Source organism: Streptomyces sp. NPDC102270 (assembly GCF_044766405.1).
In the GTDB taxonomy this organism is placed as follows: domain Bacteria; phylum Actinomycetota; class Actinomycetes; order Streptomycetales; family Streptomycetaceae; genus Streptomyces.
In genome coordinates this window covers 532,504-586,720 of sequence record NZ_JBIWLX010000001.1, presented here as the reverse complement: position 1 = coordinate 586,720, position 54,217 = coordinate 532,504, and the positions used below count along the sequence as shown (strand labels likewise).

Here is a 54,217-nt window from a genome sequence, read left to right as displayed (position 1 = left end):
TCCGACGACGACGGCACCATGAAGTTCCGCGCGGTCTCGCCGCGCACGGCGCAGCAGGGCGGGGGGCCCGGGGCGCAGAGCGGAAGCACACCCGGACCCGCGTACGCCGGCCCCGTCGCACAGGGCGGCCAGGGCGCCGGCGTCCAGCCCTCCACAGCCGGTGTCTCCGCCGCCGCCGAGGCCCCGGGTTTCGGTGCCGGCAAGGCCGCCGCCGAGCGCGCCGCGGCGGCCGGAAGCGCGGGCCCCCAGGGCCCCGCCTCCGCCCCGGCCCCGTCGCCGCAGGGCGTCCCGCAGCAGGGCGGCGGCCCCCAGCAGGCCGTCGGAGGCCAACCCGTCGGAGGCCGACCCGTCGGAGTTCAGCCCGCAGCCACTCCCATGAGCCCCGGCCCCGGTGGCGGTCAGCCCTCCTGGGCCCAGCAGGTGCACCGGCTCGCCGGGCCCGACGAGGAGCAGCCCGTCCCCTGGAAGCCGCCGGTCGAGGACATCTTCCAGGCGGCTGCCCGCCGCCAGGCCTCGGCCAGACCCGCGGGTCTCGGCAAGCGCCTGGCTGCGCGTCTGCTCGACACCCTCGTCGTCGGCGCGGTCACGGCCGTGGCCGCCGTCCCCCTCGGCGCCAAGGCGGCCGACCACATCAACGAGAAGATCGACGCGGCCAAGCTCTCCGGCGAGACCGTGACGGTCTGGCTGCTGGACGGCACCACGTCGGTGTATCTCGGCATCGTGGTCGCCGTGCTCCTCGTCGCCGGGATCCTGTACGAGGCGCTGCCCACCGCCAAGTGGGGGCGCACGCTCGGCAAGAAGCTGTTCGGCCTGGAGGTGCGGGACATCGAGGGCCACGAGCCCCCGTCCTTCTCCGGTGCCCTGCGCCGCTGGTTGGTCTACAGCGTGCCGGGTCTGCTCGGCATCGGTCTCGTGGGCGTCGCCTGGTGCCTGTTCGACCGGCCGTGGCGCCAGTGCTGGCACGACAAGGCGGCGCATACGTTCGTGGCGGGCTGAGCGGGTCCCGCGGACGACGTACGGGATTCGGTACTCCGGACGGCCGCGCGCCGGATGCGGAGTCGGGGGGTTCGCGGTCGACTCGGGCCATGAGCAGTGAACCGCCCCCCGGCTCCGGCCAGCAGCCGCCGGATGACGACCCGCTGAGGAAGCAGCCCCCGCCCGCCGAGGGCTCGGGATCGCCGTACAGCACACCGCCGCCGTACGGCGGAAGTCCCTACGGCGGCGGTGACCCGTACGGCGGTGGCCCCGCCGACCCGTTGGCCGGCATGCCCCCGCTGGCACCCAGCGGCCGGCGCACGCTCGCCCGGATCATCGACATGATCATGGTGGGTATCGTCGTCTGGCTCCTCACCTGGGGCTTCGGAGTGAGCGAGTTCGACGTGAACAGCGACGGCATGCAGTACGGCAAGTCGCTCGCCCAGTCGGCGCTCGCCGCGGTGCTCTACATCGCCTACGACACGATCCTGATCACCCGGTCCGGGCAGACGCTCGGCAAGAAGTGGCTCGGGATGCGGGTGGCGAACCTCGACAACGGCTCCACGCCCACCGTACAGACCACGCTGATCCGCTCGGCGGTGCTGTGGATCCCGTTCGCGTTCTGCTGCGCCTGCGTCTGGACCGCCATCTCCGGCGGCTGGAGCTACTTCGACAAGCCGTACAAGCAGGGCCTGCACGACAAGGCGGCGAAGACGGTGGTGGTCAGCACGGGCTGAACCGGGCGGGCGGCCCGCCCTCCTCCTGAGAGGCATGCGGCACGCTGAGGACGGAGTGTGCGGTCTGTCCTCGCGGGCAGCGTGGTTGGGGGTGCCGGAGCGGTCGGTCGCCGTTGGTGTGTCCGGGCGTGTCCGGGCGGCGTTGCTGCGAGCGCCGAGCCGTGGGCCCTAATTGGCGCGGCCGGGCCGTGCGGCGTGTCCGGGGTGTGCGTGACCGGAGTGCCGAGCCGACGGTCACTGTGGTGAACGTGATCGGTGCCCAGGTCCACCTCGGTGATCCCCGGGGCTGAGTGAACGCGATGTTCAGGCGGCTGTCTTGGACGGTCCTGGCCACGGCCCCGGGCGGTCGACGGGCTTGCTCTCCGCGACGACGCCGGGTTTCGGCCGGTGAACGCGGCTGGTACTCGGGCCGCCCAGACGATCCCGGAGGCAGAGAGGCACCCGGCTCGGCGGGCGGGGTCGGGGCCCTGGCCCGCTCCGACGAACCCGGGAGGGGACGCGTAGCGCCCTGCTGGGTGAACGCAGTGTTCAGGCGGCTGCCTTGGACGGTCCTGGCCACGGCCCCGGGCGGTCGACGGGCTTGCTCTCCGCGACGACGCCGGGTTTCGGTCGGTGAACGCGGCTGGTACTCGGGCCGCCCCGACGAACCCGGGGTCGAGAAGAAGCCCTCGCCCCGACGAACCCGGGAGGCGGCGCGGAACCCCTGCTCGGGGAACGCAGTGTTCAGGCGGCTGTCTTGGAGCTCGTGGCTGCCGCGGGGACCTGTTCCTGCGCCGGGTGTTCGGCGGGCCTGTTCATCGCGACCACGCGGGGCTTCGGCTGGGGCACCGTCATGGCGACCAGCAGGCCGAGGGCGAGCGCCGAGACCGCGACGACCGCGGTCCCCACGGCCGAACTCGTCTGTGACAGCAGCAGCATGGCGAGCGTCGAGAAGATGACGGTGATCGAACCGTAGGCGATCTGTGCGGCAGTCGGACGAGGCATGGCAATCGTGTCCTCGGAATCGGGGGTCCACGGGGTGTGTCGGCCTGGCATTCCGCCGACATCCGGGCGTTCCGCCGATCGACTCTAATCGCCTGTTTGCCCGAGTGGAACGAACAGTAAGCGTGACCTAACCAACAGTGCCGGAGCACAGGGGGCGCACGGAGTCATGACGTCCATCAAGTGGACGGCCGTGCGCGCCTGTCGTGTTGCAGTCGCGTGTCCGCAATACGAACACCGGCTCCCAATAATGCACTTGTCGGGTCCAAGTCAAGATCTGTCTTTTCTCCCCAACCTTTAGTCAAATACGGGTCACTTGCCTGATAGGGGAGAGGTACAAGTGACGGACAGATCCTGGACGTTCAGGACGGCAGCGACAGTCGTGGCGATAGCCGCGGCCTCGGCCACGTTCTCCACGTTCGCCGTGGCGCAGGCCGCGGACAGCTCCGCGAAGACTTCCGCGGCCGACCGGCGGGACCCGCAGCCGGCGAAGGCCAGGGAGCACGACTTCGACGGCCCGCTGACCAAGACCCAGGAGGCGCAGCGGAAGGAGGCGCTCGACCAGGTCATATCCGGTGACGCCGCGGTCAGGAACCGCAACGGCTCCCAGGTGGTCGAGCTCAAGAGCCGCAAGGGCGACAGCAAGTACGTCGAACTCGGCCGGGAGAAGACCGACAAGATCTTCACCATCCTGGTGGAGTTCGGCGACCAGGTCGACCCCCGCTACGGCGGCACGGCCGGCCCGCTGCACAACCGGATAGCCAAGCCGGACCGCAAGCAGAACAACAGCACGGCCTGGCAGGCGGACTACAACCAGGCGCACTTCCAGGACCTGTACTTCGGCACCGGCAAGAAGACCGAGTCGCTGAAGAAGTACTACGAGAAGCAGTCCTCGGGCCGCTACTCGGTCGAGGGCGAAGTGACCGACTGGGTCAAGGTCCCCTACAACGAGGCCCGTTACGGCTCCAACAAGGCGTCCACCGGCGCCTGGTACGCCGTGCAGGACGGCGTCAACGCCTGGGTCGCCCAGCGCGAGGCCGCCGGCGACACCGCCGCCGAGATCGCCGCGGAACTGGCCGAGTTCGACCAGTGGGACCGCTACGACTTCGACGGCGACGGCAACTTCAACGAGCCCGACGGCTACATCGACCACTTCCAGATCGTGCACGCCGGCGAGGACGAGTCCGCGGGCGGCGGCGCCCAGGGCGAGGACGCCATCTGGGCCCACCGCTGGTACGCCTTCGGCACCGACGCCGGCTCCACCGGCCCGGACACCAACAAGCTCGGCGGCACCCAGATCGGCGACACCGGCATCTGGGTCGGCGACTACACCATCCAGCCGGAGAACGGCGGACTCGGCGTCTTCGCCCACGAGTACGGCCACGACCTGGGCCTGCCCGACGAGTACGACACCTCCGGCGCCGGTGAGAACTCCACCGGCTTCTGGACGCTGATGTCCTCCGGCTCCTGGCTCGGCACCGGCAAGGACTCCATCGGCGACCTGCCCGGCGACATGAACGCCTGGGACAAGCTCCAACTGGGCTGGCTCGACTACGACGTGGCCAACGCGGGCAAGCGGTCCAGCCACAAGCTGGGCGTCGCGGAGTACAACACCAAGAACCCGCAGGCGCTCGTGGTCCAGCTGCCCAAGAAGACGGTCAGCACCCCGGTGGTCACCCCGGCACAGGGCACCACCCAGTGGTGGAGCGGCAGCGGCAACGACCTGCGCAACACCCTGAGCCGCCCGCTCGACCTGACCGGCAAGTCCTCGGCGGCGCTGACCCTCGACGGCTGGTGGGACATCGAGCAGGACTACGACTACCTCTACACCGAGGTCTCCACCGACGGCTCCAACTGGACGCCGATCGACGGCACCCTGGCCGACGGCACCGCCATCCCGCGCGACGGCAGCGGCAAGCCGGCCCTCACCGGCTCGGTCGACGCCTACCAGAAGCTGACCTTCCCGCTGAACGCCTACGCGGGCCAGAAGGTCCAGCTGCGCTTCCGCTACCAGACCGACGGCGGGGCCGCCCTGAAGGGCTTCGCGGCCGACGAGATCACGGTGACCGCCGACGGCGCGACCCTGTTCTCCGACAACGCCGAGACGGCGGACGCCGCCTGGACCGCGAACGGCTTCTCGCGCATCGGCGCCTCGATCACGGACGAGTACGCGCAGTACTACCTCGCCGAGAACCGCCAATACGTGTCGTACGACAAGGTGTTGAAGGTCGGCCCGTACAACTACGGCTTCTCGACGACCCGTCCGGACTGGGTGGAGCACTACGCCTACCAGAACGGCCTGTTGATCTGGAAGTGGGACACCTCCCAGGCGGACGACAACACCAGCCAGCACCCGGGTACGGGTCTGATCCTCCCGGTCGACTCCCACCCGACCCCCCTCAAGTGGTCCGACGGCACGCTGATGCGCAACCGCATCCAGGCCTACGACTCCACCTTCAGCTGGTACCCGACGGACTCGGTCACGCTGCACAACGCCGACGTCCCGACGAAGATCAAGTCCAAGCCCGGCGTCCCGGTCTTCGACGACGGCACGTCGAGCTACTACGACCCGTCGAACCCGTTCGCGGGCGTCAACATCACTGACACCGACACCCGGATCAAGATCGTCAAGGAGCCCCTGAACGGCTCGACGATCACGCTCCAGGTCGGACCTTCGGCCAAGAAGAAGTAAAATCGCAGGTCACAAGCGTATCGGCGGCAACCCCTGGCGGGTTGCCGCCGATCGTGTTTAGGTGCGTCCTGTGGCTTCCTTATTGACACCGACGCACACGGGGGTGTGACCCGCATGGCCGCAGGAGGTTTCTGCAAGCTGCCGAACGGCAGGGTGGTGGTGGCGCTGAACCTGCCCCGCCCGCCCGCCGACGGCTACGGCAGTGTGCGGGTACTCGTCCACGCCCACAACCGGGCGCGCGCCCTGACCAGGCTGCGCAACCTGGGACTGCGCGCGGTGTACCTGCGCGGCAACGGCGCGCCCCCGACCCCGGACGAGATCACCGCCGTACTGCACCATCCGGACGGGCTGATATGGCGTACCGCCCCTGACAACGCTGTCGTGGGCGGCCCCGAGCTGGCCCAGGAGCTGTGGCATCCGATCAGGTCACTGCTGAGGAGGCCGACAGCACCGGCCTGAGGCCGTGCCTGTTCCTAGACGACCGGCTTACCGGACAGCTCCACGCCCGCCGCGCGCAGCTCCTCGATCGCCCGCTCGGTCGTCGCCTCGGCGACCCCGGCCGTGAGGTCGAGGAGGACCTGCGTACGGAAGCCCTCCCGGGCCGCGTCCAGCGCGGTGGCCCGTACGCAGTGGTCCGTGGCGATTCCCACCACGTCCACCTCCGAGACCTCGCGCGCCCGCAGCCAGTCGGCCAGCGTCACGCCGTTCTCGTCGGCCCCCTCGAACCCGCTGTACGCCGCCGCGTACGCCCCCTTGTCGAAGACCGCGTCGATCGCCCCGGAGGCGACGGCCGGCGCGAAGTTCGGGTGGAACCCCACCCCCTCGGTCCCGGCGACGCAGTGCGCGGGCCAGGAGTGCACGAAGTCGGGGTTGTCGGCGAAGTGGCCGCCCGGCGCGATGTGGTGGTCGCGGGTGGCCACCACGTGCTGGTAGCCGGAGCCCGCCGCCTGCCCGATCAGCTCGGTGACGGCGGCGGCCACATCGGCCCCGCCGGCCACCGCGAGACTGCCTCCCTCGCAGAAGTCGTTCTGCACGTCGACGACGATCAAGGCGCGGCGCATGGTGGGTGTCCTTCGACTAAGAGTGAACTTACGAGCCTAGAGACTTCGGGGACCGGGCGGGAGGGGGCGTGGGCGGGCGCGTTCGGGACGACACCCGCCGGACAAGGCCTAGCTACCCGTGCGCCCGTGGACATACTCCGTCGGAATGACCGGCTCCCCGCGCGAGAGCTGTGTCGCCGACAGCGGCAGATTGGCCCGGGCGGCGGCATGCCGGTCCCGTACGACGTCCAGCGGCTCGCGGGCCACGACCGCGCCGCCCTTGACCAGCTCCACCAGCAGCTGCCGGTCCGTGAGCCCCGCCGGAACCGGTCCGGTGCCCACCACCTCGGCCTCCGCGAACCCCTCCGCGTCCAGCCGCCGGGCCGCCCACTTGCGCCCGCCGACCGAGGTCTTGCCCCCGGACGACTTCTTTGCGACCGGGATCAGCGGCGCCTTCGGATCGTCGGACTCGGCCCGCGCGACCAGCTTGTAGACCATCGAGGCCGTCGGGTGCCCGGAGCCGGTCACCAGCTGGGTGCCGACGCCGTACGCGTCCACCGGGGCCACCGCCAGCGAGGCGATGGCGTACTCGTCCAGGTCGGAGGTGACGATGATCCGCGTCCGCTTCGCGCCCAGCTCGTCCAGCTGCTGCCGCACCCGGTGGGCGACCAGGAGCAGGTCGCCGGAGTCGATGCGCACGGCCCCCAGCTCGGGCCCGGCGACCTCGACGGCCAGGCGGACGGCCTCCGTCACGTCGTAGGTGTCGACGAGCAGGGTGGTGCCCCGGCCCAGCGACTCCACCTGGGCCCGGAAGGCGTCCCGCTCGTGGTCGTGCAGCAGGGTGAAGGCGTGGGCGGAGGTGCCCACCGTGGGGATGCCGTAGCGGAAACCGGCCGCGAGGTCGGAGGTGGTGGCGAAACCGCCCACGTAGGCGGCGCGGGCGGCGGCCACGGCGGAGAGCTCGTGGGTGCGGCGGGCGCCCATCTCGATCAGCGGCCGGTCACCCGCGGCCGAGGACATCCGGGAGGCGGCCGCGGCTATCGCGGAGTCGTGGTTGAGGATCGACAGGATCACGGTCTCCAGCAGCACGCACTCGGCGAAGGAGCCCTCCACCCGCAGGATCGGCGAGCCCGGGAAGTACACCTCGCCCTCCGGGTAGCCCCAGATGTCGCCGCCGAAGCGGTAGGTGGCGAGCCAGTCGAGGGTCTCCTCGTCGACGATGGAGCGTTCGCGCAGGAAGCCGAGGACATCGGCGTCGAAGCGGAAGTTCTCCACCGCGTCCAGCACCCGGCCGGTGCCCGCGACGACGCCGTAGCGCCGCCCCTCCGGCAGCCGACGGGTGAAGACCTCGAAGACGCTGCGCCGTTCGGCGGTACCCGCCTTCAGCGCGGCCTGCAGCATGGTCAGCTCGTACTGGTCCGTGAAGAGCGCCGTCGAGGGAACGTCCACCGGCAGCCCAAGGTCCGCTGTGTTCATAGCAACGGATGCTACCCCACTTCGCGTCAGTGTGACGATTTGTGGGGTGCGTGGCAGCATGGGCCGTGTGACGTCACCCGCTCCCGTAGAGATCGAACGCACCGAGTCGGCGGAAGAGGTCTTCGCCGTCCCCGAGCCGGACGTCCCCTGGGTCACCATCGTCCACAACGACCCGGTCAACCTCATGAGCTACGTGACCTACGTCTTCCAGACCTACTTCGGCTACTCGAAGGACAAGGCCACCAAACTGATGCTCGACGTCCACCACAAGGGCCGGGCGGTCGTCTCCAGCGGATCCCGCGAGGAGATGGAACGCGATGTGCAGGCCATGCACGGCTACGGTCTGTGGGCCACCCTCCAGCAGGACCGGAAATGACCCGCCCCCGCCCGCAGGACCGGAAGTAGCGACAGACCCTGATGCCCGGAACCTTCGAACCGCTCCCCGGCGGCGGCGCGGCCGTCGCGCTCGACGACGTCGAGATCTCCATCATCCGGTCGCTGGCCGTCCAGCTCCTGGAACTCATCGGCCCGGGACCCGCCGAGGACGCCTCCGACGACCCGCTCGCCGAGCTCTTCGCGGACGGCCCGAGCGAGCCGCCCTCCGACCCGGTGCTCAAGCGGCTCTTCCCGGACGCCTACAGCGATCCGGAGGGCGCTCCCCGGGCCGAGAAGGCCGAGGAGCAGCGGGCGTACTCCTCGGAGTTCCGCCGCTACACCGAGAACGACCTGCGGGCCGGCAAGCGCGACAACGCCCTCGCGGTCGTCCGCTCCCTGGACGCCCTGCGCTCCGGAGGCGACGGCGGGGCGGTCCTCAAGCTGTCGGCCGGTGAGTCCCAGCAGTGGCTCGGCACCCTCAACGACCTGCGCCTCGCGATCGGCTCCCGCCTCGACATCACCGACGAGGAGGACACCGACCTCCTCTACCGGCTCCCGGACGAGGACCCCCGTAAGCCGATGGTGATGGCGTATCTGTGGCTGGGCGGTCTCCAGGAGACCCTCGTGACCACCCTTATGCCATGAGATGTGGCGGTTCTGTGTTCGCTCAGAGGACGCTCAAATCCGGATAACGATCACGTCACCGCGCTGACGGCTTTCGTTCCATCCACAGGTCCTTTGTCCGCTTCTTCCTGTGCTCTGCGCCACACAGCGCCCGGGTGATCAATGCTGCGGCCGTGATAAATCTTCACGACCGCCCGGCGAACACCACCCGTATGTTCGGCCGGGTGCGCCACCGAGCCGGTAACCGCCGGCCAGGCACGACTCCATCAATCCGGGGGGATCGAGAACCGGTCCGAGGCCGACGAGAGGCCCGGTCCGGTATGGAGAAAGGCGCACCACCACATGACCTCCGCTCAGGTCGAAGACAAAGACTCAGGCCCGGAGAAGGCCCCGAACGCGTCCGAAGAGGGGTACGAGCGCGGACTCGGCAGCCGCCAGGTCCAGATGATCGCGATCGGCGGCGCCATCGGCGTCGGCCTCTTCCTCAACGCCGGGGCGAACATCGCCAAGGCCGGTCCGAGCCTCATCCTGATGTACGCCGTCGCCGGCGTGATCATCTTCTTCATCATGCGGGCACTGGGCGAGCTGCTGCTCTACCGCCCGGTCTCCGGCTCGTTCGCGGAGTACTCCCGCGAGTTCCTCGGCCCGTTCTTCGGCTACTTCACCGGCTGGACGTACTGGCTGCTGTGGGTCGTCACCGGCATGGCGGAACTCACCGCCGCCGCGATCTACGTCAACTACTGGTTCCCCGCCGTCCCGCAGTGGACGACGGCCCTGGTCTTCCTGGTCGTCCTGTTCGTGGCGAACCTGATCTCGGTGAAGCTGTTCGGCGAGATCGAGTTCTGGTTCTCGATGATCAAGGTCACCGCCCTGATCGGCATGATCGTGATCGGCCTCGGCGTGCTGACCTTCGGCTTCAGCGCGGCCGGCGACACCGCCGCGGTCTCCAACCTCTGGGCCTTCGACGGCTTCTTCCCCAAGGGCGTCGGCTCGTCCCTGATGACCCTGCAGGGCGTGATGTTCGCCTACCTCGCCGTCGAACTGGTCGGCGTCACCGCCGGTGAGTCCGAGAACCCCGAGAAGACCCTCCCCAAGGCGATCAACACCCTGCCCTGGCGCATCGGCCTCTTCTACGTCGGTGCCCTCACCGTCATCCTGTGCGTGGTCAAGTGGACCGAGTTCGCGGCCGGCGTCAGCCCCTTCGTGAAGGCCTTCGCCGTGATCGGCATCCCCGCGGGCGCCGGCATCGTGAACTTCGTCGTCCTCACCGCGGCCCTGTCCTCCTGCAACTCCGGCATGTACTCCACGGGCCGCATGCTGCGCACCCTGGCCGACAGCGGAGAGGCGCCGCAGGCCTTCAACAAGCTCTCCGTCACCCGCACGCCGGCGCTGGCCATCACGGTCTCCGTGCTCTTCATGGGCATCGGCGTGGTGCTGAACTACGTCGTGCCGGAGAAGGCCTTCGGATACGTCGTCTCGGTCGCGACCGCCGCGGGCATCTGGACCTGGCTGATGATCCTGCTCAGCCATGTGCGCTACCGCCGCGAGGTCGTGGCAGGGCGGCTGCCCGCCTCCTCCTTCCCGGCACCGGGCGGCTCGGTCGGCAGCTGGATCGCCATCGTCTTCCTGCTCTTCGTGACCGGCCTGATCGCGTACGACGCGGACTCGCGGGTGTGTCTGTACGTGATGGCGGGCTGGGCCGCGGCGCTGGGCGTGGGCTGGTTCGTGCTGAAGTCCCGTCACCCGCAGATCGCTGACCGGCGGGAGCCGGAGTTCGAGAAGGTCTCCGGATAGAACGTCCGGCATCTGGGCTGCCCCGTACCACTCCTCGGTACCGGGCAGCCCTTCTGCTTATCCTGACCACCATGCTGACCATCACCCAGGCCCTCGTCGACCAGATCGTCGCGCACGCGCGCAAGGACCACCCCGACGAGGCGTGCGGAGTCGTCGCGGGACCGGCCGGGTCGGACCGCCCCGAGCGCTTCATCCCCATGCTCAACGCCGCGATGTCGCCGACGTTCTACGAGTTCGACTCCGGCGACCTGCTCAAGCTGTACCGCGAGATGGACGACCGCGACGAGGAGCCGGTGGTCATCTACCACTCCCACACCGCGACCGAGGCCTACCCCTCCCGCACGGACATCTCCTACGCCAACGAGCCCGGCGCCCACTACGTCCTCGTCTCCACCGCCGACACCGACGGCCTCGGCGACTTCCAGTTCCGCTCCTACCGGATCCTCGACGGCGAGGTCACCGAGGAGGAGGTCACGGTCGTCGAGGCCTACTGATCTCGCGATCCGGTCGGGAACCATCCAGTATGCGAGATCACACTCCGGGATCCGGACCGGGAATCGATACGATGAGCCCATGGTTCTGAACGACGTGAGCGAGAAGACGCCGGGCATCCTGCTCGTGGCGCGGCTGCACGTCGACCTGTGCAGGCTGAACAGCGCCATCTGTTGACCTTCCCTGCCGCCGTACGGCCGTGAGCCGCGGCGCGCGTTCGCCGTGCGCCCACCGACCAGACCACTTTCCGACAGGAGCCCGCCACCATGGCCATCGAGGTCCGCATCCCGACCATCCTCCGCACCTACACCGACGGCCAGAAGGCGGTGGAGGGCAACGGGAACACCCTCGCCGAGCTCTTCGCCGACCTGGAGACCCGGCACGCGGGCGTCCAGGCGCGCATCGTGGACGGCGGCGAGCTGCGCCGCTTCGTCAACGTCTACCTCAACGACGAGGACGTCCGCTTCCTCGACGGCATCAACACCAAGCTCACCGACGGCGACAACGTCACGATCCTGCCGGCCGTGGCCGGCGGCATGGCCTGATCGTCGATGCGTTACGACTCCCCGCTGGCCGCGGTGGGCAACACCCCCCTGGTGCGCCTGCCGCGGCTCTCGCCGTCCGCCGACGTCCGCATCTGGGCGAAGCTCGAGGACCGCAACCCGACCGGCTCGGTCAAGGACCGCCCCGCGCTGCACATGATCGAGCAGGCGGAGAAGGACGGCCGCCTCACGCCCGGCTGCACCATCCTGGAGCCCACCTCCGGCAACACCGGCATCTCTCTCGCGATGGCCGCCAAGCTCAAGGGCTACCGCATGGTGTGCGTGATGCCCGAGAACACCTCGCAGGAACGCCGCGAACTGCTCGCCATGTGGGGCGCCGAGATCATCCCGTCCCCGGCCGCGGGCGGCTCCAACACCGCCGTGCGGGTCGCCAAGGAGCTGTCCGCCGAGCACCCCGACTGGGTGATGCTCTACCAGTACGGCAACCCCGACAACGCGGGCGCCCACTACGCGACCACCGGCCCGGAGATCCTCGCCGACCTCCCCTCGGTCACCCACTTCGTCGCGGGCCTCGGCACCACCGGCACCCTGATGGGCGTCGGCCGCTACCTGCGCGAGCACAAGCCGGACGTGAAGATCGTCGCCGCCGAGCCGCGCTACGACGACCTGGTCTACGGGCTCAGGAACCTCGACGAGGGCTTCGTACCGGAGCTGTACGACGCGTCGGTGCTGACCACCCGCTTCTCGGTGGGCTCCGCCGACGCGGTCACCCGCACCCGCGAGCTCCTCCAGCAGGAGGGCATCTTCGCGGGCGTCTCCACGGGCGCCGCCCTGCACGCGGCGATCGGCGTCGGCACCAAGGCACTGAAGGCGGGGGAGTCCGCCGACATCGTGTTCGTCGTGGCCGACGGCGGCTGGAAGTACCTCTCGACCGGCGTCTACACGGCGGCGACGACGGAGGAAGCGATCGAGACGCTCCAGGGCCAGCTCTGGGCGTGACGTTCTACGTCGCGCTCTGGGTGTGACGATCTACGTCGCCAGGTGACGGACCTGATCCCACAGGACCGGGTCCATCACCCCCGCCCTCCGCCGGAAGTCCCCCACCGGAACCTGCCGCAGCTCGTCCGTCTCCAGGAAGCTCGCGCGCCCCTGGGCATCGCCCACCGAGCCCGGCGGCAACGGGATGACGCCGCCCCGCTCGTGATGGTACTTGCTGGTGATCTTCGCGACGGTGACCCGCCCGCCGCGCACCGCCAGCACGAGACACGGCCGGTCCTTGCCCCCCGGACCGTCCTCGTACGGCACCTGCGCCCACCAGATCTCGGCGGGCCGCGGCCGCACCCCCGTCGTACGCCCGGACGGCCGAGTCGTCCGGTCCGCGCGCCCGCGAGGCCGATGCCCCCGCCCCCAGCCGTCCACCAGGGTGGCGACCAGCGCGAGCAGCACCACCGCCACGAGCGCGAGCCACCAGGACGTGTCCATGAGGACGACGGTACCGGCGCGCGAACTGCCCCGCGCGCCCTCTGCGGAACCCGTGATCCCTCTCTCACTCCCCACGCGCTGCTGGTCCAGCCGAACCGGTGACAGCACAGGTGAGTTCGCCCACAACAGCCCTTGGCGGAGGAGCGACCGGGGGTTTTGCGCCTTACGCTCGACGGACCGCACGACCCCCGTCTCCATCCCAGAAAAGTTCCCGCCAGCGGAGGTTTCTGTTTTATGAAGCTCACCGTCGTCGGCTGCTCGGGGTCGTTCCCGTCCGCGGAATCGGCCTGCTCGAGCTACCTCGTCGAGGCCGACGGCTACCGGCTGCTTCTCGACATGGGCAACGGTGCCCTTGGCGAGCTGCAGCGCCACTGCGGTCTCTACGACCTCGACGCGATCTTCCTCAGCCATCTGCACGCCGACCACTGCATCGACATGTGCGCGTACTTCGTCGCGCGCTACTACCGCCACGACGGCGGCCGCTGCGACCCCCTCCCGGTCTACGGCCCCGAGGGCACCGAGCACCGCCTCACCACGGCCTACGCCGACACCCCCACCGCCTCCTCCATGAGCGAGGTCTTCGACTTCCACACGGTCAAGCCGTCCACCTTCGACATCGGCCCGTTCACGGTGCACACCGAGCGAGTGGCACACCCGGTGGAGGCGTACGGCATCCGCGTCGAGCACGGCGGCAAGTCCCTGACCTACTCCGGCGACACCGGTCTGAGCCCCGCCCTGACCGAACTCGCCCGCGACACCGACCTGTTCCTGTGCGAGGCCGCCTTCACGCACGGCAAGGAAGACATCCCCGACCTGCACCTCAACGGCCGCGAGGCGGGTGAGACGGCGACCCGGGCAGGCGCCCGCCGCCTGGTCCTCACCCACATCCCCCCGTGGACCGACCCTCAGGTCAACCTCGCCGACGCGCGCGCGACGTTCGACGGCCCGGTGTCCCTGGCGACGCCGAGGGTGACGTACGAGATCTAGCACCACGGCATCGCCCACGGCATGACGAAGGCCCCCGGAGAGGTTCAGGACTCCGGGGGCCTTCGTCGTACGTCAGCCGGGCATCAGGCCTTCGTGAGGTCCTCGACCTCCTCCTCGGGCTCGCGGCCGGGGGTGGGGAGGTTCCACTTGACGATGGCGAAGCGGAAGACGGCGTAGTAGATCGCGCCGAAGACCAGGCCGACCGGGATCAGCAGCCAGGGCTTGGTGGAGATGCCCCAGTTGATGAAGACGTCGATGAAGCCGGCCGAGAAGCTGAAGCCCATGTGCATGCCCAGCGCCCACGTCACCGCCATCGAGACCGCGGTGAGGACCGCGTGGATGGCGTAGAGCACCGGGGCGATGAACATGAACGTGAACTCGATCGGCTCGGTGACACCCGTGACGAACGAGGTCAGCGCCATCGACATCATCATGCCCATCACGGCCTTGCGGCGCTCCGGACGGGCCGAGTGGGCGATCGCCAGGGCGGCGGCGGGCAGGCCGAACATCATGATCGGGAAGAAGCCGGTCATGAACATACCGGCGCTCGGGTCGCCGCCGAAGAAGCGCGGAAGGTCGCCGTGGAAGACAGTGCCGGAGGAGTTGGTGAACTCGCCGATCTGGAACCAGGCCACGGAGTTGACGAACTGGTGCATGCCGATCGGGATCAGCGCGCGGTTGATGAGACCGAAGAGCGCCGAACCGAATGAGCCGAGACTCGTCATCCACTCGCCGAAGTTGGTGATGACCTCACCGATGGGCTCCCAGCCCAGCACGACCAGGACACCGAGGACGGTGCCGACGGCGGCCGTGATGATCGGGACGAGCCGGCGGCCGTTGAAGAAGCCGAGCCAGTCGACGAGCCTCTTGCGGTGGTAGCGCTGCCACAGCACGGCGGTCAGCAGGCCGAGGATGATGCCGCCGAGCACGCCCGGGTTCTGGAAGCTCGCGGTCTGCGCGGCCTCGGTGCCCTTCTGCCAGAAGCCGCCGCCGAGGCCGGTCGGCGTGTACGTGGCACCCTCGTGCCCGTCCTTGATCGGGTACTGGTGGATCACCGCGTAGTAGGCGAGGAAACCGACCACCGCGGCCAGCGCCGTCGAGCCGTCGGCCTTCTTCGCGAAGCCGATGGCCACACCGATGCAGAACAGCAGGGGCAGACCGAAGGAGCTGTCCAGCAGAGCGCCACCGGCCCCGGCGAACACCTTGGCCACGTCGGCGGGTATGTGGAACTTCTTCTGGGAGTCCGCTTGACCGAGCCGGAGCAGCAGGCCCGCCGCCGGCAGCACGGCGATCGGGAGCTGCAGGCTGCGGCCTACCTTTTGGAGGCCCTGAAAAAGGCCTGATCCCCGCTTCTTCGGGGGCGCCGCCGAGGGCGCAGTGGCGGTGCTCATAACGCTTCCTCCATCGGGTGGTGGTCTACACCACTCAGTGGTGTAGACCTGTTGTACACGATGGGCGCGTTATAAGGAACCCGTCAGTTCCGCAACCGGAGGACTACACCTTGGTGACGTCCTCGACCTCCTCCTCGGGCTCCCGGCCCGGCGTCTTGAGGTCGAACTTCGTGATCGCGAACCGGAAGATCACGTAATAGAGGACCGCGAAACACAGGCCGATCGGCATGATCGCCCACGGTCTCGTCGCGAGGTTCCAGTTGATGACGTAGTCGATGAGACCGGCCGAGAAGCTGAAACCGTCATGCACCCCCAGCCCCCACGTCACCGCCATCGACACCCCCGTCAGCACCGCGTGCACCACGTACAGCAACGGCGCGACGAACAGGAACGAGTACTCGATCGGCTCGGTGATCCCCGTCACGAAGGACGTCAGGGCCACGGAGAGCATCAGGCCGCCGATCTCCTTGCGCCGCCCCGGCCTCGCACAGTGCGTGATCGCCAGCGCCGCCGCCGGCAGCGCGAACATCATGATCGGGAAGAACCCCGAGGTGAACTGCCCCGCGTTCGGATCCCCCGCCAGGAACATGTTGATGTCGCCGTGCACCTCGGTGCCGTCCGGCTTGGTGTACGTCCCGAACTGGAACCAGATGGGCACGTTCAGGAACTGGTGCAACCCGATCACCAGCAACGCCCGGTTCGCGACACCGAACAGCCCCGCACCCCACGCCCCCGCGTCCTTCAGCCAGTCACTGAAGTTCTCCAGCCCGTCACCGATCGGCGGCCACACCCACAGACACAGCGCGGCGAACACGATTGCCACGAACGCCATGATGATCGGCACCAGCCGCCGCCCGTTGAAGAAGCCGAGCCAGTCCACCAGCTTCGTGCGGTGGTACCGCTGCCAGAAGAACGCCGTCAGCAGCCCCATCACGATGCCGCCGAACACTCCCGGGTTCTGGTAGGTGAACGCCACCACCGTCTGGTCCACCGTCGCCTGGCACCCGATGCCCTGCACGGCCTTCGCCCCGCTCGGACAGTCCTCCGGGAACTGCCTCAACACCGAGAAGTAGACGAGGAATCCGGCCACCGCGGCCAGCGCCGTCGACCCGTCCGACTTCTTCGCCATCCCGATCGACACACCCACGCAGAACAGCAGCGGCAGCCCGAGCTGACCGTCGAGCAGCGCTCCACCCGCACCCGCCATCACCTTCGAGACGTTCGTCCACCCCAGCCCCTCGTCCCCGAACACGTCCGGCTGACCGAGCCGGTTGAGGATGCCCGCGGCCGGCAGTACGGCGATGGGCAGCTGAAGACTGCGACCCATCTTCTGCAGCCCCTGGAACGCCGACTGCCAACGCCGGCGCACGGATGAGATGTCGGTCTCTGAACTCATCAGTTGGCGACCGCCTGTCGGGTGGTGTAGACCAGTCACGGACGATTGAGCAGCTGTGACGTCATCTTTCGGTACACACGGCGCAATCGCTCCCGAAGTTGGGCCAACTGTGCATGAGGAGACCGACATGGCCACCAAGGCAGAGAAGATCGTCGCCGGGCTCGGCGGCATCGAGAACATCGAAGAGGTCGAGGGCTGCATCACCCGCCTGCGCACCGAGGTCGTCGACGCGGGCAAGGTCGACGAAGCCGCCCTCAAGGCCGCCGGCGCCCACGGCGTCGTCAAGATGGGCACCGCGATCCAGGTCGTCATCGGCACGGACGCCGACCCGATCGCAGCGGAGATCGAGGACATGATGTGAGCTGAGCACCCACCCGGGAGGCCGATAGGCTCAACGCCATGTCTCGAATCGACGGCCGCACCCCCGAACAACTCCGCCCGGTCACCATCGAACGCGGCTGGAGCAAGCACGCCGAGGGCTCCGTCCTCGTCTCCTTCGGCGACACCAAGGTCTTCTGCACCGCCTCCGTCACCGAAGGAGTCCCCCGCTGGCGCAAGGGCAGCGGCGAGGGCTGGGTGACCGCCGAGTACTCCATGCTGCCCCGCGCCACCAACACCCGCGGCGACCGCGAATCCGTCCGCGGCAAGATCGGCGGCCGTACGCACGAGATCAGCCGGCTCATCGGCCGCTCCCTGCGCGCGGTCATCGACTACAAGGCGCTCGGCGAGAACACCATCGTCCTCGACTGTGACGTCCTCCAGGCCGACGGCGGCACCCGCACCGCCGCGATCACCGGCGCCTACGTCGCCCTCGCCGACGCCATCGCCTGGGCCCAGGGCAAGAAACTGATCAAGGCCGGCCGCCGACCGCTGACCGGAACCGTGAGCGCGGTCTCCGTCGGCATCGTGGGAGGCGTCCCCCTCCTCGACCTCCGCTACGAGGAGGACGTGAAGGCCGACACCGACATGAACGTCGTCTGCACCGGCGACGGCCGCTTCGTCGAGGTCCAGGGCACCGCCGAGGCCGAGCCCTTCGCCCGCGACGAGCTCAACTCCCTCCTCGACCTCGCGGTCCTGGGCTGCTCGGAACTCGCCGTCCTGCAGAACAAGGCGCTCGACACGGTCCTCGAAAGGTAAAGGGACCGCCAAGAATGGTGGCCGGCGCGCGCAACCCGACCGACCGTACCGGCGTCTTCGGGAGTACGGGCGCCCGCTTGTGCGCAACGGGCGCCCGGCCAGTCAACGGGGGCCTCCTGAGGCCTGCCACAGGGAGGAAACAGATCCATGGCCGCGAGCCGACGCCGCCGTAGTCGCCGTATCACCATCGCCGCCGCGGTGGCCGCCGTAGGACTCACGGTCGGCCTTACCACCGGCTGCGACGCCGTCAGCAAGGCACTGGACTGCGTCCAGACCGCCGAGGCCGTCGCCGACAGCGTCACCGACCTCCAGCAGGCCGTGGAGAACGCGTCCAACGACCCCACCCAGATCGACGAGGCCCTCGCCTCCATCGACCAGAACCTCGACGAGATCGGCGACAAGACCGACAACGCCGACGTCAACAAGGCGGTCGACCACCTCAACTCCGCCGTGGCCAACGTCCGTACGGCGGTCAAGAACGGCGACGAGACCCCGGACCTGAGCCCGATCACCGACGCGGCCGGCGAACTGACCAAGGTCTGCACGCCGTAATACTGGTGGCATGACCCGCCTGATCCTCGCCACCCGCAACGCCGGCAAAATCACCGAGCTCCACGCGATCCTCGCCGACGCAGGTCTGCCCTTCGACCTCGTCGGCGCGGACGCGTACCCCGAGATCCCCGACGTCAAGGAAACCGGCGTCACCTTCGCCGAGAACGCCCTCCTGAAGGCCCACGCCCTCGCTCAGGCAACGGGCCTCCCCGCGGTCGCGGACGACTCGGGCCTGTGCGTGGACGTCCTGAACGGCGCCCCGGGAATCTTCTCGGCCCGCTGGTCGGGACGCCACGGCGACGACCGCGCGAACCTGGAGTTGCTGCTGGCCCAGCTCTCGGACATCGCCGACGAACACCGAGGCGCCCACTTCGCCTGCGCGGCGGCCCTCGCCCTGCCGGACGGCACGGAGAGGGTGGTCGAGGGCCGCCTGAAGGGCGTGTTGCGCCACACCCCGGTAGGCACGAACGGCTTCGGCTACGACCCGATCCTCCAGCCGGAGGGCGAGACCCGGAGCTGCGCCGAACTGAGCGCCGAGGAGAAGAACGCGATCAGTCACCGGGGGCAGGCGTTCCGGGCGCTGGTGCCGGTGGTGCGGGAGCTGTTGGGCTGACAAGGGCGAGGGCCCACCCGGTGCTGGGTGGACCTTCGAATCAAAGGTTGTGCGGCCGGAGGGACTCGAACCCTCAAGGGATTTCTCCCACAACATCCTAAGTGTTGCGCGTAGGCCAGTTCCGCCACGGCCGCCCGCGCTCATGCTACCCGGCGAGGCGACATCGTAGTCGAGGACCTCTAGAGGGCCCTCCGGCCGCCTCGACACCAGGTCGTCGTGGTCGCGTGGCAGTTGGGGCACAGCAGCCGCAGGTTCTCGCGCCGGTCGTCGCTCCAGTCCCCGTTGATGTGATCGACCTCCAAAGTCATGGGCTTGCCGAGCCATTCGGGGCCTGTTCCGCACTCGGCGCACTCCTCAGGCACGCCCACTTCGGCGAGCGCTCGGCGGAGCAGGTGGGTTCTGGTCCGTCGGCTGCCGTCACGCTCGACCAGGATGTCTTCGGCGCGCCTGAGCGGTGTGGTGCCCGGGCCACCGCGTTGATGTGCCTGCCCCAGGAAGTGGGACGTATCGAGACCCTCCTCGGCGACCCAGCGGCGGAACTGAGCACGCGACCTGTTGTTGTAGGGCTCCAGGCCCAGAGCCCGGAGCGCATCCGCGATGGAGGTTGCTCCTTCGACCGCCTGATGCAGCTCGTCCGTGGCGGGTCTGTCGGGCGCTTCCTTCGCTCGCCGCTGACGGGGCATGTGCGAGACGTCGATCCCGAAGTGGTCGAAGCGCCGGAAGAGATGGCCGCGTAGTTGACCGTATGGGCGGGTGCCGAAGAAGGCGACGACCTCATCGATGTTCGAACACCGCGAGGCGGCCTCCGCCAGCTGTTCCTGTGTGTACCGCACGCCGTTGCTCATGAGGTCCTGGCCTTGCCCCGGCCTCGGTAACGGTCCGTCGTCGAATGGCAGTTGGGACACAGGAACCGCAGATTCTCGATGCGGTTGTCGCGCCAGTCGCCATTGATGTGGTCGACTTCCAGAGGGAGCGGATGTCCTCGCCAGACCGCCTCTGTGCCGCACAGGGCGCAGCGCTCCCGTACGCCTGTCTCGTTCATCGCCCACCGGAGACGATCACTGGGGATGCGTCGAGCCTGCCCGTGCGGCTGCTCGACGAGCAGGTTTTCCGGCGTTCGAGGCCTCCAGATCTTGCCCCGCTGGGTGGGTGCCTGGAAGTGCGATACGTCGATGCCGTACGCCTTGATCCGCCGACTGATGTGTGTGTGGTGCCCGCCGACGACCTCGAGTCCTAGCCGGCGCAGCACCTCACACATGTTCGTCGACGCCGAGACGGCTTCCTGGAGGATCTCCCGCGTCCACTTCACCCCTTCCTGCTCGAAGTGCGAGACGTCAACGCCCAGCTTCTTCATCCGCTCGAAGACGTACCGCCGAGTCGAACTCCGCGGATCCACCCCGAGCCTCTGCAGGGCTTCGGACAACGTCCGAGCCCCCCGAGCCGCCTCCTCCAGCCGCTCCTTGGTGTACGCACTGGCCCCCACCGAACGCCCTCCGTTCTCGACCGCATGTTCGCGACCTCGTACGGAGTAACGAACCGCTTATCGGTCAGTCACGCCCGAAACGTAAAGCGGCCCACACCGGGCATTCCGGTGCGAGCCGCTCGGCAGGGGGAACGCGGAGGCTCAGATACCCAGGTCCTTGATGATCTTCGCCACGTGCCCCGTCGCGCGGACGTTGTACAGGGCCCGTTCGACCTTGCCCTCCTCGTCCACGACGATCGTGGAGCGGATGACGCCCATGTACGTCTTGCCGTAGTTCTTCTTCTCGCCGTAGGCGCCGTAGGCCTCGGTGACGGTCTTCTCCGGGTCGGCCAGGAGGGTGACCTTCAGGGATTCCTTGTCGCGGAACTTCGCCAGCTTCTCCGGGGCGTCGGGGGAGATGCCGATGACGTCGTAGCCCGCGCCGGCCAGCACCTCCAGGTTGTCGGTGAAGTCGCAGGCCTGCTTCGTGCAGCCGGGGGTCAGGGCGGCCGGGTAGAAGTAGACGATGACCTTGCGGCCCTTGTGGGCGGAGAGGGACACGTCGTTGCCGTCGGCGTCGGGCAGGGTGAAGGCGGGGGCCACGTCCCCGGGCTGGAGTCGCTCGCTCATTGGGTCAGCGTAACCGGGGGTCCTGACCGTGCGGTCGCGGGCGGAACTGACACACTGTCCAGGACAAGTAGCAGCGACACCGGAGGCTCTACCGTGGCGGACACGTCGGACATCAGAACCCCGGCGCAGATCGAGGCGGACATCAAGCGCCGCCGCGAGGTGCTGGCAGAGACGCTCGACGAGATCGGGGTGCGGGTGCACCCCAAGACGATCGTCGGCGACGCCAAGGCCAAGGTCGTCTCCACCATCGACCACACGCTCGGGCGGGCGTACGTCTCCGTCAACAAGGCCGTCACCGATGTGAAGGCCCAGTTCGTGGACGAGGAGGGCGCGCCCCGGCTGGAGCGTGTCGTGCCGGTCGCCCTCGTCGCCGTGGGACTCGTGGGGCTGCTCGCCCTGGGCACCCGGCGCCGCAAGCGCTGACCCGGCCGCGTACACGGGCGCCGAAGACAGGTAGGTTCAGTGGCGTGAGCGCCAAGAGAAACGACACCCCGCACGACAAGCTGCCCATCCGGATGCTGCACGACCGCGTACTCGTGCGGCAGGAGAACGGTGAGGGCGAGCGGCGGTCGGGTGGTGGCATCCTGATTCCCGCCACCGCGGCCGTCGGGCGCCGGCTGGCCTGGGCCGAGGTCGTCGCCGTGGGGCAGAACGTACGGACCGTGGAGCCCGGGGACCGGGTGCTGTACGACCCGGAGGACCGGGCCGAGGTCGAGGTGCGCGGGACCGGTTACGTCCTCATGCGTGAGCGTGATCTGCACGCCGTGGCGGCCGACCGGTTCGAGGGCTCCGAGGACTCGACGGGCCTGTACCTGTAGAACGACTACCTGTAGATCGACTACCTGTAGATCGACGCGAGAGGGGCCGGTGACCTACGTCACCGGCCCCTCTCGTCGTGCCGTGGGACGGTCAGTCCCGTCGGGCCGAGCTCAACAGGCCCGCGCCCTCCGTCGTCGCCCCGCCGCTCGGGCTGTCTCCGGTGGTGCCTCCGGTCGTGCCGCCCGTCGTGCCGCCGTCGCCCGTGGTGCCGCCGTTCGTCGGGCCGCCCGTGGTCCCGCCCGTCGTGGTGCCGCCGCCGTCCGTGGTGCCGCCGGTCGTGCCTCCGGTGGTGCCGCCCGTCGTGGTGTCGCCGCCGGTCGTGGTCGTACCGCCGTTGTCCTGGCCCTGGGTCTGCCCCTCGGTCTGGCCCTGGGTGTCCTGGCCGCCGGTGGTGTCGCCCGTGGTGCCGCCGTTGTCCTGGCCGCCCGTGGTCGGGTCGACGGGGGCCTGGCTGCTGGGGGCCTGCTCCTCGGCGCCCGCCTGGAGTTCGAGGTCGAAGTCGCTGTCCGAGGTGCCCTTGAGGGCGGCCTTGGTGTACTGCGCCCAGATCTCGGCGGGCGGTCCGCCGCCGTTGACGCGCTGCAGGCCCATCGCGCCGTACAGCGACTTGTGCGCGGCGGTCACCGGGTCCTGGCCCATGACGGAGACGACCGTGGCCAGTTCGGGGGTGTAGCCGGCGAACCAGGCCGCGGTGTCCTCCTCGGCGGTGCCGGTCTTGCCGGCGGCGGGGCGGTCCGCGCCCTGGGCGGCGGTGGCGGTGCCGTTCTCGACGACGCTCTGCAGGATCGAGGTGGTGGTGTCGGCGGCCTCGCGGCTGACGGCCTGTTCGGTTTTCTTCCGGGGCAGCTCGACGGTCTGCTCACCGTCCTTGGTGATCTTGTCGATCATCGTGTACGTGCCGTGACGGCCGTGGTTGGCGAGGGTGGCGTAGGCCTCCGCCATGTCGAGGACGCTCGCGGTGTTCACGCCGAGCGCGATGGACGGGGAGGCCGTCAGGTCCGGGGTGTCGGAGGGGATGCCCAGGTCGATCGCGGTCTGCTTGACCTTGTCGGAGCCGACATCGACGGCCATCTGCGCGTACACCGAGTTGACGGACTTGTCGGTGGCCGCGCGGACGGTGATCTCGCCGTAGGAGCCCTGGTCCTCGTTCTCGGGGGCGTAGCTGCCGCCGTTCCACCCGACGACGGGGCGCTTGTTGGTGCCGTCGTAGTAGGTGTTGGGCGTGATGAGCTGGCCGTCCTGGGTCTCGGAGTGGTTCTGGACGGCCGAGGCGAACACGATGGGCTTGAAGATGGAGCCGACCTGGAAGTCGCCGCGGGTCGCGCCGTTCGTGTACTGCTTGACGTAGTCGATGCCGCCGTACATCGCGACGACCTTGCCGGTCTTCGGGTCGACGGAGGCGCCGCCCGCGCGGACGTAGTTGTCGACCTTGTTGTTCTTCTTGTCGAGCTTCTTGATCACCTGGTCGTCGACGGCCTTCACGAAGGCGTCCTGCTTGCTCTTGTCCAGGGTGGTGGTGATGCGGTAGCCGCCCGCCTCCAGCTGGTCCCTGGTGAGGATCTTGTTGTCGATGATGTAGTCCTCGACCGCGTTCTTGATGTAGCCGCGCTGCCCGGACAGGCCGGTGGAGAGGGTCTGTTCCTTCGGCATCGGGAACTTCAGTCCGGTGCGCGCGGACTGGGCCAGCCAGCCCTTCTTGACCATGCCGTCCAGGACGTAGTTCCAGCGGGCCTCGGCCGCCGCCCTGTTCTGGGGGTGTGCGACGACGTCGTACTCGCTCGGCGCGTTGACCAGCGCGGCGAGGTAGGCGGCGTGGGCCGGGTCGAGGTCGACGGCGTCCATGCCGTAGTAGGCCTGGGCGGCGGCCTGGATGCCGTAGGCGTTGCGGCCGAAGTAGCTGGTGTTGAGGTAGCCCTCGAGGATCTGGTCCTTGGACTTCTCGCGGTCCAGCTTGATCGAGATGAAGAACTCCTTGGCCTTGCGGGTGACGGTCTGTTCCTGGGCCAGGTAGTAGTTCTTCACGTACTGCTGGGTGATCGTGGAGCCGGACTGCTTGCCCTTGCCGGTGGCGGTGTTCCAGCCGGCGCGGAGCATGGCCTTGGGGTCGATCGCGGACTCGGTGTAGAAGTCGCGGTCCTCGGCGGCGAGTACGGCGTGCTGGGCGTCCTTGGAGACCTGGGCGAGGGAGACGTTCTCGCGGTTGACCTCGCCGTCGCGGGCGAGCTGGCTGCCGTCGGCGTAGAGGTAGACGTTGGACTGCTTCATGGCGAGCGCGTTGGCCGACGGGATGTTGACCATGGAGTAGCCGAGGAAGAACAGGCCGGCCAGGGCGATCAGACCGAGGACGAGGGTGCCCAGCACCATGCGCCAGGTCGGGATCACCCGTCGCCAGCCGGTGCGCCTGGGCCGCTTGGCCTTCTTCTTTTCGCCGGGCTCTTCGGGCGTCTGCGGTTCGCTCGGTGCCCAGCCCTTGGTCGGCTGCTGCGGCTGGTCGCTCATCTCGTGCACGGACTCCTGTTTCGCGTCGTACGTTCCCGTACGACCTCGTACGCCTTCTGCGTCCCCTGTTGAAGACTCTCGCACCCCGCGTTCCGTTCCCGGATATGGCGCGCGTCTCGCCGGGAAAATGGGTGGCCCGCCCTGTCACCTGCGCACTAGGCTCCTGCGCTTTGGTGCCGGCGGGCCGAGGAGGGCTGTGGATGTGGGTTCCTGGCGGTTGTACGCGGCCGTCGCGGCAGGGGGATTCAGACGATACGCGACATATCGCGCGGCCACGTTCGCGGGGGTGTTCACCAACACCGTTTTCGGTGTGATCCTCGTCTACACGTATCTCGCGCTGTGGGACGAGAAGCCTCATCTGGGGGGCTACGACCAGGCGCAGGCGGTCACCTACGTATGGCTGGGGCAGTGTCTCTACTCGACGCTGGCGATCCAGGGCGGCGGCGCCGAGAAGGACGTGATCGAGCGGATCCGCACGGGGGAGATCGCGGTCGATCTGTACCGTCCGGCCGACCTCCAACTGTGGTGGCTGGCGAGCGACTTGGGCAGGTCCTTGTTCCAGCTGCTGGGCCGCGGTGTGATCCCCTTCACCTTCGGCGCGCTGTTCTTCCCGATGGCGCTGCCCACGGACGTCATGTCCTGGGCGGCCCTGCTGGTGGCGCTGCTGCTCGCGATGCTGGTCAGTTTCGGGATCCGCTATCTGGCCGCCCTGAGCGTGTTCTGGCTGATGGACGGCATGGGCATCATGCAGGCCGTGATGATCACGGGGGTCTTCTGCTCGGGCATCGTGTTCCCGCTCAACGCCTTCCCCGGGGTGCTGGGCGACATCGTGCGGGCGCTGCCGTGGGCGGCGCAGCTGCAGATGCCGGCGGACGTACTGATGGGGGAGACCGACCCGCTCGGCGCGTACGCCTTCCAGGCGACCTGGGCGGTGGTGCTGCTGACGGCAGGGCGGCTGCTGCAGTCGGCGGCGACCCGGCGGGTGGTGGTGCAGGGTGGCTGAGACCGGGACGTCCCGCCTGGGCGAGGGTGTGCGGGCCTACTGGCTGATCGCGGGCATGTGGGTGCGGTCCGCCATGACCTACCGCACCTCCTTCGTCGTCACGATGTGCGGCAACCTGCTGATGACCTGCCTGGACTTCGTCGGGATCCTGCTGATGTTCTCGCAGGTCGACTCGCTGGGCGGCTGGGGCCTGCCCGAGATCGCCTTCCTCTACGGCCTCTCGGTGACCGCCTTCGGGATCGCCGACCTGGTGCTCGGCTCGATGGACGTGCTGGGCGCCCGGATCCGTGACGGCTCCTTCGACATCCTGCTGGTGCGGCCGGCACCGGTGCTCGCGCAGATCGGGGCGGACCACTTCGCGGTGCGCCGCCTGGGCCGGATCATCCAGGGCACGGTGGTGCTGGTGTGGGCGCTGGCTTCGGTGGACGTCGACTGGAGCGCGGCGAAGGTGCTGCTGGTGCCGGTGATGGTGGTCAGCGGCGCGGTGCTCTTCAGCGCGGTGTTCGTGGCGGGCGCGGCCTTTCAGATCTTCGCGCAGGACGCCTCCGAGGTGCAGAACGCGTTCACGTACGGCGGTACGACCCTGCTGCAGTACCCGCCGACGGTGTTCGGGAAGGACTTCGTGCGCGGGGTGACGTTCGTGCTGCCCCTCGCCTTCGTCAACTGGGTGCCGGCCTCCTATGTGCTGGGCAGGCCGTATCCGCTGGATCTGCCGCACTGGGCGGCCTTCACGCCGCCGCTGGTGGCGCTGGCGTGCTGTGCGCTGGCCGGGCTCGCGTGGCGGGCGGGGCTCGGGTCGTATCGGAGTACCGGGAGTTAGCGATGGACACGTTCATTGAACTGGACCATGTCGAGAAGGTCTTCGACGTGCGCAAGAAGACCGGCTTCCTGAAACGGGAGCGGCGCCAGGTGCGGGCGGTCGACTCGATCTCCTTCACCGTGGCCCGCGGTGAGATGGTCGGGTACATCGGCCCGAACGGCGCCGGCAAGTCGACCACGATCAAGATGCTCACGGGCATCCTGACACCGAGCGGTGGCCGGCTGCGGGTGGCGGGGATCGACCCGTCCCGGGAGCGGACGAAGCTCGCCCACCGCATCGGCGTGGTCTTCGGCCAGCGCACGACCCTGTGGTGGGACCTCCCGCTGATCGACTCCTACAAGCTGATGCACCGCATGTACCGCATCCCGGACGCCCGTTACCGCGAGAACCTCGACCGCTGCGTCGAACTCCTCGAACTGGCCGACCTGTTGGACGTCCCGGTACGCCAACTGTCCCTGGGCCAACGGATGCGGGGGGATATCGCGGCAGCACTCCTGCACGACCCCGAGGTGCTGTACCTGGACGAGCCGACCATCGGACTCGACGTCATCTCCAAGGCCAAGGTGCGGGGATTCCTGCGGGAGTTGAACACCGAGCGCGGCACGACGGTCCTGCTGACCACCCACGACCTCCAGGACATCGAGCAGCTCTGCTCGCGCGTGATGGTCATCGACCACGGGCGCCTGATGTACGACGGTCCCCTCGCCGGCCTCCACGAGGTGGGCGAGAGCGAGCGCACCCTTGTGGTGGACCTGGAGCGGGAGTTGCCGCCGATCCAGGCCCCGGGTGCGCGCGTGGTGAAGGTGCAGGGGCCGCGGCAGTGGCTGGCGTTCCCGGCGTCCGAGTCGGCGGCGGCGCTGGTGGCGCGGGTCGCGGCGGAGTACCCGCTGGTGGATCTATCGGTGCGGGAGCCGGACATCGAGGCGGTGATCGCCAAGATGCTGCATTCATTGGGGGATGCCCCCAAACCCCCGTCGGGAGAAGCCGAGAAAGCGGTGTCGTAGCCATGGGATGAGCCAACTCGTAGGCTGATTCCATGACGGACGCTGTGTCTTCCGGGGGGACACCCCCCAGGCCCCCCGGGCCGGAGCTGCGTGCCTCCGACGCCGATCGTGAGCGAGTCTCCGAGGTCCTGCGGGACGCCCTCGCGGAAGGGCGGCTCGACATGGAGGAGTTCGAGGAGCGACTGGACGCGACGTACAAGGCGCGGACGTACGGGGAGCTCGCGCCGATCACCCGTGACCTGCCGGTCGGCGGCGTGGCCGTTCCCAAGGTCGACATGCTGAAGCGGCCCGAACCGGACGGGAGTTGGGCGTCCCGGATCGTCGGCGGCGAGGGTTCGTCCACGTGGGCCGTCGCCGTGATGTCCGGGTTCCAGCGCAAGGGGCGGTGGACCGTGCCCCGGCGGTTCAACTGCTTCGCCTTCTGGGGCGGCGGGGAGATCGATCTGCGGGAGGCGAACTTCGCCGACGGCGAGGTCGAGATCAACTGTGTCGCGATCATGGGCGGGATGCAGGTCGTCGTGCCGCCGGGGGTCGAGGTCGTGGTGCGCGGGATCGGGATCATGGGCGGGTTCGACCACCGCGAGGAGGGGGTCCCGGGGGAGCCGGGGGCACCTCGGGTGGTCGTGACCGGGTTCGCGTTCTGGGGCGGCGTCGGCGTCGAGCGGAAGGTGACGAGGGCCGAGCGCCAGCGGCTCCGGGACGAGCGGCGGCAGCAGCGGCTGGATCGCCGGGAGGCCGTCCGGGAGCTGAGGGAGTCGGTCCGGGACGATGTGCGCGACGCGCATCGGCGGCTGATCGGGGATCACCACGGCCTGATGCGGGAACGACGCCGGCGACGCGAGGACTGATCGGTCGGTGGGGTCCGTTGCGGCGACCGGCCCCACCGGCCCGCAGCTACAGCCGTGCCGCCGTGGACCCCTTCAGGTAGGCCAGGTCGAAGGTGTCCGCCATCCGCTCGTACCCCTTGTCGTTGGGGTGGAGGCGGTCCCCCGAGTCGTACATCGCGCGGAGCCCGAGGGGGTTGTACGGATCCCTCAGCGCCTTGTCGAAGTCGACCACCGCGTCGTAGACCCTGCCCGCACGGATCTCCGCGTTGACGGTCTGGCGGACCCCTTCGCGGGCCTCGTTCCATGTGGTGCGCTTGCCGACGGGCATGAGGGTCGCGCCGACGACCTTGATGCCGCGGGCGTGGGCCTGGCGGACCAGGTCGCGCAGGCCGGCCAGGAGCTTGCCGGCATCGACGGTGCCCGGGGTGCGGAGGATGTCGTTGATGCCGAGGTCGATGACGACGATCTTGACGTTGGGGCGGTCGAGCACGTCCCGCCGGAAGCGGCGGATGCCGGCCTGGTTCTCCAGGGGGCGGCCCCGGGCGTCCGCGAGGACCCGGTTGCCGCCGATCCCGGCGTTGACGACGCTGTAGCGGGGCAGATCCCGGCCGGCGGCGAGCGCGGTGCGCAGGCGCCGGTTCAGGAAGTCCGGCCAGCGGGCGTTCGCGTCGAGGGTGGAGTTCTTGCCGTCGGTCAGCGAGTCACCGAAGGCGACCACCGTCCCGTCGGCCTCGTCGCCGAGCACGTCCAGCGCGGTGAGGTACCGCCAGTGGTCGACCTGCTCGGTGTACCCCGTCCCGGTCTCGTCCTCGGTGAGGTCGCCCGGGCCGGCGTACGAGGTCTGGCGGGCCGTCGGGTGGTAGGTGACCGGGCCGGACAGGGTGGGCGAGTAGGTGGTGACGAGGACGTCGCCGCCCGTCGGGACGGCCAGGGCGACGGCGTCGCTGAGCACCTGTCCGCCCGCCGCGATGACGACCGTGGTGGTGCCGGCGAACGTGAGCCGCCGCGTGGTCCCCGGCTGCGCCGCGGCGGTCCGCGGGCCGGCGGCGAGCGCGAGGGAGGCGTGCGTGATGGCCAGCGGGGTCCGGCCGTAGAGATTGGACAGCGTGATACGGGCACTCGTACCGCCGACGCCGGCGTGGACGACGTTGCGGACGGAGCGGCCGGTCATGCCCTCGGCCTGGGTGCCGGGCTCGGCGCCGACCGGGGAGGCGGACCAGCTGCCGACCCAGACCCCGGCGGACACGGGCGCGGCGGAGGGACGTACGGGTGAGCCGGACAGCGCGGTCCGGTCCGAGGTACCGGTGTCGGCCGCCACTCCGACGTAGACGGCGGTGGACAGGGCCACGATCAGGGCGACGATCGCGGTCAGCAGGGCGTAACCATGACGCCGAGTCATGCGGACTTGTTCTCCTAGGGCGATGGGAGCCCGGGGCTCCGATCTGATCAACTCATGATGAGGCATAAACCGGGGGAGAAGTGACGAGACCCCCTACCGGTTCCCTCATCCGGACTGACGCCGGGAACTCCTGTTCTGTTCCATGAGTCGGTCAGGAAGGGACAATGTGTGGGGGATCACCGAACGGGTGGAGCGGATGGAACGCACGAAATCTGAGGAAGCGGAACCGTCTGACGTGGAGCGGCCGGCCCGAGGGGGCGGGGGCGTGACGTCCCCGGGCCGTGCCGCGCCCGCTGCGGCCGTACGTGCGATGACCACCTTCAGCGCGGCGGACGAGGAGAAACAGCGCGGTGTGCGCCAGATGAAGCTCATCGCGGCCGGGCTGCTGCTCTTCGTGGCGCTGGTGTACGTGCTGGCCAAGTGGGCGTCTCATGAGGGTGCCGGTGCCTGGGCCGGCTATGTCGCCGCGGCCGCCGAGGCCGGCATGGTGGGCGCGCTCGCCGACTGGTTCGCGGTCACCGCCCTGTTCCGTCACCCCCTCGGCCTGCCCATCCCGCACACCGCGATCATCCCCACCAAGAAGGACCAGCTGGGGGTGTCACTGGGCGAGTTCGTCGGCGAGAACTTCCTCTCGGAGGATGTCGTACGACAGCGGCTGCGGGCCGTGGGCATCGGCAGCCGGCTGGGCACCTGGCTGGCCGCTCCCGAGCACGCCGACCGGGTCACCGCGGAGCTGTCGGCCGCGCTCCGGGGTGCCCTGACCGTCCTGCGGGACTCCGACGTCCAGGCCGTGGTCGGCGAGGCGATCACCCGGCGGGCCGACGCCCAGGAGATCGCGCCCGGCATCGGGAAGATGCTGGACAAGGTCGTCGCCGACGGCGGGCACCGGCGGGTCGTCGACCTGGTGGTGGCGCGGGCCCACGACTGGCTCGTGCTCCATGACGAGCAGGTCATGGACGCGGTGCAGGGGGGCGCGCCCGGCTGGACCCCCCGCTTCGTCGACAAGAAGGTCGGCGAGCGGGTCTACAAGGAGCTGCTGCGGTTCGTGACCGAGATGCGGGACATGCCGTCGCATCCGGCGCGCGGGGCTCTCGACCGGTTCCTGACGGACTTCGCAGGCGACCTCCAGTCCGACACGGACACCCGCGCGCGTGTCGAGCGGCTCAAGGGCGAGGTGCTGGGGCGCGGCGAGGTCCAGGACCTGATCGCGTCCGCCTGGACCGCCGTACGGTCGATGATCGTCTCCGCCGCCGAGGACGAGCGCAGTGAGCTGCGGCTGCGGGTGCGGGCGTCGCTGCTGTCGCTGGGGGCGCGGATGGCCGTCGACCCCAAGGTGCAGGCGAAGGTCGACGGGTGGGTGGAAGGGGCCGCGGTGTACGTGGTCACCACCTACCGGCGCGAGATCACCTCCCTGATCACGGACACGGTGGCCGGCTGGGACGCCGAGCACACGACCCGGAAGATCGAGGCGAACATCGGCCGCGACCTTCAGTTCATCCGGATCAACGGCACGGTGGTGGGGTCGCTCGCGGGCTTGTTGATCTATACGGTGTCGCGGGCGCTGGGGGCGTAGCCGGGCTGGTCGCGGGCACCCGATCGGGGTTCGTTCGACGATCGCCCGCCGATCGCCCGAGGGGGAGGGAGCCCTTCCGTGACCACAGCCCAGGCCGATACCGGCCGCACCCTGACGACCGACATCCCTGCCAGACTCGACCGGCTTCCCTGGTCCCGCTGGCACTGGACGATCGTCATCGGACTCGGCACCGTGTGGATCCTCGACGGCCTCGAGGTCACGGTCGTCGGCAACATCGCGAGCCGGCTCTCGGAGCCGGGGAGCGGGCTGTCCATCTCCTCCGGGCAGGTCACCGGTGTCGCGGCGGCGCTGTATGTGGCCGGGGCGTGCGTGGGGGCGCTGTTCTGGGGGCGGCTGACGGACAAATGGGGCCGCAAGAAGCTGTTCATGATCACGCTGGCGGTGTATCTGGCGGCCACGGCGCTGACGGCGGTGTCCTTCGACTCCTGGTGGTTCTTCCTGTTCCGGTTCCTGACCGGGTTCGGGATCGGCGGTGAGTACGCGGCGATCAACTCCGCGATCGACGAGCTGATCCCGGCGCAGTACCGGGGCCGGGTCGACCTGATGATCAACGGGAGTTTCTGGCTGGGAGCGGTGGGCGGCTCCCTGCTGTCGATCGTCGCGCTGAACACGGACATCTTCGCGAAGGACGTGGGGTGGCGGCTGACGTTCGCGCTGGGGGCGGTGCTGGCCTTTGTGATCCTGCTGGTGCGGCGGCATGTGCCGGAGAGTCCGCGGTGGCTGCTGATCCACGGGCGGGACGAGGAAGCGGAACGGATCGTCTCGTCGATCGAGGAGCGGGTCGAGGAGGAGAGGGGCGGCGAGCGGTTGCCGCGGCCCGAGGGTGAGATCACGATCCGTCAGCGGCGGAGCGTGACGTTCGTGGAGATCGCGCGGACGGTGTTCTCGGACTACCGGCGCCGGTCGATCCTTGGGTTCTCGCTCTTCATCGGCCAGGCCTTCCTCTACAACGCGATCACGTTCGGGTTCGGGGCGATCCTCACGACGTTCTTCGACGTGCCGACGGGGGACACCGGGTACTACTTCGCGGTCATCGCGATCGGCAACTTCTTCGGGCCGCTGCTGCTGGGCAAGCTGTTCGACACGGTGGGGCGGCGGGTGATGATCTCGTCGACCTACCTGCTCTCGGGGCTGCTGCTGTTCGCGACGGCCTGGCTGTTCGACCGGGGGTCGCTGAGCGCGAACACGATGACGGCGTGCTGGTGTGCGGTGCTGTTCTTCGCGTCGGCGGGTGCGTCGAGTGCCTACCTCACGGTGTCCGAGGTGTTCCCGATGGAGACGCGGGCGATGTCGATCGCGTTCTTCTACGCGCTGGGTACGGCGGCGGGCGGCATCAGCGGACCGCTGCTGTTCGCCGACCTGACGAGCACGGGCAAGGTCGGCGACACGGTGCTCGCCTTCCAGATCGGCGCGGGGCTGATGTGTGCGGCGGGTCTGGTGGCGGCGTTCCTGGCGGTGCGGGCGGAGGGACGGTCGCTGGAGGACATCGCTAAGCCGCTGACGGCGATGTGAGGTGTGGGTCGTATGCCTGCGGGTTCGGTTTCGCGTGCGGGTTCGGTGGGGGCGGGCGTTGTGCGCAGTTCCCCGCGCCCCTGGATGCCTGCGGCGGCCTGTTCCGGTCCGGTGGGGGCGGGTGTAGCGCGCGAGGTCGGCGGCCGGTCCTTCCTGATGCAGGGTGCCTGCAACCCCCTAGGGGCGCGGGGAACTGCGCGACCAGCCCCCACGGCCCCGCACCCGCCCGACAACCTCACCCGGCACCCCCTCAGGCGCCCCGGCCAGGCTCAGCGCAGCGGCACCGCGGGGAACTGCGCGACCGGCCCCGCCGGCCGGTGGCCGCCCGTCAACCGGACTCGGCATCCGATAGGCGCCCCGGCCAGGCTCAGCGCAGCGGCACCGCGGGGAACTGCGCGACCGGCCCCACCGGTCGGTGGCCGCCCGTCAACCGGACTCGGCACCCCGATAGGCGCTCGGTCCAGGCCCAGCGCAGCGGCACCGCACCCGCCCGACAACCTCACCCACGTGGGCGCGGGGCGCCGCTGACCTCTCAGGTGTCGCGGTCCGCGACCGCCCACGACGCGAGGGCCACCGCGCCCGCCACGCCGAACACCGCGGGCCACGCCCCCACCTTCTTGGCCAGCGGGTGGGACCCAGCGAAGGCGGCCACGTACGCGGCCGACAGTGCTCCGGCCGCCTTCCCGCCGGCCCGCTCCCGCCACTGCCGGGCCGCCACGGCCCCGGCGACGGCCAGTACCGCCCCGCCCAGCGGCCGCTTCTTCGTCCAGCGGGCCACGCCGTACCCGCCGACAATCCCGCCCGCAGCGATCGCCGCGCTGGGAACCTTCGCCATATGTGCCTCCTCGTCGATGTGTCCCGAGGCTAACTCCGGACCGGCGCCCCGAAACTAACCTGAGTCGGGGCTTGTCAAGTTTCCTGGTCGCGAGCTATATAAGAAGGCGTAGGGCATCGCACCCACGGAGTCTGTGGAAAGGAGATGGACTGTGATGCTCATGCGTACCGACCCCTTCCGCGAGTTCGACCGGCTCGCGCAGCAGGTTCTCGGTTCCACCGCCCGTCCCGCCGCGATGGCGATGGACGCGTACCGGTCGGGGGACGAGTTCGTCGTCCACTTCGACCTCCCCGGTGTCGACCCCGAGACGATCGAGCTGGACGTCGAACGCAACGTCCTGAACGTCCGCGCCGAGCGCCGCATCCCCGCCCCTGAGGGCGCGGAGATGATCGTCGCCGAACGCCCCACGGGCTCGTTCACCCGTCAGCTCTTCCTCGGTGACACCCTCGACACGGAACGTATCGACGCCTCGTACGACGCCGGCGTCCTCACCCTGCGCATCCCGGTGGCCGAGCAGGCCAAGCCGCGCCGGATCCAGATCACGGGCGGCGACAGCGGCCGCAAGGAGATCAGCCGCTGAGCGCGGCGGCTCGAAGAACAGGCAAGGCCTCGAAGAACAGGCAAGGCAGTGGCGCTCCCGCGGAGCGGCAGGTCCGCCCGCGGGGCGCAACGACCCCCAGGAGACCCGTACATGAGCGCACTCAGCGCGGATCGAGCGACCAGAACGGCACGGTGGAGCGACCTCGTCGACGCCGTGCGCGAGGCCGGACAGTACGCGACCACGGCGGAGGCGGAACGTGTCGTCCGCGTCGTCCTGTCCACCCTCGGCGGCCATGTCACCGGCGACGAACGTGTCGACCTCGCCCGGGCCCTGCCCGAGGAGGCCGCCAGGCTTGTCGCCTCCCGGATCCCGCTCAACAGGCCCCTGACGGCACCGGAGTTCGTGGACGCCGTGGCCGGCCGCATCGAGGGTGCGACCCCGGCGACGGCCCGCTGGGACGTCAGCTCGGTCCTGAGCGTGCTGCCGGAGCTGGTGGGCGACGAGCTCGTGGACCGCGTTCTGGACCGGCTGCCTTCCGGTTACGCCCTGTTGTTCGGCAAGGCGGAACTGACCCCCGCGGCGGCCTGACGCCCCCGCCCGCCCCGCCTAGAGGGCTTCGCCCTTCCGCGCCTCGGCCCGCAGCCGCAGCTCCGTCACATACCCGGCGGAGACGACACAGCCGACGGCGGCGAGGGCGAGGCCCACGGCGGCGGGATTGACGTAGCCGGGAATCACGTCGGCGGTGTAGCTGCCGCCGCCCGTCATCTTGCAGTCGAACGAGAGGGGGAAGAAGCCCACCGAGTAGTCGATGACATGGACGACCCGGTCGTCCCCACGGCACGGGGGGATCGGCGCAGAGCCCGTGCCGCCGTCTTCCGCCTCCAGGAACGCCCCGGCCAGATGCAACAGCCCCCACACGTACGCGGCGACCGCCCCGCTCATCGCGAGCACGGCGGTGCCGCGCAGACGCGGAATCAACGACGACGACATCCCGGCCCCTGACTGCCTCGTTTCCGGGTCCGCCGAGTTCAGCAGCACGGGAGGTGTACGGCTGTGACGGAGCCCACACCTCCGGCAACAGGGCTGTCACAGACAGAACGTGGAAAACGGCTGGCGCGAAGGGCGCGGGCGGGCGAGTCTTCCCTCACACGACGAGGAGGGCCCGATGGCGTACGTCTTCCTGGAGACCGAACGGCTGCGGCTGCGGGCCTTCGCCGAGGCCGACCTCGACCACCTCGTGGCCCTGGACGGCGACCCCGAGGTGATGCGCTACCTCACCGGCGGCGAGCAGCCGTGAACGCCGGCCGTGCTCTCCTCTACCTGGACGTCGACGGCCCCCTGAACCCCTACGCCGCCCGGCCCGAACGCCGCCCCGAGGGCTACACCACCCACCGCATGAAGCCCGAGGGCTGGATCGCCCAGCATCCCGGCCTGCCCCCGCCCGCCGTCAAGCCCCTGCGGGTCTGGCTCAACCCCGACCACGGACCCGCGCTGCTGGCCCTGGCGGACCGCTACGAACTCGTCTGGGCAACCATGTGGCGCCACGAGGCGAACACCTTCATCGCCCCGGTCCTCGGCCTCCCGGATCTCCCCGTCGTCGACTGGCCCACGACCCTCACCCCCGGCCCGACCGGCACGTTCTGGAAGACCCACCACCTCGTCACCCACGCCGACGGCCGCCCCTTCGCCTGGCTCGACGACGAACTCGACGACCGGGACCGGGAGTTCGTGGCCGCTCACCATGACGGTCCGGCTCTGCTGCATCGGGTGGATCCCCGGGTGGGGCTGCGCGAAGGGGACTTCGAGACGGTGGCGGAGTTCGCGCGAGGGCTGTGACGCGGTGACGCTGTGGGGGGGTGCTGCGGTGACGCGGTCCGGCCGACCGCCGTTACCCACGGCCCCTCACACCTCGTCGAGCAGCGTCGCCAGACCGTGGTCGAGGCCCGGGCCCAGGTTCTCGGCGCCCATCTCGACGACGTCGTAGGAGCGCAGCAGGAAGCGGCGGAGGCCGGCCGTGCCGAAGCGGATCACGGCGAGGCCCAGCGGTGAGCGGAACTCGATGACGGTCCGGGCCCAGCCGGACGGCCGTATCCGTACGTCCCCCTCCCCGGCGGGTCTCCCGAGCCCCTCCTCCAGCAGCGTCCGCGCGAACATCCACGTCACGCCCTGGCCGTCGGCCGAGACCTGCGCGGGGAAGTCGATGTGCACGGCGAACGGATCGGCGGAGTCGTAGCGCAGCGTGGGGCGCAGCGGGAGTTCGGGGTGGCCCGGAGTGATCAGGCGGGCGCGGACGGTCTGTTGCAGGGTGGTGAGGCGCATGAGCGGGGTCTCCGGATCGGCTGCGAGGCGGGGGCGGTTGTGTATCAATTGCCCCCTCGAGCCGCGGAAGTGCCCACTGATGACGCGAAGGCCGGAGTTCAATGCTGTGATCTGCGTCACGGTCGCACGGCCGGAGTGAATGGGCCGCGAAAGACCCCGCCCACACCGGACGCCGGGAGCCTCTCAGCACCGGCGACGACTGCGGCCCCGAGGAGATCGACATCGACACCAAGCGCTTCGTCGATGGCTTCGAGCTCATCGATCCGGGCGTGGCCCAGGTCCCGTCAGGCGCCCGGACACACCCCCGCCGCCCCGCTCGCAGGGGATCGGCTTCTACGGCGGGGTGGCCCGCAAGCCCGCCTGAACCCTTGCCGCCCTACTGCCTTACTGGTGGTACGGCTGCTGCGGGGCCTGTCCGCCGGACACCTGGCCCCCCTGCCCGCCCCCGGCGGCCGCCTGCGCCTGAAGCTGCTCCGCCTCCTGCGAGGTCACCTTGTTCTCCGCACCGCAGAAGGTGCACTGCGTCGCGTACTTGGTGGAGATCGGGAACAGCGGCACGAAGAACAGCGTGAACTTCGTGACGCGCTTGCGCAGGGTGTGCGCCGCCGGGTTCCCGCAGCGCCCGCACACCATGGTGAGTATCGCGAGCTGGTACAGGTATCCCTTGGTGCCAAAGAGGATGAGCATGGTGTCGTCGCCTTCCGGGGTCGTTGCTTGAGACGCAGTATCCCCGTAGTCCATGACATGCCTGGTCGCGCGGTCCAAGAAGGTCGGCTGGAGCGACCGGCCAAGCAGGGCATCCGGATCCGGATCCGGACCTGCGGTTCAGGCCCCCTCGCCCCCCAGCCGGCTCAGCGCCTCCAGGGCCTCACGCTCGATGCGTGACAGTTCGAGGAGCGTGGCGCCCGCCTGTACGAGGTACTGCTCCTCGCCCGACTCACCGGCCCGGGTGATCAGCGCCGAGACCTGCGTCCACAGGGCGGCCGCCTCGGCGTACAGCCGGTGTCCGGTGCGCAGGTGGTCACTGTCGAGCAGTTCGGCGCACTCCGCGAGGAAGTCGCGGTAGAGATTACGGAACAGAGCGCCGCCCGTACCGGCCTGCTCCATCAGGAGGGCGGCCTGCGGCAGGTCCCGCCGCGGGTCCTCGCTCCGCCGCAGCCAGGTGCGGACCAGCTTGCCGCTCTTCTCGATGCCACGGCGACCGAGGTTGGCGATGGGCGGGTTGAGAAAAGCGCCCGCGCAGGCGGTGATGGCGGGAACGACCCTCTCGAACTGCGGGCAGGCCCTGGGGCGCGGTGAGGGTGAAGGACCGGTGCCTGGCGGTCATCGGCCCACGCGCGGCCCGAGCCTGAGCGAGACCGCCGAGACTCGTGGACACCGCTCCGCCCTGCTGCTCGGTGTCCACCAGGTAGGCCACGTGGTCGTCGTAGCCGTACATGGCGACGACATGACCACCGAAGTGCACCTTCGACCCGAAGTAGTCCAGGTGATAACTGTCGAGCTGCAGCCCCAGGGGCCAGCCGCCCTCGACGACCTCCACCACGTTCGCCCGGGCCTTCCGCGGCGAGGTGGTCTCCTGCACCACGAGATCCAGCCCCAGCGCGTCGGCCAGATTCCGAGTGAGCTCGAACGGCTTGACCCGCCCCCCGAGGAAGGGGAATTCCATGCTCTTGCTGTCCCAGTAGACGAAGGAGAGCCCGCGGCCCAGGCCGAAGAGCATGGGTTCGGAGAGATCGATGCCCTGGTGGCGTAGCAGTACGCCGAGGGTGGTCGTCTCGCAGTGCTGCATGGCGCGGACGTCGATGCCGTTCACGGTGGTCACGCGGTGCTCTCCTGGATGGGGTGATCGGCCGGGACATCAGTCCTTCATGCGTGCTGGGTCATGACTACTACGCCCAGGGAGACAGCCAACATGCCCGACTCGGACAGCCAGGTCCATACTGCGCCGCGGCCGCGAGACATTCACCCACCCCGCTGGCAATGCCCCACCCGTGCCCTTCGACGCTCCTTGGCCATGGAGCAGCGCGTCAGCTGTAGACCCAGAAGGCCAGGGCATTGCTGATCAGCTCCTTGGCCGGGTCTCCGAAACACCCCGCCTGGCTGGGACCGTCGAACGCCTTCTCGTGGAGGGCGAGTTCGTCGCCTTCTCGTGGAGGGCGAGTTCGTCCGGGTCGGTGATGTCCACGCCAGTTGATACGAGCTCGTAGTGGGCTCGGCTGTTGTCGTACATGTTGAAGCCGGGCATAGGGACCACACCCACCTCGGCGACGGTGTTAGCGGGTAGATTGCACTGAGCCTCCTGGCTTCCGGCTGGCCAGTGAATCAACGAGAGCGGGAACGCATGCGTGGGAGCACTCCTCAGCACTACACGATCGCAGACTTCCTGAAGTGGGATGATGACAAAGAACTCATACTCAACCCCAAGTTTCAGCGAGGTCCTGTTTGGCCATCCCCGGCTCGCAGCTATCTTATTGACTCCATCTTGCGCGGGTACCCCATTCCGAAACTCTTGCTGCGCACAACTGTGGATCGGGATACTCGACGGACTATCCGTGACGTAGTAGATGGACAGCAGCGACTCAGGGCAATCATAGACTTCGCGTCAGGAAAATTTGCTCTGGGTCCAAAGGCTGGAGACCTGAAAGGGCTGCGTTACGCGAATCTTGACGATGACCTGAAGGATTCGTTCCTCGAGTATAAACTTACGTGTGAGCAGCTAATCAACGCCACGGATGAGGATGTTCTTGAGGTCTTCGTTCGTATCAACTCGTACGCAATTCCGGTAAACGAGGCAGAGTTGCGCAATGCGCGATTTGATAATGATTTCAGTGCCCTGGTGAAATCGATTGTTCGCCGCGTTAAGCCCCTCTGGGACCTGGGTGTGATCTCGAACAGGGATCGGGTTCGAATGTCGGACCAATCGTTCGTTGCTGAGATTCTAGGTTTTTGGCTCGAAGGTGTTACAGACGGCGGCGAGCCGCGAATTACCCGTCTATATGAAACTTGCAAAGAGTCCACTCCTGATGAACTCCCAGTCGAAGATGAGGTCGTAGCAATACTTCTTGAGGCGGCAGGCCTTCTTGAGGACTTTGCCAAAGAACCCATTGTGCAACGCCCCCACTCGCTGATGATCATCGCGGCGCTGATGTATGTTCACAAAAAGCTTCCTGCTGGCCGTCTATCCTTCGATAAGGTTCCCGAGCCAGGTAAACTGCTAACATCCAAGGAAAAGGCAGTCGAGTCTCTGGGTGCGCTGAACGTAGTTCTCGGCAGTCCGGCTGAAGACGTGTCGGGCTTTGTGGCCCTTGTGGAGTCCAAGACGAGCACACAGCGAATCCGTAGCCGCCAGATTCGATTCGAGTACTTCTGCCGAGCCCTCGCCGGACAGTATGCTGAGTAGGGCTAACGGTGTCTGTGATATCGAGCAAGCTGCAGGATGTTGTAGACGCATTTGCAGCCGAAGCCTCAGCTATTGAGGCTGTCTTTCATGCGTCTACTGGCTCAGTAACTGTATCCAGCCAAGTAATCGACTATGATCCCATTGATGATGGATGTGTCGTTTCCCTTTGGGATTCATGGAACCGCTTCATGCGAGGGCTGCTCCTATCGTCGTGTTCCTCGATCCAGGTCACGGGTACGTCTGGAAGTCTCTATTCTCCTGCGGCGGCCCTGGCTGAAAGGCAAGCGGTAGACCTTTTAGTCCGAGCGTCGAGATCGCGATCCAATAGTGTTCGGGCAATGGCCGGCGAGCCATCTTGGTACGATCAGAACGCGATATCTGACATGACGCAGGAGTTGCAGCTAAATAATTCTCAGCAAATAATAACGGCAGTTACTTCGTCATCGGTTTCGCTCGGCGCCGGATTCGTCTCTAGTAATCCAATTGAAGAAATAAGAGTAATTAGAAATTTCATTGCCCATAAGGGTAGTAATTCTCTACTGAGGGCTCGCCGTTACATGAGTGGCCATGTCACCGCTCATACTCATGACCTCCAGCTTGGTGGGGTCACACGCTTCAGACAGTGGATAGATTCCCTAACGGCGATTGCTGAAGCGGCGGCCGTCTGACAAAGATGCGTCCCCCCTCTGAAAGAGGGGGGACGAAAATCTAAGCCTTGTCTCAGTGAACCGTGGCTTCGATCGCCGAGGGGAGATAGGGCTGAATTCTCTCGCCGTGGCTTAGATCTCGATGCGATTCTCCACCTTGCGGCCCTTGTTCCAGGCGTTTCCAACCATCCGGTAGGCAGTGCTGACGCGAGAGCCGGTGCCGCTGTTGTTGAAGCCGCCACGGGACGACTGGCTGAGGATCTCGGAGCGCCACTTGGCAGCCGAGCCCATCCGCTCTATCTTCCTGGCAAGCTCTTTGTCCTCGACGAGGTCACCATGGCGGCCAAGGAACATGCCTATGCCGCCGAGGAGCATGCCGTCCCACGATTCCGCGGCGCGCCCCCAGGCATCCTCGGCGATGGAAAGCGTCCGATCGAAAATGGGAGCTCCGTAGCGATCGGTGATCTGAAGCACCCCTGACACGGCGCCGACGCTGTTCGTGGATGAGGAGCCCAAGGCCAGGCCGTGCTTCTTCAGGATGCGATCGGTGTCGACGAAGAGCGGCACGCCACCGGTGAGACCCACGTGGTATTCGTCGATAGGGCGGGGCTTGTGCGATTCACGGTTTTTGATCAGGAAGAGAATGGCTTCCTGGGCTTGCGTTAGGCCATGATGGATGTCGGCCCGGATGGTGGGGATCCCTGCGAGGGCGCATGCGCGCCAACGGTGCTGGCCGTCAACGATGTAGAGGTCACCGTCAACCCGCTGAGAGACGACGATGGAGCCGATGGCTTCTCGAACCAGGTGATTCGCGATGTTCTGCGCGCGCTTTTCGTTCAGAGTGCGCTGCGCTTGGGGGTCGATGCTGAGGGCACTGATCGCGACCTCCTTCCCGTAGTCCACTTCGTGGACCGGGAGTTCGAACGTGTACCGAGCCTTAGGCATGAATGTGCCCTTCTGCACCACGTTTCGGGGATGGTCGGCGATGCCGGATTTTGGGAAGCGGTGCACAAGGGATGTTAATAGTGTGGTTCTTCTGCTTCAAGTAGTTTGAGGCGTAAGGGGGGTGAGGTGCCCGCCCATCCTTGTCAGGTGCGAAACGCCCTACGGTTCAAGCCCTGTATGAAGGCTTGCCAGGCGTGACCCGTGAAGGTCACGATCGGGCTGTCCGCTTGCTTTGAGTCGCGTACTAGGGCGTCGCTGCCGACGTGGGTGGCTTCGACGCATTCGGTCCCACTCCCACCGCTGTAGGAGGACTTGAACCACTGGTGCGTCGAGGTCGCCGTCATCTGGACTCCTTGCTCATGCGGTGGACGATCTCTGCCGAGGACTCGAGATCCAGTGCCTGTGCGCTGAGATACTCGAACGCCAATCTATAACGCTCAAGTTCGGGCCGCTTCTCCATGAACAATCCACCGCCGAGGAGATCCAGGTACACCACATCCAGTTCTGGAGTAGGGCCCCGCAAGACAGCGAAGCTGCCAACGGCTGCGGCGTGAGCCCCTGTTGAGAAGGGGAGCACCTGCACCGTGATGTGGGGTTGGCGTGACATGGTGAGAAGGTGCTGGAGCTGGACCCGCATAACGTCGCGGCCGCCTACTTGACGCCGAAGCGCGGCCTCATCGATCACGCACCAGATGTGTGGTGGGTCTTCGCGGTCGAGGAGCTCTTGGCGCTTCATGCGGATGTCGACCATGTGCTGCACTTCCCGCTCTGGACAGTGCACTTCAGATGCTCGATGAACGGCCTCGGCGTAGGCCCGGGTCTGAAGTAGGCCGGGGATGTACATGCACGCGTAGTGATCCTCGCGTACGACTTCGTTCTCAAGCGTGAGCATCAGGTTCATCGACTCAGGGATGGGGTCGGCGAGAGATCGCCACCACCCCTGGATCTTGGCGCCCTTCGCAAGCTCCACTAGAGCGAGGCGTTCCTCATCGGAAGCGTCGTACTCGCGACAAAGGGCGTCGACAGCCGGCCACTTGACCGTGCCCTCCTTGGTCTCGTAACGGCTGAGAGTCGCCTTCGAGATGCCTACGCGGGCGCCTGCCTCTTCGAGGGTCAGCCCCTTTCGTTCGCGGAGACGGCGGAGGTCGGCGCCGAGTTGGCGCCTTCGTGTCGTGGGTCCAACTGCCATTCCTACGGCCCTTCGTGTCGATCAGCAGATCGTCCTGGTTGTCCCAAGTGGACGGCAAGGTGGCGTGCGCCGGGGGCGCTCGCTGGGCACCTGCACCACCAGAGGCGAGAAGTGAGAGTTCCATTTTGAGAGTTCCAATGCAACTCTCTGTATGCGGGTGGATGTACTCCGCATCTCGACTCGAAGGTAGAGGTGTTGATGGATGGACTGCATCGCTGGTGTCTCAAGGAAGCCCTGGAGCCTTCCCTTCACGGCAGAACCGCAGGAGGTCGCGGCGCTACGGCGGATCATGCGGCTTCACTTGGGGCTGTGGGGCCTTCACGGAGTCATCGATGCTGCTCAGCTCTGTGTGAGCGAGCTCGTGTCGAACGTCATCAGTCATGTGGGCACCGGTACGCCCGGCACCCTCGTCGTGTCTATGAGTGGAACCCGTGTACGGATCGAGGTTCACGACTCCGACACCCGTGCCCTGCCGGTGCTCCTCGATGCCGAGCTGGATGCCGAGTCCGGCAGAGGAATGGCGCTGGTCAGCGCTGTCACCGACCGTTGGGGCGTTCAGCTCCAGGCTGACCACAAAGTGACATGGTGTGAGCTGCCGACAGAGTTGCCTTCAGCCGAGGGGCACTCAGGGGGTGCTCGGGTGAACCGAGTGGAGTCTTTGCTGAGAGGCTACGGCTGCGAGCGGGAGCACCTGTGGCTGGCAGGAACCGGAGCGGTGGCGGTGGTCGAAGAAGCGGCGATCGATGTGATGGTCGACGTCCTTCACTGGTTGAGGGCTCACGGACGCGACGCCGACGAGGCTCTTGACCGCGCACAGACCCGCTTCGAGGTGGAGGCTGAAGAGACTGAAGTCCTCACCACCTGAAGGAATTGAGTGAGGGATCGGGCCACGGACGGCGCTGAAAGGCCTGATCACGTCTGCCGATGGTGGCCCGAATCCTCCGTGACTATCCGGCCGCAATGGTCGAGTAAGTCCAGACATCGGCCGGGAGCTCGTGATGGAGGTCCCACGTGATCGCCATCGGCTTGCTGCCGGCGTGATCCACGTACGTAGCCGGGCCCAGGAACATCCACGGCTCCGACTTGCCGATCGCGTTGCGCTTGTAGCGGCGGAGGAACAACAGGATGTGGCTCCCTTGCTGCTTGTGTCGCTGGTAGCGCAGACCTGTCGGGGAATTCTCCGGAGTGTTGCCCTGCGACTCCCAGTGGAAGCGGGTGGGACTGATCGCGTAGTCCTTGTAACGGACGCTGGGAGAGAAGTCCCGCTCGTTCTTCTCCAAGGTGATCAGCAGGGCATCCGTCTTGATCTCCTCGATCCAGCTCACGCCTTGGCTGAAGACTCCGGGCATCTGTCCACCCAGGCGGGCAACCCCCAACGCGGCCAAGACCTCGGAACGGTTGTACGCGCTGTGGATCTTCAGGGGGAGGTGGCTGAGCGGTCCATCAAGGGCGATGGGGAAGTGGTCGGTGCGGTCGAGGACATACGACAGCACCTGCTGGAGTTCGTCCCGGAGCAGGCGCTGGGCCCGAAGGGATTCAAGGCCATCCCGATAGCCGGAGAAGCCGCCCGCCTTGTCCCACAGGTTGAAGAAGAGCATGCGGGCGTATGCCTGTTCGGCGTGGGTGAGGGAGTCGTAATCAGGGGCGTCGTCGGCGAGTAGGCGCAAATACATCTGAGCCCGTTCGGGATCGTCGACGTGGAGAAAAGCGTGGACGCGCTTGAGGAGGTCCTCTTCGCCGGGCGGCGGGGCCTCCTTCACGACGCCCGCCTTACGCAAGACCTTGGTCCACGAGTTGTCGCTCTTGTAGAGCTCCTTGATGTCCCGCCTGCTCTCGCGCAGATAGGCATCGAGCGTGGGCGTGCTGTAGTCCCTGACTTCCTTGGCGAGCGTGTTGATGGTGGCGTTGAGCTGCGTGCGGATGTTGTCGAGCACGAGCTTCTTGGACTTCCCCTCCAAGATGATCTGGCAGCCGGATGGGAGGTGGGGGAAGTCACGCTCGATGCTGTCGACCAGTCGGTTGCGAGACAGGTTCGTCAGCGCGCGGAACTGCTCCTCGAAGCGGAACTCGGCCCGGTGCTGGCCGATGAAGTCAAGAACCGTCAGCACCGGTTTGTTCGGCGTACGGCGAAGGCCGCGCCCCAGTTGCTGCAAGAAGACGGTCGCGCTGTTCGTGGGGCGCAGGAGAAGGAGGGTGTCGACGTCGGGGATGTCCAGGCCCTCGTTGAACAAGTCCACCGAGAAGATGACTTGGATCTTGCCGTCTTTGAGATCCGTCAGTGTCCGCTCGCGCTCTGCGGCAGTCGAGTCACTGTCGAGAGCTGCAGCCTGGAAGCCGACCTTCTCGAACTGCCTCGCCATGAAATGCGCGTGTGCTTTGGTCACGCAGAAACCCAGGGCCCGCATGGCCGCAGGGTTGGCGATCTTGTCTTTGACCTGCTTGATGACGATGTGAGCCCGAGCGTCACTGGCCGTGTAGACATTGCCGAGTTCGTCCCGGTCGTAGGAACCCGCACGCCAATTCAACTGAGTCAGATCCGTGCCATCCGGGATTCCGAAGTAGTGGAAAGGACACAGCAGGTCGGCTTCGAGCGCCTCCCACAGGCGCATTTCGGCAGCGATCCGGCCGTCGAAGAATTCGTCTTGGACGTTGAGCCCGTCCATCCTCTCGGGCGTCGCGGTGAGACCGAGCAGCTCCGTCGGCTTGAAGTGGTCCAGGACGCGGCGGTATGTGCTCGCCATGGCGTGGTGGAACTCGTCGATGACGATCACGTCGAAGTGGTCCGGTGCGAGCTGTTCCAGGCGCTGGAGGTTGAGGGACTGGACGCTGGCGAAGACGTGAGTCCATTCGCTGGGCTCCTGGCCGTTGAAGAGCAACTCGCCGAAGGAAGCGTTGGCGAGTACCTCTTGGTAGGTGCGCAGAGATTGCTTCAGGATCTCCTTGCGATGTGCGACGAAAAGGAGCCGGGGGAGCTGCCCCGCTTGCTGGTCACGCATGGTGCGGTAGTCCAGAGCCGCCATGACGGTCTTGCCGGTGCCCGTCGCCGCGACCAGGAGGTTCTCGTGGTGGCCGCGAATCACGCGTTCGACGCGAAGGCGTTCCAGCATGTCCCGCTGGTGCGGGAACGGCTGTACTTCGAGTCCGGAAAGGTTGATCTTGAGGTCGTCGCCTGACCCGCCTCCGCCCGCCCGGGCCAGGGCGTCGGTGAGTCGCTCGCCGTCCTCATCGGGGTCGTACGACTCGAAGGAGGAGTCGTTCCAGTACGCGTCGAATGTCGCCTCGAACTTGTCGAGCACTCGGGGCGTAGCGACCGACGACAGCCTTACGTTCCACTCCAGACCGTCCAGCAGCGCGGCCTTGGACAGGTTGGAGCTGCCCACGTAGGCCGTATTGAAGCCGGTATTACGACGGAACAACCAGGCCTTCGCATGAAGTCGCGTCGATCGGATCTCGTAATTGACCTTGACCTCGGCGCCGAATTCTCGCACCAGCCGGTCCACGGCGTGGCGGTCCGTGGCTCCGATGTAGGTGGTCGTGATGACCCGGATTTTGGCTCCCCGCTCCGTCGCCGCGCGGAGCGAATCTTCGAGCACTCTTATGCCATGCCACTTGACGAATGCACACAGCAAGTCGATGCGGTTGGCCGTCGCGAGTTCCGCACGCAGTTCGGCGCCCAGATTGGGGTCGTCCGGAGCGTTGGTGATCAGAGCCGTCTCGGAGAGGGGTGTCAGCGGACGGATCGCGTATACGCCAGGGGCCTCCGGTTCGGCGACGGCTAGCAACTGGCGAGGACCATCGGCGATGCTGCTGCTGATCCCGTCCTCGTCCGGGTCGGGCGCGCTGGCTGCCAACGACTGCATGATGCGGTTGGCGACGGCCACCGCCTCCTTCTGGGAGAGCTGGGCCAGCCTGCGTCCCACCGCCTCGCCGATGTGTCGGGCCAGTACGTGGGGCGTGGACTCCTTGCTCACCTCCGCGTCGATGGCCTTCCATCCTGCGGCTTCGAGGTCCACCATCTGATCCTGAAGATCCTGCGTGACGAGCCTTTCGTAGACGCCCTCGCCCAACTGTGTCGGGTCCCCCGCATCCGCCACGACTGCTCCTTCGATCTCTCCCACCGATAGGGATCAGTTCTAACAGCAACCACTGACAATCGAAGGCGTCGTGTAGACAAGCGATCATTTTCAGGCAGTCGAGACCTGGTCAGATCGCGCCACAGGTGCTGGCCTGGCCGGCGACCTCCTCCTTCGCCAAGAAGGGGCTGACCACCAAGGACATGGCCGCCGCGGAACCGGCGGTCTGCAAGCCTCGGGGGCGCACACCGTGCGCTGCACCTATGAAGTCGCCGTCACCCGCGCCGAAGCCGACGGTTCCCCGCGGGGTCTTGCCGGGGACGGCGGCACGACGCTAAACACGTAGGCGGCGGACTTCACCGCTGGGTGATCCGCACACACGCGTGATTGTGGCGCGCGTGCAGTCGAGGCGACGTGCGCCCTTCTGCCCCGAGCGCCGTGAAGTTGGCCCCCGGAGCGGGTTCGGAGAAAAGGTGTTCCGGTAGCGCCGGATCCCCGACAGTGGTGCGGCCGAGGAGCTGACGGCCGAGGTCTTCCGGACCGCGTGGGAGCGCGTGCTCAAGGGCGGCGAGGTGGGCTCCGGCTGGCTGACGCAGGTGGGGGCCATTGTCAGCAAAGACTCAACGCGTGAACGGCCCTGCAACACAGCGAGCATGCGCCAACTTCAAAACCACTGGTCAGGAGGTCTTCCGTCACGTTCGTTCGGGGTGCTCGTGCTGGTCGTGGGCAGCTGTCTGCGCTGTAGATCGTCTGGCAGGGCGGCTTCGCCGGTTCCTGCCCGCCGCTGCCGGTACGCCTTCTACGATCCGGTCCATGGTGGACCCCGAGACGCTGGAACGGATCGCGGTCCCGAGCGCGGGCCGGCTGCGCCGTCTCACCGGCTTTAGTTGAGGACGGCATTGATCCTTGAGAGGGCGGTGGTGAGGTCGGTCAGGCCGTGTTGGATCGTGGCCATCCCCTGGGACGCGCGGGCCGTGTTCTTCTTCTGCACCCCGTCGGAGCAGATGTAGCCGCCCTGCTGCAGCTGCGTCAGGGCCTTGCTCCACGACGCCTGGGCCTGGGTGTCAGGGATGGGCGGGTAAACCTGAGCAGCGCCGGCCTTCTGGGCCACGCTGAGGCAGCCCAAGGATTGCATGACGGGATCGTTGGCGCTCTTGGCGGTCTTGCGCGCCGAGTCGCTGAGCGCTGTGATCTTCGCCCGGCCGCCCTGCTCGTACCAACTGGCGACCTGTCGGGCTGCGTCGGCAGTGGGGGTGGACGTGGGCGTCGCGGTGGCCGTGGTTGCCGAGGCGGGCGGGCTGGGCGGCGCGCTGGTGGCGGTGGTACTGCCCTGATTGCTCCCGCAGCCGCTGAGCAGCACTGCGGCGGCCATGACGGTCACGGTGATCGCGGCGGTCGAGGTAAAAGGTGACGGGACGCGGTCGCGCATGGGAGCCCCTTGATTGACGAGCGATCAGGTTTTCACGGACTGGACGTGCGTGGTCCGACCGTGATCGATTTGTTGCGTGCCCCGAGCATGCCGCAGGGACGGTGAAGGCGGGGTCGGCTGATCTGTTCGGCCCAGCTCACCAAACTCCGCACCGACCCCACCCGCGCCACCCACCTCCTGCGCGCCCTGGTTACCTGACGTCGACGAAGTCGCCGGGCGCAGTCGCTGCGGCGGTGGTCGGGGTGCCCGCGAAGACGTAGCGGTAGAAGCCGTCGACCGTGGCCTTGGTGGTGGTCTTCAGGACGCCGGTGCTGTTGGTCTTGACCGTCTTGAGGGTGGTGTAGGTGTTGCTGCCCTTCTTGCGGAACTGAAGCTTCGCGGGCTGGGAGACGTAGCCCGCGTACTTGCCCGTCGACCAGTTCGCGCGGGCGAGCTTGCCCGTGACCGTGATGGTCTTGCCCTTCTTGACCGGCTCGGGCGTGGCGTTGGCGGTCAGTGTGGAGGCCTTCTTGATCGCGACGGTGGCGACGTCGTCGTTGTAGCTGGCGTTCGCGTACAGGTCCCAGGCGCCCAGGAACAGCTTCCAGGTCCCGGCCACGCCGTTGTCCTTCATGTCGGTGGCGGGGTGGATGTTGAAGACGGCCTTGCAGGTGTAGGTGCCCTGGGTCGCCGTCTCCGTGCAAACGGGGTCGTCGTCCGTCCCCAGGCCACCGGTGATGCCGTCCGTGGTCGAACTGTCGGTGCCCTGCCACAGGAAGGCCTCGGTGAGGGCGACGCCGTTCTGGTCCTTGGCGGTGTATGTGACGGTGACGGACTTCGTGCCGGTGGTGCCGAGGACGATGTCCTTGCCGCCGTTGATGACGGCGTTCGAGAACTTGGTGTTGCCCAACGAGTCTCTCGGCTGAACGGACTTCGAGGTGAAGGAACCGAGCTTCGCCGCCGCACCCGTCCGCTCCGCCGCCTGGGCGGCCACCGGAACAGCGAGCGCGGACAGAACGACGGTGCCCGAGATGACGGCGGCCGCAACGCGTATACGCATGAATCCCCCACGGGAATCTGAGAGGCCCGTCCAAGTCCCCCCTTGGCTGGGCCTGTTGATCTCCGCATCATAGGAACTCGGTTCGGGATCAGTGAAGATCCTTTGGGTAAATAGTGTGTCTTTCCCGGCGTAGGTGGGGGCGGCGCCCAGGGACCTGTCGGTGTCGAGCCGGTCCGCTGGACGCAGGCAGGCGGAGATTTCGTGAAAAAGCCGGGTGTTGACTCCGCGACAGGCGGAACATTCCGAGTGCTTCGTGTCATGTACCGGATTAGCGACATCTCACCACAGGAGTTGCGGATGAAGCGCTTACGGAGAACACAGCTGCTCGGCCTCGGTGTCATGGCTCTGATGCTTGGTCTGGTCGCCGCCCCGACCGCGCAGGCGGCACCGGCCGAGTCAGCAACTGCCGCCGCTCCTGCTGCTGTTGAGTGCAGCGGCAGTTGGGACGGCAAGTCCTACTGGGCCAAGAGCCCTTCGGGGAGCAACGGGGGCGGCTACGCGCGCACCTACTGGAACGCCTCGACCAAGCGGAACTGCGCGAAGTTCTTCTCCAGCCCCTACGACGGTCTGGCGTCCAACATCACGCTGTACCTCCACGACGAGAGCGGTGACTACGCCGCCGACCCGCCGCCGGAGCACCCGGCGAACTACCACTACTACGCCGGGCCGCTCTATACCTGGTTCGACGCGACCAATGAGTGCATCCACCTGAGCGGGTCACTGATCCGGGGCGGGGTGAAGTACACCCTCAGCACTCCGGACATCCGGTGCGGCTGATCCAGGGGCGTTGAACCGTCCAGCGGCACCGCTCACTTCACAGGTGCCGTCGGGCCGCCCGCTTCTTTGCAGTGTCGTGCTTCCGCGGACTGCCTCAAGGGGGCTCCCTGCGGTCGCGTCGCCTTCGGCGATCGGCCTGCGGCCGACCCTTGACCCAGTCCGCTCCAGCACGGGGAAGAAGCGAGCGGGCGGCCTGGAGGATGGGTGGCCCCGGTGGGTGGGGGAGGGGTTGGCTGCCCTGTGAGCAGAGTTGGATTTGCGCGTTCGCGCCTCGGCGGCACGCCCGGTTTGCTTAGCGACTTGCGGCCGGTGGGAGCGCGGGTGTGCCTCGGGTGGGGTGAAGGCGGAACACCAACTGCGCCGTGGAACAGCGAGGGGCCGAGAGCCGACCCGGCCCCTCCCCGCGTCACTCCCCGTGGCACTCCCCATAAACCCGCCCCGACCCGCACCAACACGCCGTCCCCCGCTGCGGCGGCCACTCCACCGCACGCCCACGCGCCGCCAGGGTCGTCGCGTACTGGGGGAGGAGTGAGGGCTCCGCCGGGGACGTGCCCTCCGAGGCTGCGAAGGCCTCGTACGACGGGACCGTGCCTGTCACGATGCCCAGGTTCGCCGTGCCGGAGGCCGACAGTTCGCGCAGGGACGCCTCTATCGTCGCCAGGTGCTCCTCGTGGGAGGGGTACTCCGCGGAGAGGGAAGGGTAGGCGTCGACCAGCTCCGTGAGTTCGGAGGCGGGCCAGTGCAGGACCGCTACCGGGAAGGGGCGGGACAGCGCCTGCCTGAACGTGCCGAGTTCCGCGCGCAGGCGGGAGATCTCCGCCTCCAGTTCCGCCGGGTTCTCCGAGCCGAGCGACCAGACGCGTTTCGGGTCGTGCAGTTCGTCCAGGGAGACCGGGGAGGTGTGGAGGGTGTCCGCCAGGACGTCCCAGTCGTCGTGGGGCAGGCCCAGCATGCGGCGGACGCGGTGGCGGCCGAACAGCAGCGGATGCGTGGAGTACGGCGGCTCCGCTACGTCTGTGAGGAGCACCCTGGCTCCCTCCGTGAACGTCTCCTGCGCCTGCTCCAGCTCGTCGTGGGACTCCAGGGCCTCCGCGACGATCACCCAGGGGGCCGGGTCCCGGGGTGATGCCACGCGGACGCCCTCGATGATCGCGCGGGCCTCGGCCTCATGGCCGTACTCCCAGAGGTTCGCGGCCTTCAGGGCGCGGACGAGAAACGGGTTCTCCAGGCTCCCCTGCGTGGCCAGCAGGCGGTCGTAGAGGGAGGACGCGGCAGGGCGGTCGCCGGCCAGTTCCAGATGGGCCGCGGCCTGCAGGAGCAGGGCTTCGGCGTCCTCGGGATACCGGTCGGCGGTCCGCTCCAGGCGCGCCGCTTCGGCGGTGTGGTCGACGTTCTCGGCAGGCGTGTCGGGGCGCATGGGTGACACCGTACTGCCGATCAGTGACAAAGAAGAGGGAGGTGCAGGCCAGGGCCCGGTTAACAGGAGAAGAGCCTCGGGCCCGGCCCGCACCCCCCGCCCCTTCACGTGTCACCTCAGATCGTCACGCCGTCGATCTGCAGCGTCTGCACGGCCTTCGCGGCGAACGGCACCGCCACCGACTTCCCGCTCAGGAAGGTGTTGGAGTACGACACGTACTTGTCGCCGCCCGTCGTCACCGTGTTCCAGCGCGGGACCAGGCCGCCGGAGCCGCCCGTCACCGTCGTGAACTTCGACAGGTCGAAGGTCAGGGTCTGGGCCGAGGTGGAGGTGTTCAGGGCCACGATGACCAGGCGCTTGGCCGAGGAGTCGTAGGCCGCGACCGCGTTGCTCACGCCCGTGTCGATGATCTTCATGCCGGGGCGGATGTGCCGGGCGAACTGGGCCATGACGTAGTACTTCGTCTGGACCGCGGTCGGCTGGAGGGTGCTCTGGTCGTACGCGATCATCGCCCAGCCCGTCGACGGGTCCATGACCTGCCAGTAGACCCAGGCCGTGGGGTGCAGCCAGCGGTAGTCGTAGAGCAGGTTGAAGGCCATGGTGTAGCCGGTGCCGTCGCTGTCACCGGTCTCGGAGTTCCACAGCTTCTTGCCGGCCGTGGTGACCACGTCCGTGTAGAGGAGGTCCCTGCGGCCGTTCGCGCCCTGGTAGCCGTGCACGTTGACCTGGTTGACGTACCCCTTCGTGGTCGAGCTGAAGGAGTTCCAGGTGGTGCGGGCGAGGTCGTAACTCGTCTCGTCGGAGGCCGAGATCTTCACGCCGGTCAGGCCACGGTTGTTCAACTCGCTGCGCAGGTACGGCAGTACGGCCGACTGGACCGTCGCGTCCATGTGGCAGCCCTCCTGCGTGCCGGTCGCCGTCCACCAGGACGAGGAGGGCTCGTTGAAGGCGTCGACCGTCGAGAAGTTCACACCCCAGTTGTTCTTGGCGTACAGGGCGGTCGCGGCCAGGTGGGAGGCGTGCTGGCGGTAGTTCCAGGTTTGCAGGTTGTTGCCCCCGCCCGAGGCGCCCGACGGGTTGTGATTGCTGCACATCCACCACAGCGGGGAGTTGGCGAAGAGCTCGGAGGTCGCGCCCCTCGACGTCGCCTTCACCAGCATCGCCCGCTGGTTCGCGTCGGCCGTCCAGTCCCACGCCGAGGACGTCGGGTCCTCGTTGTTCCAGTCCTGCCAGTAGCCCTCGATCTGCTTGAAGGCGGGGATGTTCGGCGAGGCGGTCATCGACGTGCCGCCCACGGAGTTCCAGCTGGACGCGCCCAGGTTGTAGCGGGCGATGTTGAGGCCGAGGCCGGGGAGCGAAGTGCCGTTGTAGGACGTCGACTTGGTGGTGAAGAAGATGTCGGCGAAGTCGTCCCGGGCGCCGAACACGTTGGCCCACCAGGCCAGGGAGGTGCCCCAGCCCTCCCAGGTGCCGTACGACGTCCCCGGGCTGACCGCGATCGTTGCGTCCGCACGGGCGGTACCGGTGGCCAGCGCGCTGCCGAGGAGGGTGCCTCCTGCGGCTGTCAGCAGCGTTCTGCGTCGGATCATGGCTACTCCGAACTCCGATGGATCGGCGCGGCCTTCTGACCCGCGCCGTGGCCTGCCCCGTTCATGCCACGACGAAGCATCGGGTGCGGCCAATGGGGTTGTCGAGAGTTCTGACAGCCCTTCCTAAAACCTGTGGAGGAAGTTCGGTATGCCGGACGCGCCGACCGCTGCGCCGGGCGCACGGCGACCGCTCCGACCTCTCCACCCGCTCTACGAGGTTCGGCACTGGTGAGTTGGAGGCCCGGCCCTTATCGTGCGGGCGGCCCCGTCCGAGGAGGCGTGAGGTATGCAGCAGCGCGTCATGCACCACGGAGCCCGGCGCCGGCGCGAGCGGCGCCGACGCGCGGTGTGGACCGGTGGGGAGCTCCTGGTCACCGCAGGGATGGTCCTGCTGCTGCTCGTCGTGCACCAATTGTGGTGGACCAACCGGGAGGCCAAGGAGGGCGCTCAGCGGAAGGTCGAGGCGCTGGAGCGGCAGTGGGACCAGGAGGGGGGATCGGGTGCGGCGGGCGACGATCCCGGCGCGGCCTCCGACACGGCCTCCGACCCGAGCGCCGTTGCGGATTCCGGTACGGCCGTCCCGCCCTCTTCCTCGCCCGCTTCTCCGGCCGATGGCTCCGCGACCCCCGACCTGTCCAAGGCGTACGCCATCCTCGACATCCCCCGCCTCCACCTGCGCGTCCCCGTCGCCCAGGGCGTCGGCAAGCAGAGCGTTCTCAACAAGGGGTACGTCGGCCACTATCCCGGCACCGGGCAGCCGGGCGGCGCCGGGAACTTCGCGCTCGCCGGGCACCGCAACACCCACGGCGAGCCCTTCCGGTACATCAACCGCCTCACGCCCGGGGACACCGTCCGGGTGGAGACGCGGAGCGCGGTCTACACGTACGCCGTGGACAGGATCCTGCGCCAGACCTCGGCCCGCGACTCGGGAGTGCTCCGCCCCGTCCCGCGCTCGACGGTCCGTCCGAACTACGGCTACACCGTGCCCGGTCACTTCCTCACCCTCACCACGTGCACCCCGGAGTACACGTCCCGGTACCGGCTGGTGGTGTGGGGCAAGCTCGTGTCGAAGCGGCCGCGTTGAGGAGCTCAGTGCTCTCGCAGCTCCGTCACGCTCGCCGCCGCCACCAGTGCCAGGGCCGCCGAGACCAGCATCGCGAGGTCCGCGCCGTGGGCGAGGTCGCCGGCGGAGGAGGTGGCG

56 protein-coding genes, 1 tRNA gene and 1 pseudogene (1 of these 58 cut by a window edge) are annotated in these 54,217 nt (G+C 68.0%); 33 read left to right on the top strand and 25 right to left on the bottom strand.

Annotation, left to right across the window (positions count from 1 at the left end; genetic code table 11):
* A protein-coding gene (locus ACIRP7_RS02625; protein ID WP_403652900.1) for an RDD family protein crosses the window boundary here: on the top strand, positions 1-996 show its 3' portion. 633 nt of this gene lie to the left of the window's left edge; only the last 996 of its 1,629 coding nucleotides appear in the window; the start codon falls outside the window, past its left edge; it ends in the stop codon at positions 994-996.
* An 89-nt stretch (positions 997-1,085) separates the two neighbouring features.
* Positions 1,086-1,712: an RDD family protein gene (locus ACIRP7_RS02620; RefSeq protein WP_403652897.1), complete on the top strand. Its 627-nt coding sequence runs from the start codon at positions 1,086-1,088 to the stop codon at positions 1,710-1,712.
* A gap of 723 nt (positions 1,713-2,435) precedes the next feature.
* Here the strand turns inward: ACIRP7_RS02620 and ACIRP7_RS02615 are convergent.
* Positions 2,436-2,696 (bottom strand): hypothetical protein, encoded by a 261-nt coding sequence (locus ACIRP7_RS02615; protein ID WP_403652894.1) that lies wholly within the window; start codon positions 2,694-2,696, stop codon positions 2,436-2,438.
* Between the two features lie 337 nt (positions 2,697-3,033).
* On the opposite strand from ACIRP7_RS02615, the gene ACIRP7_RS02610 reads away from it, so the two are divergent.
* Entirely contained in the window at positions 3,034-5,385 is a 2,352-nt protein-coding gene (locus tag ACIRP7_RS02610) for an immune inhibitor A domain-containing protein (RefSeq protein ID WP_403652891.1), read from the top strand.
* A 114-nt stretch (positions 5,386-5,499) separates the two neighbouring features.
* Entirely contained in the window at positions 5,500-5,844 is a 345-nt protein-coding gene (locus ACIRP7_RS02605) for a hypothetical protein (protein WP_352391172.1), read from the top strand.
* Between the two features lie 14 nt (positions 5,845-5,858).
* Here the strand turns inward: ACIRP7_RS02605 and ACIRP7_RS02600 are convergent, their stop codons facing one another.
* Complete coding sequence (locus ACIRP7_RS02600) at positions 5,859-6,446, bottom strand: isochorismatase family protein (RefSeq protein ID WP_352391173.1); 588 nt, start codon at positions 6,444-6,446, stop codon at positions 5,859-5,861.
* Between the two features lie 108 nt (positions 6,447-6,554).
* Positions 6,555-7,901: a nicotinate phosphoribosyltransferase gene (locus ACIRP7_RS02595; protein WP_403652888.1), complete on the bottom strand. Its 1,347-nt coding sequence runs from the start codon at positions 7,899-7,901 to the stop codon at positions 6,555-6,557.
* A 58-nt stretch (positions 7,902-7,959) separates the two neighbouring features.
* Between ACIRP7_RS02595 and clpS the strand changes: the two genes are divergently transcribed.
* From clpS to ACIRP7_RS02560, 7 genes are all read left to right on the top strand, one after another.
* Positions 7,960-8,277 (top strand): ATP-dependent Clp protease adapter ClpS, encoded by a 318-nt coding sequence (clpS, locus tag ACIRP7_RS02590; RefSeq protein ID WP_007382360.1) that lies wholly within the window; start codon positions 7,960-7,962, stop codon positions 8,275-8,277.
* Positions 8,278-8,318: 41 nt separating this feature from the next.
* Positions 8,319-8,921, top strand: coding sequence for a DUF2017 domain-containing protein (locus ACIRP7_RS02585; protein WP_403652885.1), 603 nt, complete (start codon positions 8,319-8,321; stop codon positions 8,919-8,921).
* 321 nt (positions 8,922-9,242) lie between these two features.
* Complete coding sequence (locus tag ACIRP7_RS02580; RefSeq protein ID WP_403652882.1) at positions 9,243-10,694, top strand: amino acid permease; 1,452 nt, start codon at positions 9,243-9,245, stop codon at positions 10,692-10,694.
* A gap of 71 nt (positions 10,695-10,765) precedes the next feature.
* Positions 10,766-11,188, top strand: coding sequence for a Mov34/MPN/PAD-1 family protein (locus ACIRP7_RS02575; RefSeq protein WP_393600134.1), 423 nt, complete (start codon positions 10,766-10,768; stop codon positions 11,186-11,188).
* 79 nt (positions 11,189-11,267) lie between these two features.
* On the top strand, positions 11,268-11,363 hold the full coding sequence (locus tag ACIRP7_RS02570; RefSeq protein WP_020940333.1) for a putative leader peptide: 96 nt from the start codon (positions 11,268-11,270) through the stop codon (positions 11,361-11,363).
* Positions 11,364-11,452: 89 nt separating this feature from the next.
* Positions 11,453-11,731 (top strand): MoaD/ThiS family protein, encoded by a 279-nt coding sequence (locus tag ACIRP7_RS02565; RefSeq protein WP_007382355.1) that lies wholly within the window; start codon positions 11,453-11,455, stop codon positions 11,729-11,731.
* A 6-nt stretch (positions 11,732-11,737) separates the two neighbouring features.
* Positions 11,738-12,688 (top strand): cysteine synthase, encoded by a 951-nt coding sequence (locus tag ACIRP7_RS02560; protein ID WP_352391179.1) that lies wholly within the window; start codon positions 11,738-11,740, stop codon positions 12,686-12,688.
* Between the two features lie 30 nt (positions 12,689-12,718).
* Here ACIRP7_RS02560 and ACIRP7_RS02555 read toward each other — a convergent pair whose 3' ends face one another.
* Positions 12,719-13,171 (bottom strand): type II toxin-antitoxin system PemK/MazF family toxin, encoded by a 453-nt coding sequence (locus tag ACIRP7_RS02555; protein WP_403652877.1) that lies wholly within the window; start codon positions 13,169-13,171, stop codon positions 12,719-12,721.
* Positions 13,172-13,405: 234 nt separating this feature from the next.
* Here ACIRP7_RS02555 and ACIRP7_RS02550 point away from each other — a divergent pair, with 234 nt between their 5' ends.
* A complete protein-coding gene (locus ACIRP7_RS02550; RefSeq protein ID WP_403652874.1) occupies positions 13,406-14,158 on the top strand; it encodes an MBL fold metallo-hydrolase in 753 nt (250 codons plus the stop codon).
* A gap of 83 nt (positions 14,159-14,241) precedes the next feature.
* Here the strand turns inward: ACIRP7_RS02550 and ACIRP7_RS02545 are convergent, their stop codons facing one another.
* Positions 14,242-15,549 carry a PTS transporter subunit EIIC gene (locus ACIRP7_RS02545; protein WP_403652871.1) on the bottom strand — a complete coding sequence of 436 codons (1,308 nt, stop codon included), beginning with the start codon at positions 15,547-15,549 and terminating at the stop codon, positions 14,242-14,244.
* 103 nt (positions 15,550-15,652) lie between these two features.
* Complete coding sequence (locus ACIRP7_RS02540) at positions 15,653-16,945, bottom strand: PTS transporter subunit EIIC (protein WP_403652867.1); 1,293 nt, start codon at positions 16,943-16,945, stop codon at positions 15,653-15,655.
* Positions 16,946-17,072: 127 nt separating this feature from the next.
* Between ACIRP7_RS02540 and ACIRP7_RS02535 the strand changes: the two genes are divergently transcribed.
* The 4 genes from ACIRP7_RS02535 to rdgB all read left to right on the top strand — a co-directional run bounded on the left by ACIRP7_RS02535 (position 17,073) and on the right by rdgB (position 19,247).
* The gene (locus ACIRP7_RS02535; protein ID WP_123989592.1) at positions 17,073-17,306 is read left to right on the top strand and encodes a glucose PTS transporter subunit EIIB; all 234 of its coding nucleotides are present in this window, start codon (positions 17,073-17,075) and stop codon (positions 17,304-17,306) included.
* 38 nt (positions 17,307-17,344) lie between these two features.
* A complete protein-coding gene (rph, locus tag ACIRP7_RS02530) occupies positions 17,345-18,082 on the top strand; it encodes a ribonuclease PH (RefSeq protein WP_403652864.1) in 738 nt (245 codons plus the stop codon).
* Between the two features lie 147 nt (positions 18,083-18,229).
* Positions 18,230-18,634 (top strand): hypothetical protein, encoded by a 405-nt coding sequence (locus ACIRP7_RS02525; protein ID WP_403652861.1) that lies wholly within the window; start codon positions 18,230-18,232, stop codon positions 18,632-18,634.
* Positions 18,635-18,644: 10 nt separating this feature from the next.
* Positions 18,645-19,247 carry an RdgB/HAM1 family non-canonical purine NTP pyrophosphatase gene (rdgB, locus tag ACIRP7_RS02520; protein ID WP_403652859.1) on the top strand — a complete coding sequence of 201 codons (603 nt, stop codon included), beginning with the start codon at positions 18,645-18,647 and terminating at the stop codon, positions 19,245-19,247.
* A gap of 50 nt (positions 19,248-19,297) precedes the next feature.
* Here the strand turns inward: rdgB and ACIRP7_RS02515 are convergent.
* The 4 genes from ACIRP7_RS02515 to bcp form a co-directional block, all read right to left on the bottom strand.
* Positions 19,298-19,381, bottom strand: a tRNA-Leu gene (locus tag ACIRP7_RS02515).
* A 45-nt stretch (positions 19,382-19,426) separates the two neighbouring features.
* Positions 19,427-20,092: an HNH endonuclease gene (locus ACIRP7_RS02510; protein WP_403652856.1), complete on the bottom strand. Its 666-nt coding sequence runs from the start codon at positions 20,090-20,092 to the stop codon at positions 19,427-19,429.
* A complete protein-coding gene (locus ACIRP7_RS02505; RefSeq protein WP_403652853.1) occupies positions 20,089-20,730 on the bottom strand; it encodes an HNH endonuclease signature motif containing protein in 642 nt (213 codons plus the stop codon). Before ACIRP7_RS02505 ends, ACIRP7_RS02510 begins: the two co-directional genes overlap by 4 nt.
* 141 nt (positions 20,731-20,871) lie before the next feature.
* On the bottom strand, positions 20,872-21,339 hold the full coding sequence (gene bcp / locus ACIRP7_RS02500) for a thioredoxin-dependent thiol peroxidase (RefSeq protein WP_403652851.1): 468 nt from the start codon (positions 21,337-21,339) through the stop codon (positions 20,872-20,874).
* A 93-nt stretch (positions 21,340-21,432) separates the two neighbouring features.
* Here bcp and ACIRP7_RS02495 point away from each other — a divergent pair, with 93 nt between their 5' ends.
* Together ACIRP7_RS02495 and ACIRP7_RS02490 are read left to right on the top strand one after the other, a co-directional pair.
* Positions 21,433-21,762: a DUF3618 domain-containing protein gene (locus ACIRP7_RS02495; RefSeq protein WP_403652849.1), complete on the top strand. Its 330-nt coding sequence runs from the start codon at positions 21,433-21,435 to the stop codon at positions 21,760-21,762.
* A gap of 44 nt (positions 21,763-21,806) precedes the next feature.
* Positions 21,807-22,157 (top strand): co-chaperone GroES, encoded by a 351-nt coding sequence (locus tag ACIRP7_RS02490; RefSeq protein ID WP_123761009.1) that lies wholly within the window; start codon positions 21,807-21,809, stop codon positions 22,155-22,157.
* 91 nt (positions 22,158-22,248) lie between these two features.
* Here the strand turns inward: ACIRP7_RS02490 and ACIRP7_RS02485 are convergent, their stop codons facing one another.
* The gene (locus tag ACIRP7_RS02485) at positions 22,249-24,657 is read right to left on the bottom strand and encodes a transglycosylase domain-containing protein (RefSeq protein ID WP_403652846.1); all 2,409 of its coding nucleotides are present in this window, start codon (positions 24,655-24,657) and stop codon (positions 22,249-22,251) included.
* 202 nt (positions 24,658-24,859) lie between these two features.
* Between ACIRP7_RS02485 and ACIRP7_RS02480 the strand changes: the two genes are divergently transcribed.
* From ACIRP7_RS02480 to ACIRP7_RS02465, 4 genes are read left to right on the top strand one after another with little or no spacing between them, the layout of a single operon-like run.
* A complete protein-coding gene (locus ACIRP7_RS02480) occupies positions 24,860-25,660 on the top strand; it encodes an ABC transporter permease (RefSeq protein ID WP_403653034.1) in 801 nt (266 codons plus the stop codon).
* A gap of 55 nt (positions 25,661-25,715) precedes the next feature.
* Positions 25,716-26,480 (top strand): ABC transporter permease, encoded by a 765-nt coding sequence (locus tag ACIRP7_RS02475; protein ID WP_403653031.1) that lies wholly within the window; start codon positions 25,716-25,718, stop codon positions 26,478-26,480.
* A 2-nt stretch (positions 26,481-26,482) separates the two neighbouring features.
* Positions 26,483-27,484 (top strand): ATP-binding cassette domain-containing protein, encoded by a 1,002-nt coding sequence (locus ACIRP7_RS02470; RefSeq protein ID WP_403652843.1) that lies wholly within the window; start codon positions 26,483-26,485, stop codon positions 27,482-27,484.
* A 32-nt stretch (positions 27,485-27,516) separates the two neighbouring features.
* Entirely contained in the window at positions 27,517-28,332 is an 816-nt protein-coding gene (locus ACIRP7_RS02465; RefSeq protein ID WP_403652840.1) for a DUF1707 domain-containing protein, read from the top strand.
* Between the two features lie 46 nt (positions 28,333-28,378).
* Here the strand turns inward: ACIRP7_RS02465 and ACIRP7_RS02460 are convergent, their stop codons facing one another.
* Complete coding sequence (locus tag ACIRP7_RS02460; RefSeq protein ID WP_403652837.1) at positions 28,379-29,710, bottom strand: SGNH/GDSL hydrolase family protein; 1,332 nt, start codon at positions 29,708-29,710, stop codon at positions 28,379-28,381.
* 196 nt (positions 29,711-29,906) lie between these two features.
* On the opposite strand from ACIRP7_RS02460, the gene ACIRP7_RS02455 reads away from it, so the two are divergent.
* A complete protein-coding gene (locus ACIRP7_RS02455) occupies positions 29,907-31,283 on the top strand; it encodes a DUF445 domain-containing protein (protein ID WP_403652834.1) in 1,377 nt (458 codons plus the stop codon).
* Between the two features lie 78 nt (positions 31,284-31,361).
* Positions 31,362-32,816, top strand: coding sequence for an MFS transporter (locus ACIRP7_RS02450; protein ID WP_403652831.1), 1,455 nt, complete (start codon positions 31,362-31,364; stop codon positions 32,814-32,816).
* Positions 32,817-33,348: 532 nt separating this feature from the next.
* Here the strand turns inward: ACIRP7_RS02450 and ACIRP7_RS02445 are convergent.
* On the bottom strand, positions 33,349-33,651 hold the full coding sequence (locus ACIRP7_RS02445) for a hypothetical protein (RefSeq protein ID WP_403652828.1): 303 nt from the start codon (positions 33,649-33,651) through the stop codon (positions 33,349-33,351).
* 154 nt (positions 33,652-33,805) lie between these two features.
* Between ACIRP7_RS02445 and ACIRP7_RS02440 the strand changes: the two genes are divergently transcribed.
* Together ACIRP7_RS02440 and ACIRP7_RS02435 are read left to right on the top strand one after the other, a co-directional pair.
* Positions 33,806-34,231, top strand: a complete 426-nt coding sequence (locus ACIRP7_RS02440) for an Hsp20/alpha crystallin family protein (protein WP_403652825.1) — start codon at positions 33,806-33,808, stop codon at positions 34,229-34,231.
* A 111-nt stretch (positions 34,232-34,342) separates the two neighbouring features.
* On the top strand, positions 34,343-34,780 hold the full coding sequence (locus ACIRP7_RS02435; protein ID WP_403652822.1) for a DUF2267 domain-containing protein: 438 nt from the start codon (positions 34,343-34,345) through the stop codon (positions 34,778-34,780).
* An 18-nt stretch (positions 34,781-34,798) separates the two neighbouring features.
* Here the strand turns inward: ACIRP7_RS02435 and ACIRP7_RS02430 are convergent, their stop codons facing one another.
* Positions 34,799-35,182, bottom strand: coding sequence for a hypothetical protein (locus tag ACIRP7_RS02430; protein WP_403652819.1), 384 nt, complete (start codon positions 35,180-35,182; stop codon positions 34,799-34,801).
* Positions 35,183-35,357: 175 nt separating this feature from the next.
* Between ACIRP7_RS02430 and ACIRP7_RS02425 the strand changes: the two genes are divergently transcribed.
* Entirely contained in the window at positions 35,358-35,489 is a 132-nt protein-coding gene (locus ACIRP7_RS02425; RefSeq protein ID WP_403652816.1) for a GNAT family N-acetyltransferase, read from the top strand.
* A complete protein-coding gene (locus ACIRP7_RS02420) occupies positions 35,486-36,028 on the top strand; it encodes an HAD domain-containing protein (protein WP_403652813.1) in 543 nt (180 codons plus the stop codon). The genes ACIRP7_RS02425 and ACIRP7_RS02420 overlap by 4 nt, the downstream gene beginning before the upstream one ends.
* 66 nt (positions 36,029-36,094) lie before the next feature.
* On the opposite strand, the gene ACIRP7_RS02415 is transcribed toward ACIRP7_RS02420, so the two are convergent.
* The 3 genes and pseudogenes from ACIRP7_RS02415 to ACIRP7_RS02405 all read right to left on the bottom strand — a co-directional run bounded on the left by ACIRP7_RS02415 (position 36,095) and on the right by ACIRP7_RS02405 (position 38,333).
* Positions 36,095-36,511: an SsgA family sporulation/cell division regulator gene (locus ACIRP7_RS02415; RefSeq protein ID WP_403652811.1), complete on the bottom strand. Its 417-nt coding sequence runs from the start codon at positions 36,509-36,511 to the stop codon at positions 36,095-36,097.
* A gap of 384 nt (positions 36,512-36,895) precedes the next feature.
* On the bottom strand, positions 36,896-37,198 hold the full coding sequence (locus ACIRP7_RS02410; RefSeq protein WP_352391268.1) for a zinc-ribbon domain-containing protein: 303 nt from the start codon (positions 37,196-37,198) through the stop codon (positions 36,896-36,898).
* Between the two features lie 138 nt (positions 37,199-37,336).
* Positions 37,337-38,333: pseudogene (locus tag ACIRP7_RS02405) on the bottom strand (BtrH N-terminal domain-containing protein).
* Positions 38,334-38,852: 519 nt separating this feature from the next.
* Between ACIRP7_RS02405 and ACIRP7_RS02400 the strand changes: the two are divergent.
* A complete protein-coding gene (locus tag ACIRP7_RS02400; RefSeq protein ID WP_403652808.1) occupies positions 38,853-39,911 on the top strand; it encodes a DUF262 domain-containing protein in 1,059 nt (352 codons plus the stop codon).
* Positions 39,912-40,690: 779 nt separating this feature from the next.
* Here the strand turns inward: ACIRP7_RS02400 and ACIRP7_RS02395 are convergent.
* From ACIRP7_RS02395 to ACIRP7_RS02385, 3 genes are all read right to left on the bottom strand, one after another.
* Positions 40,691-41,524, bottom strand: a complete 834-nt coding sequence (locus ACIRP7_RS02395; protein ID WP_403652805.1) for a DUF6551 family protein — start codon at positions 41,522-41,524, stop codon at positions 40,691-40,693.
* Between the two features lie 122 nt (positions 41,525-41,646).
* The gene (locus tag ACIRP7_RS02390) at positions 41,647-41,847 is read right to left on the bottom strand and encodes a DUF397 domain-containing protein (protein WP_403652804.1); all 201 of its coding nucleotides are present in this window, start codon (positions 41,845-41,847) and stop codon (positions 41,647-41,649) included.
* The gene (locus tag ACIRP7_RS02385) at positions 41,844-42,692 is read right to left on the bottom strand and encodes a helix-turn-helix domain-containing protein (RefSeq protein ID WP_403652801.1); all 849 of its coding nucleotides are present in this window, start codon (positions 42,690-42,692) and stop codon (positions 41,844-41,846) included. Before ACIRP7_RS02385 ends, ACIRP7_RS02390 begins: the two co-directional genes overlap by 4 nt.
* Before the next feature lie 202 nt (positions 42,693-42,894).
* On the opposite strand from ACIRP7_RS02385, the gene ACIRP7_RS02380 reads away from it, so the two are divergent.
* Complete coding sequence (locus tag ACIRP7_RS02380; protein WP_403652798.1) at positions 42,895-43,557, top strand: ATP-binding protein; 663 nt, start codon at positions 42,895-42,897, stop codon at positions 43,555-43,557.
* A gap of 82 nt (positions 43,558-43,639) precedes the next feature.
* Here ACIRP7_RS02380 and ACIRP7_RS02375 read toward each other — a convergent pair whose 3' ends face one another.
* On the bottom strand, positions 43,640-46,708 hold the full coding sequence (locus ACIRP7_RS02375; protein ID WP_403653029.1) for a DUF3427 domain-containing protein: 3,069 nt from the start codon (positions 46,706-46,708) through the stop codon (positions 43,640-43,642).
* A 203-nt stretch (positions 46,709-46,911) separates the two neighbouring features.
* On the opposite strand from ACIRP7_RS02375, the gene ACIRP7_RS02370 reads away from it, so the two are divergent.
* Entirely contained in the window at positions 46,912-47,103 is a 192-nt protein-coding gene (locus tag ACIRP7_RS02370; RefSeq protein ID WP_403652796.1) for a DUF5707 domain-containing protein, read from the top strand.
* Positions 47,104-47,648: 545 nt separating this feature from the next.
* On the opposite strand, the gene ACIRP7_RS02365 is transcribed toward ACIRP7_RS02370, so the two are convergent.
* Complete coding sequence (locus ACIRP7_RS02365; RefSeq protein ID WP_403652793.1) at positions 47,649-48,194, bottom strand: hypothetical protein; 546 nt, start codon at positions 48,192-48,194, stop codon at positions 47,649-47,651.
* A 190-nt stretch (positions 48,195-48,384) separates the two neighbouring features.
* Positions 48,385-49,233, bottom strand: a complete 849-nt coding sequence (locus tag ACIRP7_RS02360; protein WP_403652790.1) for a hypothetical protein — start codon at positions 49,231-49,233, stop codon at positions 48,385-48,387.
* Positions 49,234-49,530: 297 nt separating this feature from the next.
* Here ACIRP7_RS02360 and ACIRP7_RS02355 point away from each other — a divergent pair, with 297 nt between their 5' ends.
* Entirely contained in the window at positions 49,531-50,010 is a 480-nt protein-coding gene (locus tag ACIRP7_RS02355; protein WP_403652787.1) for a hypothetical protein, read from the top strand.
* A gap of 406 nt (positions 50,011-50,416) precedes the next feature.
* Here ACIRP7_RS02355 and ACIRP7_RS02350 read toward each other — a convergent pair whose 3' ends face one another.
* Together ACIRP7_RS02350 and ACIRP7_RS02345 are read right to left on the bottom strand one after the other, a co-directional pair.
* Positions 50,417-51,427, bottom strand: a complete 1,011-nt coding sequence (locus tag ACIRP7_RS02350) for an SEC-C domain-containing protein (RefSeq protein WP_403652784.1) — start codon at positions 51,425-51,427, stop codon at positions 50,417-50,419.
* Positions 51,428-51,543: 116 nt separating this feature from the next.
* Positions 51,544-53,016 (bottom strand): beta-1,6-galactanase, encoded by a 1,473-nt coding sequence (locus ACIRP7_RS02345; RefSeq protein WP_403652780.1) that lies wholly within the window; start codon positions 53,014-53,016, stop codon positions 51,544-51,546.
* Positions 53,017-53,302: 286 nt separating this feature from the next.
* Here ACIRP7_RS02345 and ACIRP7_RS02340 point away from each other — a divergent pair, with 286 nt between their 5' ends.
* A complete protein-coding gene (locus tag ACIRP7_RS02340) occupies positions 53,303-54,100 on the top strand; it encodes a class E sortase (RefSeq protein ID WP_403652777.1) in 798 nt (265 codons plus the stop codon).
* Positions 54,101-54,217: the final 117 nt, after the last annotated feature.

What these genes read in the sequence shown, in the direction of transcription:
- ACIRP7_RS02620 (WP_403652897.1), top strand. Translation starts at nt 1,086, where the DNA reads ATGAGCAGTGAACCGCCCCCCGGCTCCGGCCAGCAGCCGCCGGATGAC.
- ACIRP7_RS02615 (WP_403652894.1), bottom strand. Translation starts at nt 2,696, where the DNA reads ATGCCTCGTCCGACTGCCGCACAGATCGCCTACGGTTCGATCACCGTC.
- ACIRP7_RS02605 (WP_352391172.1), top strand. Translation starts at nt 5,500, where the DNA reads ATGGCCGCAGGAGGTTTCTGCAAGCTGCCGAACGGCAGGGTGGTGGTG.
- ACIRP7_RS02600 (WP_352391173.1), bottom strand. Translation starts at nt 6,446, where the DNA reads ATGCGCCGCGCCTTGATCGTCGTCGACGTGCAGAACGACTTCTGCGAG.
- ACIRP7_RS02595 (WP_403652888.1), bottom strand. Translation starts at nt 7,901, where the DNA reads ATGAACACAGCGGACCTTGGGCTGCCGGTGGACGTTCCCTCGACGGCG.
- clpS (WP_007382360.1), top strand. Translation starts at nt 7,960, where the DNA reads ATGGGCCGTGTGACGTCACCCGCTCCCGTAGAGATCGAACGCACCGAG.
- ACIRP7_RS02585 (WP_403652885.1), top strand. Translation starts at nt 8,319, where the DNA reads ATGCCCGGAACCTTCGAACCGCTCCCCGGCGGCGGCGCGGCCGTCGCG.
- ACIRP7_RS02580 (WP_403652882.1), top strand. Translation starts at nt 9,243, where the DNA reads ATGACCTCCGCTCAGGTCGAAGACAAAGACTCAGGCCCGGAGAAGGCC.
- ACIRP7_RS02575 (WP_393600134.1), top strand. Translation starts at nt 10,766, where the DNA reads ATGCTGACCATCACCCAGGCCCTCGTCGACCAGATCGTCGCGCACGCG.
- ACIRP7_RS02570 (WP_020940333.1), top strand. Translation starts at nt 11,268, where the DNA reads ATGGTTCTGAACGACGTGAGCGAGAAGACGCCGGGCATCCTGCTCGTG.
- ACIRP7_RS02565 (WP_007382355.1), top strand. Translation starts at nt 11,453, where the DNA reads ATGGCCATCGAGGTCCGCATCCCGACCATCCTCCGCACCTACACCGAC.
- ACIRP7_RS02560 (WP_352391179.1), top strand. Translation starts at nt 11,738, where the DNA reads ATGCGTTACGACTCCCCGCTGGCCGCGGTGGGCAACACCCCCCTGGTG.
- ACIRP7_RS02555 (WP_403652877.1), bottom strand. Translation starts at nt 13,171, where the DNA reads ATGGACACGTCCTGGTGGCTCGCGCTCGTGGCGGTGGTGCTGCTCGCG.
- ACIRP7_RS02550 (WP_403652874.1), top strand. Translation starts at nt 13,406, where the DNA reads ATGAAGCTCACCGTCGTCGGCTGCTCGGGGTCGTTCCCGTCCGCGGAA.
- ACIRP7_RS02545 (WP_403652871.1), bottom strand. Translation starts at nt 15,549, where the DNA reads ATGAGCACCGCCACTGCGCCCTCGGCGGCGCCCCCGAAGAAGCGGGGA.
- ACIRP7_RS02540 (WP_403652867.1), bottom strand. Translation starts at nt 16,945, where the DNA reads ATGAGTTCAGAGACCGACATCTCATCCGTGCGCCGGCGTTGGCAGTCG.
- ACIRP7_RS02535 (WP_123989592.1), top strand. Translation starts at nt 17,073, where the DNA reads ATGGCCACCAAGGCAGAGAAGATCGTCGCCGGGCTCGGCGGCATCGAG.
- rph (WP_403652864.1), top strand. Translation starts at nt 17,345, where the DNA reads ATGTCTCGAATCGACGGCCGCACCCCCGAACAACTCCGCCCGGTCACC.
- ACIRP7_RS02525 (WP_403652861.1), top strand. Translation starts at nt 18,230, where the DNA reads ATGGCCGCGAGCCGACGCCGCCGTAGTCGCCGTATCACCATCGCCGCC.
- rdgB (WP_403652859.1), top strand. Translation starts at nt 18,645, where the DNA reads ATGACCCGCCTGATCCTCGCCACCCGCAACGCCGGCAAAATCACCGAG.
- ACIRP7_RS02510 (WP_403652856.1), bottom strand. Translation starts at nt 20,092, where the DNA reads ATGAGCAACGGCGTGCGGTACACACAGGAACAGCTGGCGGAGGCCGCC.
- bcp (WP_403652851.1), bottom strand. Translation starts at nt 21,339, where the DNA reads ATGAGCGAGCGACTCCAGCCCGGGGACGTGGCCCCCGCCTTCACCCTG.
- ACIRP7_RS02485 (WP_403652846.1), bottom strand. Translation starts at nt 24,657, where the DNA reads ATGAGCGACCAGCCGCAGCAGCCGACCAAGGGCTGGGCACCGAGCGAA.
- ACIRP7_RS02475 (WP_403653031.1), top strand. Translation starts at nt 25,716, where the DNA reads ATGTGGGTGCGGTCCGCCATGACCTACCGCACCTCCTTCGTCGTCACG.
- ACIRP7_RS02470 (WP_403652843.1), top strand. Translation starts at nt 26,483, where the DNA reads ATGGACACGTTCATTGAACTGGACCATGTCGAGAAGGTCTTCGACGTG.
- ACIRP7_RS02465 (WP_403652840.1), top strand. Translation starts at nt 27,517, where the DNA reads ATGACGGACGCTGTGTCTTCCGGGGGGACACCCCCCAGGCCCCCCGGG.
- ACIRP7_RS02460 (WP_403652837.1), bottom strand. Translation starts at nt 29,710, where the DNA reads ATGACTCGGCGTCATGGTTACGCCCTGCTGACCGCGATCGTCGCCCTG.
- ACIRP7_RS02455 (WP_403652834.1), top strand. Translation starts at nt 29,907, where the DNA reads ATGGAACGCACGAAATCTGAGGAAGCGGAACCGTCTGACGTGGAGCGG.
- ACIRP7_RS02445 (WP_403652828.1), bottom strand. Translation starts at nt 33,651, where the DNA reads ATGGCGAAGGTTCCCAGCGCGGCGATCGCTGCGGGCGGGATTGTCGGC.
- ACIRP7_RS02440 (WP_403652825.1), top strand. Translation starts at nt 33,806, where the DNA reads ATGCTCATGCGTACCGACCCCTTCCGCGAGTTCGACCGGCTCGCGCAG.
- ACIRP7_RS02435 (WP_403652822.1), top strand. Translation starts at nt 34,343, where the DNA reads ATGAGCGCACTCAGCGCGGATCGAGCGACCAGAACGGCACGGTGGAGC.
- ACIRP7_RS02430 (WP_403652819.1), bottom strand. Translation starts at nt 35,182, where the DNA reads ATGTCGTCGTCGTTGATTCCGCGTCTGCGCGGCACCGCCGTGCTCGCG.
- ACIRP7_RS02425 (WP_403652816.1), top strand. Translation starts at nt 35,358, where the DNA reads ATGGCGTACGTCTTCCTGGAGACCGAACGGCTGCGGCTGCGGGCCTTC.
- ACIRP7_RS02415 (WP_403652811.1), bottom strand. Translation starts at nt 36,511, where the DNA reads ATGCGCCTCACCACCCTGCAACAGACCGTCCGCGCCCGCCTGATCACT.
- ACIRP7_RS02410 (WP_352391268.1), bottom strand. Translation starts at nt 37,198, where the DNA reads ATGCTCATCCTCTTTGGCACCAAGGGATACCTGTACCAGCTCGCGATA.
- ACIRP7_RS02400 (WP_403652808.1), top strand. Translation starts at nt 38,853, where the DNA reads ATGCGTGGGAGCACTCCTCAGCACTACACGATCGCAGACTTCCTGAAG.
- ACIRP7_RS02390 (WP_403652804.1), bottom strand. Translation starts at nt 41,847, where the DNA reads ATGACGGCGACCTCGACGCACCAGTGGTTCAAGTCCTCCTACAGCGGT.
- ACIRP7_RS02385 (WP_403652801.1), bottom strand. Translation starts at nt 42,692, where the DNA reads ATGGCAGTTGGACCCACGACACGAAGGCGCCAACTCGGCGCCGACCTC.
- ACIRP7_RS02380 (WP_403652798.1), top strand. Translation starts at nt 42,895, where the DNA reads ATGGACTGCATCGCTGGTGTCTCAAGGAAGCCCTGGAGCCTTCCCTTC.
- ACIRP7_RS02375 (WP_403653029.1), bottom strand. Translation starts at nt 46,708, where the DNA reads ATGGTGGACCTCGAAGCCGCAGGATGGAAGGCCATCGACGCGGAGGTG.
- ACIRP7_RS02365 (WP_403652793.1), bottom strand. Translation starts at nt 48,194, where the DNA reads ATGCGCGACCGCGTCCCGTCACCTTTTACCTCGACCGCCGCGATCACC.
- ACIRP7_RS02360 (WP_403652790.1), bottom strand. Translation starts at nt 49,233, where the DNA reads ATGCGTATACGCGTTGCGGCCGCCGTCATCTCGGGCACCGTCGTTCTG.
- ACIRP7_RS02355 (WP_403652787.1), top strand. Translation starts at nt 49,531, where the DNA reads ATGAAGCGCTTACGGAGAACACAGCTGCTCGGCCTCGGTGTCATGGCT.
- ACIRP7_RS02350 (WP_403652784.1), bottom strand. Translation starts at nt 51,427, where the DNA reads ATGCGCCCCGACACGCCTGCCGAGAACGTCGACCACACCGCCGAAGCG.
- ACIRP7_RS02345 (WP_403652780.1), bottom strand. Translation starts at nt 53,016, where the DNA reads ATGATCCGACGCAGAACGCTGCTGACAGCCGCAGGAGGCACCCTCCTC.
- ACIRP7_RS02340 (WP_403652777.1), top strand. Translation starts at nt 53,303, where the DNA reads ATGCAGCAGCGCGTCATGCACCACGGAGCCCGGCGCCGGCGCGAGCGG.